Here is a 57,671-nt window from a genome sequence, read left to right as displayed (position 1 = left end):
AGACCAAATAGTATTTTTAATTTCATTATCCAATACAAAATGATCTAAATCTATATAGTCTATTTGAGAACTGTTATTATTGGTTTTTATTTCAAGAAATGATCTCATATAATGATCATCGCTTTCAAGAACAGTAACCATATCGATTTTATATTCAATATTTTTAAAATTATATGGTTCATAAGATATAGTTAACTTTTTCCCATTTTCTATCTCTTCTACCCTTGTATTTTCATCATCAATTATTAAGTTACTTGATTTAATTTTATTATCTATAATTGGAACTTCTACTACTTCATACTTATCTGAAAATAAATTAAATTCTGCTGCTGTAAATTCTTGAGTATTTCCTAAAGCATCGGATAATTGATCTATTCTAATATATCTTGTTGTATATGCTTTATCAAAATTACCATAAACAATATCACCTACGTTATACAATGCTCCTTCTTGATGCAAGTTGTAATTATTTCTTGTAAATTCCCCACTACCAGCTTCTTTCCAATTAGCTCCATCATTACTTACATAAAGTCTATATTGTCCCATAGTTCCATTTAGTCCATATGCGGAGTCTTGATATCCTGGTCGTTTTAAATATGAAAAAGATGATATAATACTTTCTTCACCTAAATCAATCTTTAATGAAGTTGGATATCCGGAAATTTGATAATTATCAACATAACTTCCTTTATTTCCATCAAATAGCATGGATACACTTGATTCTGGATATGCTGTACCATTATTTACAGTTAAAGTTGCCTTCCAGTTAGTGCGATTTAATACCTCTGTTGGTATAATCGGTTTTGGACTTTCTGGTTCTTGTTCTTGTTGTTGTATAGTATTAATTATAAAATCTTCTGACCCAAATTGAGGTATTATTTTTGTATTTGCTCTATTATTTTCTATTAAGCTTGTTAATACTTTACCATCAACAATTGAAAATTCTCTTTTAATGTAGTCGTTACCAATGGAAATTTTGTCATTACTTACACTAGCTATAACATTTCCTTCTACAAAATCTTCAGCTTGTGCTATAAAGGAAATGTTAGACAAAGTAATAGCACAACTTAAAACTAGGGATAATTTCATTTTTAAGCTTTTTTTCAATTCTCTCATCCTCTTCCTTATTTAATAACTTTAATAGCTAAACTTATCTCCAAAATAGTTTACTTTAATATAAAATTATCTAGTAAGCTTCATTAAGACAAAAATCTTAATGAAGCTTATAGATTAATTTATTAAGTTATTTTTTTGATTTTTTCATCATAGAAATTCCTGCGAATGAAGTTAATGTTGCTAATAATACCATTAAGCCAGAAGAGTTTCCTCCAGTACTTGGTAAGTTGTCATTTTGTGTATTCTCCTTGCCCTTATCGGTATTAATATTATCTTCAACTTTTTTCAACTTGTTTATAGCATCATCTAGATTACTTATAGCTGAATTTACATCTTCTTCATTAGCGTCCTTATTATTTAGTACTTCATTTGCTTTGCTTAAAACTTCCTGTAATTTATCCCAAGTTTCTTTTGTATATTTTTCTTTATTTAAACCCTTAGCCTTATTTATTATTTCTTCTAAATTAGATTTATCTACTTTTCCAGGCTCTACAGGTTTTTCTTCATCGGCTTTAACTAAGTGCTCTATAGAATCTTCTAATATTGAAAGTGCTTCATCTACTTGTTGTTGAGTTGCTACTTTATCTGATAATATTTCCTTAGCTGAATTAAGAGCGGCTTTAAGAGCTTTAAAGCTTTCAACTGTATAGTCTTTTTCTATTAAAGCTTCTGCTTCATCAATCTTTTTAGTTAAATTTGATTTATCTGCAACCTTAATTAGTTGATTTATCTTGTTTTGAAGATTTAACTTAGCATTTTCTAAAACTTCAGCCTCTACATCATCTTTTAATAATAACTCTTCAAGTGCATATTTTGCATTTAAGAATTCATTATATGAAGCTTCTGTATATTGATTTTCTACTATATCATTAGCATTTTTTAATGCAATATTTATTTCACTTATATCAAATAATTCTTCAACTGCCTCTACAAGTTCCTTATTTGATACTGAAAAGTCTTCTTCTGTAGCAGCTTCATTAGCTAAAACTGAATTTGCCTCTTCAATAGCAGATTTTAATGCCTTAAGTGATGCTTTTGAGTATTTACTTGTTTCTAATATTAATTTATTTGCTTCCTCTAATTTAATTTGTAAGGCTTCTTTATTTGTTCTTACCGCTAAGGCTTCTCTTGCTACTTCTAAGTTTGCCTTAGCTTTATTAACTTCATTTTGAGTTGAGCCTTCTCCTAAGGCTAATGCAGCATCATAAGCTTCTTTAAATGTATTCCAAGAGTTTCTAGAATATTTAGCTTCTGAGCCTTCTTCATTAATAATCTTCTCTGATTCTGAAACCTCTAAATCTAGCTCCTCTTTATTAAGTATTACAGTCACAGTTGCTACTACTTTTTTGCCATTTGGTATAGTAGCTGTAATAGTTGTTGTACCTACTTCAACTGCAGTAACATTGCCACTTTCATCTACTGTTGCAATATTATTATCAGCAGAAGTCCAAACTATAACATCTGTACTATCAATCGGATCTAAAACAGGAATTAGCTTTTGAGTAGTGTTTCCACTAATATTTAACTCAGTATTCTCTAAAGTAATGTTTTCTGCCGCTATAGGAGCTATTTGTCCATAGAATCTAAGTTCAGCTATGCTAGCATACTTATCACGAGTATCACCTAGAGTTTTTAACGCAGTAAATTTAACATATTGAGCTTTAGTTGTATTGAATCGTATTGGATTATATCCTTTATTTTCTAAGCCTGAACCATCACTTGCTTCCTTAAATGTACCAGTTCTAACTGCTTCCCAATTTTGGTTATCTAAACTAACTTCAATTGAATACTCAGTCACATGACCATTTTTACTATTTTGTCTTGGCATATAATCTATCTGATTAATATTATAAGCTTTGTCTAACTTAACTATAATTGAAACTGGTAACTTATCACTAGCTTGATATCCTGAATGCCATATTGTATTTTCATCTCCATCTATAGCATTTCCTTTTAAATCACTATCAGCTTCTGTAGTTGCATATATAGCTTCTAATTTATTAAAGTCTATTTTATCTTCATCAACTGTATTACGCTCTCTTAATGCATTTATTGCTGTTCTTATTGATATGATTGGAGCGCTTAATTCCGCTTCGCTCTTTGCATTTTCTAATACTTCTTCAGCATTTTTAATAGCTTCTAGTAAAGTTGAATAAGTTTCCTCTGTATAAATTTCATTAAGTTTTTCATATGCCTTAGCACTTTCAATAGCTTCAACTAGCTTTGATTTATCAAATCCATCAGCTACTGTAATTTCATGTTCTACACTTAACTGTCCGTCAGCAGTTGTAGCTATTAATTTTGTAGTACCTGGCTTAATTCCTCTTAGATAATAAGTTACTGAATTATCATTATCTATACGGATAACCTTTACTATTTCTTCATTTGTTGAAGTAAGTCTATAGTTTAAATTATTTGCACTTTCAGGTAATACTTTTGCAAATACTGGTGTTAGCTTATTTACATATATATTGTTTGGAGTATTTTCTAAAAATTCTATTGATGATGGAGTTTGAAGCTTTTGTTCATAGAATTCTATTTCATTGATTGCTAAGGTATTTATATCTTTAAAAGATTCTAAAGCTGTAATTACAATCTTATCAAATACTTGGTTATTTAATTCATATATAGTTTTTGCAACTGCACTTGTGGAATTAACTTTTTCACCTAAATCAGTTGCTACACCATTTAGATAACCTACTGCTTTCACCTTTTTTAATGCTGCAGCACTACCCGTACGGTTGTAAATTGTGAAATTACTAAACTTCTTTGGCTCATTAAAAGTAAATGTCATTTCAAATGGAAGCTTACCTTTATCCACTTGATCTGGAGTATATACCCACTTTAAATCCATACGAGAAGAATCATCACTACTTGTAGTTCCATCAATCAATTTACTTAATCCCATTCCTGTTTGTAACTGTGATTCATCACCAGTTACAGTAATACTTTCTTTTCCAATCTTCACTAATGAATTTTGTCCTTCTGGTAATGGAGAATCTGGATTAGTAATATTAGCAATTGCATTTTTAGAATTTAAGTTACTGTCAACTACTAAGGCATTAGTTGGTGCTAAAGCAAAGTTTATATCACTTTTTGCTTTCAAAGTAATTCTTGCAATTGTCTCCGTTCCATTAACCTTGATATTATCACCTACATTTGTAAATACAACATAAAGGTCTTGTTTATTATTGCTATGCATTCTAATCTTTGATAAATTCCTCATAGAAGTTGTTACTACTGTAGTTTCTGTTTTAACAAACTCATATTCATTTGCTTCTAAAGGTATTTCTATACTGAACGCATTAACATCTGATAATCCAGTACCTACAACATCAACAGTAAATGTTTCATTTGCTGAAATACTTGTTTTGCTTGGAACTAGCATAACCTCTCCAGCAACTTTTACTCCATCAGTTGGTATTACACCGCCTTCTAACTTACTTGCAACATAGCTAATATCATAAGCATCAATAACATTGTTGAAGTTTAAATCGGCCATTGAAACATAATCCCAATCAGCATCTACAGATGATAACCCTGTATAGTTTTGAAGGAATGTCAAATCTCCCTCTTCTATTGTTCCGCCATTATTCCAGTCACCAACAACTTGTCCGTTAGTTCCATCTACCTTATATGGTCGGAATTCTCTCATAGCTAGGAAGTTACCAACAGATTCCTTTGTTACAACCTTAAAGTAACGAGCTTTTATTGGAGAACTAAAGTTTATAGTTTTTACTTGTCCATCAGTAGTCCATGCTGCATTTCCTGAATTTGCTGCATTTGTAAATACCCTTTGATAGTTTACTCCATCTATACTACTGTATATTTCTGCACGTTTTACAGAACCATTTCCACTAGCTCTAAATAATAAATCTAGTTTTTCAATTTGATAAGCTTTTTGCATATCAATTATAAATGGTTTATCTATTACATTTCCTGCTGAATGGAATTGAGAAGTATCATTACCATCTACAGCGTTAGCAGGTACATCACTACTATAGTGCCCGTCTGTCCACTTAACTGTCATTCCATTAGGAACATTACGATATGGATCTAAAGCTGTTCTAACTACTAAATTTTCACTCCAAGGTGAATAACCATCTTTGTTTATACTACGTATGCGATAGTTATACTCAGTATCAAAATTTAAGTTATTATGGATATATTGATTTGATGTTATATTTTTATACACAATACCATCAATTTCAATTTCATAAGTTTCTGCATTTTCTACCTTATCCCAGTTTAAAGTAATAGAATTTGGAGTTATTGATTCTTCTGGTGCAGTAAAGTTTGCAGGAACACTTAAGTCTGTATTAACTTCATTCTTAGATATCTCTTGAGTATTTATAAAATCATTAATTGTTAATTCAACTTCGTTTACTTTTACGTTAGTTTTTTCTGATTTTACATAAAGCTTAGGAGCTGTAGTAATTTCTATATTTTCAAACTCTGAGCCTTCAGTAGAATATTTATTAAGATTTGGACTTGCATCATAGAAATATACATTTGTTCCATTTTCAAATTCTTCTAATGATGTTGCCTCTGTTAATTGAACCTTTTCACTTCCAACATTTAATGATAAATCTGTTGGTTTTTCACTAACATTTACTATAAATTCTGTTGACCTCTCTGTAACAATTCCTTCATAGTCCCCATTTAATACTCCTGCTTTAATTACAGCTTTTCCTTTTCCTGTTTTAGGAGCAGATGAAGTTATCATTGTTGTTGCTGATTTTCCTTCTTTATAGTCGGTAGTTAGTCCATCATCTTCATAAATCTCAAAGTTAGTGTCTCCACTTGGATATACTTCAATTTTCCTTTGTGAATCATCTATTGTATCTGGAGTATTATTTTCATTATTCATAGGAATAATAGCACCATTTTTTACAAACAAAGGAAGTTTCCACATAGGTGCATCAAAGTTATTTAATACTCCTCCACCTCTATATTGTTTACCTGTAAAGTAATCAATCCATATTTGATCTTCATCTGGAAGATATATATCATTACGTATATCATTTCCTTTTGAATCAGCTGCAGTATTTTGATATACAGGTGCTACCAATAAATTTGGTCCCCACATATATTGATATTGGGTGTTTGTTCCATAGGTATATGCGTTAGGATATTCTAACATCATAGCACGTATCATTGGAGTTCCTTCAGTAGTTGCTTCATTCGCTATTGTATAATTATATGGCATCATTTCTGCTTTCAATTTTAAATACATACGGTTAATTGAAGTATAAGGTTCTCCAAATATATAAGGCTTTTTAGGATTACTTCCCCAACCATCCATATCTATTTCTATTGGTGTAAATGCCTTCCATTGAATATCACGAGTTTGAATCAAATTATTTCCGCCAAATATTCCATCTATATCTGATCCTACGTTAGGCTGTCCTGATAATCCTGATCCTATATAAGTTGGAATATGGAAACGAATATATTCCCAATTACCGCCATATTGGTCCCCAGACCATATACCTGCGTAACGTTGAGTACCAGCCCATCCATCTAATGATACAACAAAAGATCTTGCACTATCCTTAGAGTTATTTTCTATTCCTTCCGCTGCTTGTCTTACGGCATTAAGAGCAAATGAATATCCAGCTCCTACCCATGCAACGTCTGTTTTAACTGCATTAGTTCCTGCAACTCCAACTTCTTTATCTATATCACGTTGAAGATAAGCTGGTCCAGTACCAGTTGGTTTTAAATCACTTTGTGTCCAAAGCCCCACTTGTATACCTTTACTCCTTGAGTAATCAACAAACTGCTTTAAGAGATCTATATTTCCATCAATAGTATCTGCTCGCCCATATCCAGCACCATAACCGTCATTTGGTAAAAACCATCCAATAGGCATATCATTATTAACATGCTCATCTATTACTTTTACAGCGTCTACCGCTAAAGTTTCTTGACGATCAAACCCTGGCTTTTGAGTTTGTGATTCTTGTCCTGTTGCATCATTGATCCAATCTCGAGCATAGGCATTGGCATGACCTATATAAAATGCATACTCTGGTAATAATATTGGTTTACCAGTTAAATCTGTAAATTTATTAATAATCTTTGTTGGAGTATCGTCCACAAAATAATAAGCATCAAATCGTTTTTCTTCATGCTTTGTAATAACTTTTCCCTTTTCGGTTGAGTCAAAAGCATATTGCCCTGGTTTAAATGTATGACGCATAACCCCATATCCATTTGTTGAAAAATAAAATGGTGTTGGGCTTGAAACTCCTCCATCTACCCAGTTATTTTCATTTTTTATGTTTATAGTTTTCCCCTTATGTGAAAAACGTCCATTTTGTTGTCCGCCACCATAAAAATATTCATCATCATTAGTTTCTAAAGTTTGAATAGTTTCGTTAGATTTATATTTTAATGGTTCTGCCTCTTTCCAAATTGTTTTATTTGTTATCTTATTGAAAAGTTCCATTTTACCAGTTTCTTTTTCTATTCTTAGTTCAATAGTATCTGTAGAAACTTTTATTATGCTACCATTTTCTACTGTTGGAGCTACTTTATTATATTCATCCTCTGTTCTATCAATAATTTTTGTTATATGATCCTTTGAATTTGGAGTTGGATCTTCTTGAAAATTACCTTCTGGATCCATATATATTCTGAATATATCATTTTCTAGGAAGGATACTCTAACCTTCTCTCCAGTAGTCATTTGAAAAATAACTTTATTTTCTGATTGAGTATAGCTTTCAACCCCTCCTATTGCACTGTAGTCATTTACTAGTGATTGAATAAATTGGCCTTCTTCATTAGAATTAGTTGTTATTGAATAAGCATAAGCAGATGTTGTCTGAATTGTAAGACTTGATGTAAACGCTGCGGTTAAAGCAAGTGCAGTTAATCTTGCTATTATTATTTTTCTTCTCATAATTCCCCCTAAATTTCTATTTATTTTAATTTATACTTACTAGTAAAATTAATCTTATGTATATACCCTTATCATTTATTCTTATGTATTTTAACTGCTTTATCTTTAGGTTCTTAACTTTAGTAAATTAAAATCATTTACTATTAAAGAAAGGATCTTATTGGTTTTTTTCTGTAGAGTAGAAATGTAAATCATATATTTTCTTAATTTTTTATTCTTTATCTAAAATAGCATCACCCCCTTCAAAATTATAGAAACCCGAACTGATAATGTCGTCATTACCAGTTTGGTTGAATTTTTTTATTTATATAATTTATTAAAAACTATATTTACATTATGGATAAAATGGAAATTTTTAAACCTTAAAAATTTCCATTTTATTAAATTAACTTGATGAAATCAGTAAATTATAATTTTTTTATTCTTCTAAAAGCAATAATATTAATGATTCCTATATAAATGCTATATACTGCTCCTAATATACTTAAAGTCAAAAATAACGCGTTAAAGTTTTGTTGTATTGCATTTAAAATTAGAAGAACACTTAACAGTGCATATGCACATGCTTTCATTACTATTTTTTCTTTTTCCTTACTATTAACTATACTCTCCAACTTTGAAGTTTTACGCTCTCTTTTGAAATCCTTTATTACTTTTAATTTACTTAAAAAAATAGTCCTAAAGTATAACTCTACTAAAACTGTAGCTCCAGCTCCAACTAAAAACGTATTTTGTAAGGATTTAAAATAATCTCCCATTAGTACCATAAAAATAAATATAATTGAATATCTATAGTAAAATATCTTAAATTTTTGCTCCATTTGCTTTGATATTATATATCCATTTTTATTAAAAATATTATAATAAACAGCATCTCCATATCGGTCTAAATATATATTGTTTCCAGATAGATTTACAATATTCTTTTTCACTATAACATCGCCTTTCCTAAACAATATGTTTGATGTACTGAATAGTCATTGTTAAGAATCACCAAATCACTATCATATCCAACTCCTATCCTTCCCTTGCGTTTATCAACACCTAAACACTTAGCAGGATTTATAGTACATGCATTGATAGCATAGTTAAACGGTACCATTGCATCTTCAACTAATATCCTGAGTCCATCATTCATCTTCAATGTAGAACCTGCTAATCCCTTTGTGCCTACTAAGTGTGCACTTCCATCTTCGTATATTTCTATTTCATTTCCTCCAAAGATAAATTTGGAACCTGGCTCATACCCCTTTGCCATTAAAGCATCTGTAATCATTATTCCATAATCTGGTCCCTTTGCGTTAAAGAAATTATATAGAGCTGTTTTTGTAGAGTGATTTCCATCACAAATTATTTCACCATACATTCCTTTAACTCTTAGTGCAACTCCTACTAACCCATTTTGCCTATGATTAAAAGGCGTCATTCCATTATATACATGAGTTTGTGATCTAGCACCATGAGCAAAAGCCATTATTGCTTCCTCATATGTTGAAGCTGAATGTCCAATGCTTACTACTATGTCATTATTGAATAAGTACTCTGTAAGTGAATAATCATCATCTGTTTCAGTTGCTAAAGTTACATACTTTATTAATCCCTTTGCTGCCTTTTGATAGTTTTGAAATTCTTTAATAGTCGGCTTAACTATATATTCCCTTGGTTGTGCTCCTTTGTACTCTAAATCAAGATAAGGTCCTTCAAAGTGAATTCCTAATATTTCTGCACCATCATATCCTTCTTCTACTACCTTTGCCACATTACTTAAAGCCTTAACAAGCACTTCTTTACTTTGAGTTATAGTAGTAGGTAGTATTGAAGTAACTCCTTCACTTACTATTCTCTTTGTCCAGTTTCTTAACCCTTGTTCATTTGCATCATTTGTATCAAATCCATAAGCTCCATGACAATGAATATCTATAAACCCCGGTACAATTCTTTTATCACCATAATCATAGGCGTCTTCTTTTTCATTGTAATCATAAATATTAACTATTTTATTATCATCAATCTCAATTTGAGCTGGAATAAATTGATCCGCAATCCAAACTTTTTTACTTTGTATTAACATATCATCCCTCCTATAATCCAACTTATATATAATTATACATAAGTTTTACTATCTAATATTTGCACTTTTCAACATATATATTATATCTTTCACCACCTTTATTGAATTTAAATTACTCTTCATTATAATTATAATTACTATATATTTTTTAATATTAAATACTTTATAATATATTTGATAATTATTTTTAGGAGATGATGGAATGATAGGATTAATAATTAGTGGACATGGTAACTTTGCATCAGGATTACGTACATCTTTAAAGCTAATTGCAGGAGAACCTTGCAATATAGAATATGTTGATTTTGAGGAAACAGATTCTATAGAAGATTTACGAAAAAAATATTATGCTTCATTAGAAAATTTAAATAATTGTGATAGTATTTTAGCTCTTAGTGATTTAGCTGGAGGCTCACCATTTAAAACTTTAGTTGAAGTTAAAACTCAAATAGAAAAACCTCTTGAAGTAATAGGCGGTACAAATTTACCTATGCTTCTTGAAATATCAATGACTAAAGATATTATAGATGATTTAAAATCTTTATCCCAATCTGCTATTGAAGTAGGAAAAAGTGGAGTTGTAAAGTTTGAGTTTATAGTCCATGAAGAAGAAGAAAGTGAGGATGGTATCTAATATGATAAATTGGGAAGTAGTTATGTGGACATGCATCACTGTTGCAGTATTAGCAGGAATAATCGCTTTAATCCTAATATTTATATCAGCTAGAAACCTAAAGAAAAGAACCTCTGAACTTAAAGATGTTCATGTTGACTTGAAACCAGGAATGAAGGTAATGTTTTGTGGTGGAATCTATGGCAAAGTAGTATCTGTAGAAAAAGAAAAAGTTGACGTTGAAATTGCCAAAAATACAGTAATAACTATATCTAGATATTCAATTCAAAATATTATATAAAATAAAAAGAGCTGCCAGAAGGTAGCTCTTTTTCTATGATTTAAATAAAGTTTGCGCGTATTCGCTAGGGCTTATTTCATAATGTTGTGTAAAAGCTCTTGAAAAATAATGTATAGAATTAAATCCTAACATAAATGCTATCTCACTAATAGTATATTTATTTTCCTTTATTAATTGCTTACTCTTTGATAGCTTCAAGTCATTAATATACTTTTTAGGTGATATATTTAAATTGTTCTTAAATAGTACTTGTAGCGATGACCTTGAAATTGAAAACTTACTACAAAGCTCTTCAATACTAATTGGACAAGCTATCTTTTCATTAATATATTCTACTATTCCTTCTAATATTTCATCTTGGAAGTGTTGCTGTGACTCTTTAGGTAATTTGCTAGCATCAACTCCTAGATAATCATATTGAAATAATCTAATTATTATTTCATGAAAATTACTTAAAATAAGATTTTCTGAATATGGTATTGTACTTGATATATTTTTTGCAAAAGTTCTTACTGCCTTATACAGTTCTTTTCTACAATGAAATACTTTATTACATATTAATCTATCATCATCACATTCCATATCAAACATAATTGTTAAGTATGAACAAGCTGAATCACTATTTACAGATTGTGTATGGAATTGGTTTTTACCATATATAATTAAATCTGATGAATTTAATGTATAATCAACACCATCAATAGATGTATTTAAAGTTCCATTATCAACAAAGGTTAACTCAAATAAGTTATGCCTCTCCCCTTTAAAATTATAATTTGGACTTTTAATGGTATAATAATAAGCCATTATTTCCGGAATGTTTATAGTAGGCAATATTCTATTATAAACATATGGGGGATTTAAAAACTCAAGTTTAAGGTTGTATCCCGATGGTATTATTAAATTAAAAGTAATTTGATCCGTCATTGAAATAATATTAAAGTACATATTAGGTTTAATTTCTAATTTTCTATGAACTGCGAACAATTTGAAATCACCACTATTGGAATCACTTATTAATATTGATGCCATACCTTTAACTATTTCTATATATGTTGGTTCCGAAAATTTGTACAAGCTAGAAATAACTTTATCACTAGTTACAATTTGCTTTAATATTAGATCTTCTTTACTTATATCCTTAGCTTCATCATAAATTGAACCATACTTTCTAAACTGGGCACTAGTTGTTTTATCATACATACACATCACCTCACTATAAATTGATAATATCATTTTTAAATAAGACTTTTACTACTCCTTATTGAATATCAAATAGTTATACTTATTTATTTTTATAATATATTAATTAATTCATTCACTAATTAGCTACTATATTATCATAGTCTTTATATTCAATAAGATCTAAGTAAGGCTGCAATTATGGTAATACTAATAGATATTAAATTAGGATTACCAATATATATACTTATAATATCATTAAATTTATATTTTTACAAAACTAATTCCAATTTGTAAACGTTGTTAAAAACAATAAAATAAATACTAAAAAGTATAAAGATTGTTATTTATTTTAATAATATAATAGTAATATAATCAATGGAAACAAAAATGTTTTCATAAAAAAGGGAGGTGATATTATGCCAAATATTATATTAACAAGAATAGACAATAGATTAATCCATGGTCAAGTTGCAACTCAATGGTGTGGATCAATTGGGGCAAACCTAATACTAGTTGCAAATGACGTGGTGGCAGAAGATAAGCTAAGACAAGGTCTAATGGATATGGCTGCACCATCTTATGCTTCAACTCGTTATTGGACATTAGAAAAAACTATAAGTACAATTCATAAAGCTAGTGCTAAGCAACTTATATTTATAGTTTGTGAAAATCCTTCTGATGTATTAAAACTTGTTGAAGGTGGAGTTCCAATAAAAAAAGTTAATATTGGAAATATGCATATGGCAGAAGGCAAAAGACAAGTCGCTGGCTCTGTTGCAGTAGATGACAAAGATGTAGAAGCATTCAGAAAGTTAAAAGAATTAGGAGTAGAACTTGAAATTAAAAGAGTTCCTACTGAAAATTCAGAAAGTATTGATAAGATTTTTAAATAATTTATTACGGGGGGGAATACTAAATGGATTTTAATATTATACAAATTCTATTGGTTGCAGTATTTGCATTTATTGCAGGTATCGACCAATTCAGTTTCTTAGAATCATTGTATCAACCAATTGTATCCGGAGCTGTTATTGGTGCAATTCTTGGAGACTTACAAACTGGACTTATTGTAGGTGGTACTTATCAATTAATGACAATAGGTAACATGCCTGTTGGAGGAGCTCAACCTCCAAACGCTGTTATCGGAGGAATAATGGCTGTAGTATTTGCCATTTCTTCAAAATTAGAACCAACTGCTGCAGTTGGGCTAGCAGTTCCATTTGCGTTAATCGGACAATATTCTGTTACTTTATTATTTACAGTTATGTCACCATTAATGTCAAAAGCTGACAAATATGCAGATGAAGCAAATCCAAAAGGAATCGTAGGACTTAACTACTTTGCAATGGCTGCTTTAGGAGCATTCTTTGCTCTTGTAGTTGTTATAGGTTTAGTAGGTGGCGCTGCTGCTGGAGATGCACTAGCAAGCTTCTCTGATAAATACGCTTGGTTCATGAAAGGACTTGGAGCTGCTGGTGGAATGATGCGTTATGTTGGATTCGCAATCTTATTACGTATCATGTTATCAAATGACTTATGGGGAATTTACTTTGCAGGGTTTGCACTTGCAACTATCATAGGTAAAATAGAAGGTTTAGCTGGATCAGCATTATTAATAATTGCATTTATTGGAATTGCAGTATGCGTTTATGACTTCCAAACTAATGTAAAAATGAAATCTGCTGTTGGAAATATAGGAATAGGAGGAGATGACGAAGATGGAATCTAATAACACATTATATAAAGATTTGACTCCTGCCAAACAACTTGATAAGAAAACTTTAAACAAAATGGTTTGGCGTTCATTATTTTTACAAGCTTCATTTAACTATGAAAGAATGCAAGCTGCTGGATGGTTATATGGAATATTACCTGGATTAGAGAAGATTCATACTGATAAGGAAGATCTTTCAAAATCTATGAAACACAACTTAGAGTTCTTTAACACTCACCCATTCCTTGTAACTTTTGTTATGGGTATAATTATGTCATTAGAGCAACAAAAAGCTGATACTAATACTATTCGTGCTGTCCGTGTTGCTGCAATGGGACCTTTAGGTGGAATTGGAGATGCTATTTTCTGGTTCACATTAGTTCCAATTACTGCTGGTATAACTGCTAATATGGCTATTAATGGATCTTTAGCTGGGCCAATATTATTCTTATTAATATTTAATGCTGTTCAATTTGGCATTAGATATTGGTTAATGCATTGGTCATATAACTTAGGTTCAAAAGCAATTGATATCTTAACTAAAAATGCAAAAGAATTTACACGTTCAGCTTCTATGCTAGGTGTATTCATAGTTGGAGCACTTACTTCAAACTATGGTGCAACAAAATTAGCCATTGAAATACCAAATGGAGAAGCTCCAATTAATATACAAAATATATTAGATGGTGTTCTTCCTCAAATGATTCCACTAGCTTTAACATTAATGTTATTCTACTTAATCAAGAAAAGAAAATGGACTCCTGTTGCATGTATAGGTTTATTACTTGTACTTGGAATAGTTGGTGCTTTACTTGGTCACTTATTCGGATTCACAATGTGGGCTTAATATAAATAAAAAGAGGACTTGCTATTTACTAGCAGTCCTCTTTTTTAGTTCACAGTTTACAGTGCACAGTTCACAGTGCACTGTAAACTAGAAAAAACTGTGAACTGAACTGTGCACTGTGAATTCTTAACTGAAAAAACTGTGTGTTACCTATATCTTATACTCTTATTTTAATATTTCTTTTACATTATCAGGTACAGTATTACCAGCTAAAGTATATGCTAATAAAACAGATCCATTCCAAGGATCAAGTTCAGGCTCTTGTAAATAACACTTTAATCCAGATTCTTTTATCATTTCTTGCAATGGCTCTAAAACATGCTTACCTGCTTTAAACACTCCACCAGTATATGAAACAACAAATTCTTCATTGAAATTCAATTCTTTTGATATAGCAGATATATGCTCAAATATAGCTCTAGCTGCATCCTTAAAGATATTTTTACAAGCTGAACAGCCTGCTTCTGCTGCTAAAAAGCATATTGTTGAGAATTTAGCCAGTTCTGTTCTATTGAACTTTAATCTGTTAAATGCAATATCAACTATTTCATATTTATATGATATGTTATATTCCTTTTCTAATATATCAACTAAAACTGTTTTTTCACTTCTTCCATCTTTTTGCTTTGTATATTCATTAATAGTTCTTAAAGCAATCCAGTAAGCACTTCCATCATCACCTATTCCTGGTCCAAAGCCACCACACCTTGCAAGCTTTCCTTCTGCATTTCTTCCATAAGCTATACTCCCTGTACCTGCCACTACATTTACTCCTGGCTTACAAGCAGTTCCTCCAGCCCATCCATTTACAGCATCATTATCAATTGAATATGGTACTTCCATAACTTCCTTTATTGCTTTATCAATTTTTACCATATCATCTAAGCTTTCACCATACCCTGGTACCCCAGCAAAAGCATAAGCAATATCTTTTGTAGATATGTTTACTTCTTCACATATCTTTGAAATATTTTCTTTAAGCTGGCTTTTTATTCCTTCTACGCCAACCTGATGAATGTGTATAGTTGATCCTTCTCTTTCACATACCTTTTGTAAACCCTCATTTACTAATAGGTATTTTGTTTTAGTGCCTCCACCATCAATTCCTAAATAATACATTGTTTTTCCCCCTACAATATTTATATTATTTGATTAAGCATATTAAATGTACTATTACGCCCCTTATTATCTATAATCTACATTTCTTACTTTATATTTTATATTAAAACTTATCAATTTAATTATATATTTATTATTATTAAATTCCAATAGTTATAAAATGCGAATATAAAGGCTACGATAAATTATATTAAGAATTTAACTTAATAATGAATTATGTTATTGGTAAAAAATAATTGGTGAGTGACATTAAAATTTAGTTAATTGTAGCAAACTATAATTGAGCCTATTCCACGTTACCTTTTACCTAAGAAGCTTGATTTGCAAAATAAATCTATAGTTTACATTTAGTACTTGTTACCTGATACCTGTTACCTATAAAATCAAAACAACTGTGAACTGTGCGCTGTGAACTATATAAATTTAAACTTCAATTTTATTTTCTCTCGCGTAATAGAACAAATATTGCTGAGCCATTCCTGATAATGCTCCAAATTTATCTCTTGCAAATATTCTCATCTTATTTAGAGATACATCTGGTGCTACATAAAAATGAATCATAGCCCTTTTAACCCATACATCTACTGGGAAGGATGAATGTTTTGCCATTGAAAATAGCATTATACAATCAGCTACTTTAGCTCCTACTCCCATAAATTTTTGTAGGGCTATATGACATTCATCATCACTTAATGACTTAATATATTCTAAATCAAAATCTAATATTTCTGGTCTTTCTTCATACTTACTAGGACTTACTTTCATATCTTCTTTAACTTCTATGGCTTCATTTACTTTTTTAATTGTATCAACTATGTATTTACTTCTGAAAGATGCCCCTGTTTCTTGTATTTCTTCTAGTTTGGCTTCCTTAATTGCTTTTGGAGTTGGGAATGTATAATATTTATTTCCTTTATATTCTATTTTTTCTCCCCATTTTTCACATATCTTCTTAACAGTTTTCTTTATTGAAGGAATACTGTTTCTTGCAGATATTATAAAACTTATAAGAATTTCAAATGGATCTTGATTTAGAATTCTAATTCCATATCCAAATTCAACACTTTTTCTAAGTATTTCATCTTTTGCAAGAACATCTTTTATTTCATCATAATTTCTTTCTAAGTCAAAATAATTCTTCCATATATTATTAAAGTCTTCTTCATTTGAATTTAGTATAACAACTTCATTATCATTTTGTATTACTTCTATAACTCTTCTATACGCAATAATGATATAATTGTTATCACTTACTTTTTCCCATCTAAAACATTGTCCACACTCTAATATCTGCTTTATGTTAAAGTTCTTTACACCTTGTATTATTACCTTGTTATCTTCAAATATTGTATTTTTAAAATCCATTTCCTCACCTCATATATGTAATTAATATATCCCTAATATATTATTTATCCCCGAGATATAAAAAACTATTCTAAATCAGTTATCCTTTCCCCCAAAAGTATAACTAAATATTAATGGTTTTTATCTTTATAAATTATATCATATCACTAATAAAAATGGATAATTAATACTTAATAATAATCTATATAATTTAAATAAACTATTAACTATTTATATAATTTGCCTAATATTTACTTATATATAAATAAAGATAGAGAAATTAAATAAACTTCTCTATCTTTATAAGCCTCAACAAATAAAATTATATTTTTATAATGGAATCTTAGTAATTATAGAATCCTCTTCCAGTTTTTCTTCCAAGATATCCAGCTCTAACGTATTTTCTTAAAAGACTACTTGCTCTGTATTTGCTATCTCCTGTTTCATTGTATAAAACATCCATAATAGCTAAGCATACATCTAATCCTATAAGATCTCCTAATGCTAGAGGTCCCATTGGATGATTTGCACCATATTTCATTGATGTATCTATATCTTCAACTGATGCTATTCCTTCTTGAAGAATAAAAGTAGCTTCATTAATCATAGGGATAAGTATTCTGTTAACAACAAATCCTGGAGCTTCAGCTACTTCTACTGGTTCCTTACCTATTGCCACTGATAATTCCTTAACAGCATCAAAAGTTTCTTGAGAAGTTGCTATTCCTCTAATTACTTCTACTAACTTCATTATAGGTGCTGGATTAAAGAAATGCATACCTATAACTTTATCAGCTCTCTTTGTTGCTGATGCAACTTCTGTTATTGATAAAGATGATGTATTAGAAGCTAATATAGTAGATTCTTTACAAATTCCATCTAATTCAGCAAATATTTGCTTTTTAATTTGCATATTTTCAACTGCAGCTTCTATTACTAAATCACAATCTTCAGCAAGAGCTAAATCTGTAGTTCCAGTTATTCTTGCAAGTATAGCTTCCTTATCTTCTTCACTCATTTTTCCTTTAGCAACTAACTTAGTTAATCCTTTGTTGATTCCGTTTATTCCTCTTTCAACAAATTCATCTTTTATATCTCTAACTATTACTTCATATCCTTTTTGAGCAAAAGCTTGAACTATTCCTGCTCCCATAGTACCTGCGCCTATTACAAAAATCTTTTCCATCTTCAAAACCCTCCTATTTTTAGTTTTCTTTCATTGCTTTTACTTGAGCTGTCATTTCTGGTACAACTTTTAATAAGTCTCCAACTATTGCATAATCAGCTGTTTTCATTATTGGAGCTGATGCATCTTTATTTATAGCTATTATTAAATCTGAATCTTGCATACCTGCAACGTGTTGGATTGCTCCTGAAATACCACAAGCTATATATATAGTAGGTCTTACTGTTTTACCTGTTTGACCAACTTGATAATCTCTTTCTATCCATTCATTTTCTACAGCTGCTCTTGAACCTGCTACTGTTCCGCCTAGTGCGTCTGCTAATTCTTTTAAAATAGCAAAGTTTTCTTTTGAACCTACTCCTCTACCTCCTGATACGATAAAGTTAGCTTCACTTATATCAACAATATCTTTTGCTTCTTTTACTATTTCAACTATTTTTGTTCTTATATCTGAATCTTGTAATTTAACTTCTACTTTTTCTACAGTAAAGTTTCTATCTTCATCAGCAAGCTTTGAGAAAACTCCTGGTCTTACTGTAGCCATTTGAGGTCTATGATCAGGGCAAGCTATTGTAGCCATTAAGTTACCACCAAATGCTGGTCTTGTAGCTAATAAGTCAGCTTTTTCAACATCAACATCTAAAACTGTACAGTCAGCTGTTAATCCTGTTGATAATCTTGCAGCTACTCTTGGACCTAAATCTCTTCCTATGAAAGTTGCACCTATAAATAAAATTCCTGGCTTTCTTTCATTTGCTAAGTCACAAATAACCTTTGTATAACCATCAGTTGTATAGTGTTTTAATAATTCATTTTCTGCAACTATAACTTCATCTGCTCCGTGTCTTCCTAATGTATCTGCTAAATGATTTATATTATCTCCTAATATTAATGCTGTTAATTTTACTCCTAATTTGTCAGCAATTTTTCTTCCTTCACCAAGTAATTCTAAAGAAACTTTTTGAAGTTCCCCTTCTCTTTGCTCAGCAAATACCCAAACGCCTCTGTAATCTGCCATACTCATCTTTTTTTACCTCCCATATATCTTAGATATAGTGCTTTTCCTTTAATTTTCCTAATACATATTTTGCAGCTTCTTGTGGGATTTCATTTATTATTTCTCCAGCACCTTTAGCTTCTTTAGTCATTGATTTCTTAACTTTTGTTGGTGAACCTTTAAGACCTAACTCTTCTTTATTCACTTCTAAGTCATCTGCTGACCAAATTTGTATTTCCTTTTTAGCTGTTTCAAATATATATTTAACATTCATATATCTTGGTTTATTTAATTCTTTTATAGCTGTTAAAAGAACTGGTGTGTTAACTTTTATTAACTCATATCCATCTTCTAAAGCTCTATTTACTAATAATCCATCTTCTTCTACCTTAACATCTTGAACATATGTTACTTGAGGTATATCTAAATGTTCTGCAATTTCTGGTCCAACTTGAGCAGTATCTCCGTCTATAGCTTGTCTTCCTGCGAAAACTATGTCATACTCTAATTTTTTTATTGCTCCAGCTAAAGTTTTTGAAGTTGCTAATGTATCAGCTCCTGCAAAAGCTCTATCTGTTATAAGTATAGCTTCATCAGCTCCCATACATAATGCTTCTCTTAACGCATTTTGTGCTTGAGGAGGCCCCATACTTACTACTGTAACCTTCCCTCCTACATTATCCTTTAAAGTCAAAGCTGCTTCTAATGCGTGCTTATCTTCTGGATTTATTATTGATGGTACACCATCTCTTATAAGAGTTCCTGTTTTTGGATCAATTTTAACAGCTGTTGTATCTGGAACTTGTTTTAAACAAACTACTATATTCATTTATAAATCCTCCCCTATTATCTTAAAGCGTTTCCTGAAATAACCATCTTTTGAACTTCTGAAGTTCCTTCGTATATTTCAGTTATCTTAGCATCTCTCATCATTCTTTCAACTGGATATTCTTTAGTATATCCATATCCACCAAATATTTGAACAGCCTTAGTTGTTACATCCATAGCTACTTCTGCTGCATAAAGCTTAGCTCTTGCTGCATCTACTGAATATGGAAGTTTTGCATCCTTTAAGAAAGCTGCTTTATAAACTAAATGTCTTGCTGCTTCAATCTTTGTATCCATTTCTGCTATCATCCATTGTAATCCTTGGAAAGCTGCTAATGGTCTTCCAAATTGTTTTCTTTCTTTCATATAATTAACTGCTTCTTCAAAAGCACCTTCTGCAATTCCTAACGCTTGTGCTGCTATACCTATTCTTCCTCCATCTAGAGTTTTCATAGCTATACCAAAACCCTTCCCTTCTTGTCCAATTAAATTTTCCTTTGGAACTCTACAGTTACTCATAACTAATTCAGTTGTTGAAGATGCTCTAATTCCAAGCTTATCTTCTTTTTTACCTATTGAGAAACCTTCAAAAGCTTTTTCAACTATAAAAGCTGAAATTCCTTTTGTTCCCTTACTCTTATCAGTCATAGCAAATATTATGAATGTTTCTGCTACTCCACCATTAGTTATAAATATTTTTGATCCATTTAATATATAATGATCTCCGTCTAATACTGCAACAGTTTGTTGTCCAGCTGCATCTGTACCTGCTCCAGGCTCTGTTAATCCAAATGCTCCAAGTTTTTTACCTGTTGCAAGGTCTGATAAATATCTTTCTTTTTGATCTTTATTTCCAAATTGATCTATTAATGAAGCACAAAGAGAAGTGTGAGCAGATAATATAACACCTGTAGTTCCACAAACCTTTGATAATTCTTCTACTGCTAAAATATAAGAAAGTGTATCTCCACCAGCTCCACCATATTCTTTAGCAAATGGAATTCCTAACATTCCTACCTTAGCCATCTTCTCAACATTTTCCATAGGGAATCTTTCTGTTTCATCAATTTCAGCAGCAATTGGTTTTACTTCATTCACAGCGAATTCTCTAACCATTTGTCTTACTAATTCTTGTTCTCTAGTTAATTGAAAATTCATTTATTATACCTCCTCGATATTGCACCCTTTTTACTTATATTATCTTTTAAATATTGTAAGTTAGTTATAGTTATTTTTTTATTTATTTAAGAAGTTTTTATTTCTCTTTTCTATAAATGCTGTCATTCCTTCTTTTTGGTCTTCTGTAGAGAAGCATTTTCCAAAGTCTTCTGCTTCTATTACAATAGCACTATCCATATCAACTTGCATTCCTCTATTTATAGCATCCTTACAAAGTTTAACTGCTATTGGAGCATTTGCTATTATTAGGTTTGCCATAGCTCTTGCTTCATCCATTAAGCTTTCTAGTGGAACAACTTTATTAACTAATCCTATTCTAAGAGCTTCATCTGCTTTTATCATTGCACATGTATAAATAAGTTCTTTAGCTTTTCCTTCTCCAACTAGTCTTGGTAATCTTTGAGTTCCACCAAAACCAGGTGTTATTCCAAGACCTGCCTCTGGTTGAGCAAATCTTGCTCTCTCTGAAGCTATTCTTATATCACAAGCCATAGCTAATTCACATCCACCACCAAGTGCAAATCCTGATATTGCTGCAATAACAGGTTTGTCCAATTTTTCTAATCTTCTGAAAACTTTGTTTCCTAAAAGACCAAATTCTTTTCCTTCTTCCTCTGATAGATCTTTCATTTCTGAAATATCAGCTCCAGCAACAAAAGCCTTTTCTCCTGCCCCAGTTAACACTACACAATAGATATTTTTATCAGATTCTAAGTTTTCTAAAACTAAATCTAAATCCTTTAAAGTTTCTGAATTTAATGCATTTAGTGCTTTAGGTCTATTAATTGTAACTATAGCTAGATTTCCTTCTTTTTCAAGAATTATATTTTTTAATTCCACAATAAAATCCTCCTTTATCTTGCTTATCTTATATTAAATTTGTTTAATAAAAACGATTATTATCTGAATATTTCTAAATTTATAAGTAATTATTTTTATTTTAGTGTGTATCATAAATCAACAATTTGTTAATCTTATAACAATCTAAATTAAAAAATAATTGAAGCATTTGCTTCAATTATTATTATAAACTGTTAAATTTCCTTTTGCAATAACTATTTGTAATTTAATCCAAATAAAAAATGTAATTACTTACTTTCATCCTTATCATGCAGTAAATATATCAATGTTAGTAAACTTTCCGATAAATGAACGTTTTCAACTGTCACTTCCTCTGGTACTAATAAATCTACAGGTGCAAAGTTCCATATACCTGTAACACCATTTTCTACTAATATGTCACTTACCTTTTGTGCATTTATTCTTGGAACACAAATTATACCTATATCAATTTTATTATCCTTTAGATAATCTTTTAACACATCTATATCTTCTATCTCAATATCTCTTATTCTCATTCCTATTAATTTGGGATTTGCATCAAAAATGGCCTCAATATTTAATCCTATTTGAGAAAATCTACTATAGTTAGCTATCGCTTGCCCTATATTTCCTGCACCTATTATTATACCTTTATATTCTTTATTCAAACCTAAGATCAAACTAATTTGATTATATAAATCTTTTACGTTATATCCATATCCTTGTTGCCCGAAATCACCAAAACAATTTAAATCTTGTCTTATTTGAGATGCAGTAAAGCCTATTTTCTCACCTAATTCTTTTGAAGATATTCTATCTACATCATTTCTTAATAATTCTTGTAAATATCTATGATATTTTGGCAATCTTTTTATTACAGCCATAGAAATATTCTTTTTCTTATCCATAACAATCTTCTCCTAATCCTCTTTATTATTATATATTAAAATAATACTATTCTTATTTACAATAGTTATTTTACCACTATTATTAGAAATTTAAAACATATTCCATCATATGTTAAAGAAACTTATAAACTTATAATATTATCTTACTTTATATTTTATTATCTCCATTTTAATATGTTTTTTATTATAATTCCATATTTTTATTGTTTTTTAATTTTATTATAAAATAATAAAAAATAAGACTTATGTATAACGTAGCAGATCCGTTATACATAAGTCTATTTAATTTATACAAAGCTTCTACGTACTTTGTAAACAAGATAATGATCTTGTATGCTTCCCTTTGCCTAAAAAGTTCTCAACCTAGTTTATTATATTTAATATGATGAAATTTGTCAATAAAAAAAGTTTACCTATGAAATTTTGTTTATTTTAGACATCTTGTTGAATTTATTACCGCAATTACAGTAACTCCAACATCTGCAAATACCGCTTCCCACATATTTGCCATTCCAAAAGCACTTAAAATTAATACAAGAAGTTTTACTCCTAATGAAAAGATTATATTTTGCCATAAAACCTTGTTTGTTTTTCTTGCTACTTTAATTGATGTAACTAACGCTTCAGGATCATCTTTCATTAGTACTACATCTGCTGCTTCGATAGCTGCATCTGAGCCTATACCACCCATAGCAACTCCAATATCAGCTCTCGCTAAAACTGGTGCATCATTTATTCCGTCACCTACAAATATGACTTTTCCTTTAGTTGAGTTATTTTTAATTAACTCCTCCACCTTTTCAACTTTGTCTCCTGGTAATAATTCAGCAAATACTTTATCAACACCTACTAATGCTGCTACTTTTTCTCCTACTGACTTATTATCTCCAGTTAACATAACTGTTTGAGATACACCAATACTCTTCAATCCTTCTATTGCTGATTTAGAACCTTCTTTTATCTCATCTGAAATTACTATATTACCCTTATATTCATTATTTATTGCTACATGAACTATTGTCCCAATTGAATTTACATTATTATATTTTATATTATACTTTTCCATTAGTTTGTAGTTTCCCACTAGTACATCTAAAGAATCTATATATGCTTTAATTCCATGTCCTGATACTTCTTCATAATTACTTAACTTTTGTGAATCTATTTCTTTTCCATATTCTCTTATAATAGATTGTGCTATTGGATGATTTGATAAACTTTCTGAAATAGCTGCAACCTTTATTAATTCTTCTTTAGATATATCAACATTATTTATTTCTGTTACCTTGAATACACCCTTAGTTAATGTTCCTGTTTTATCAAAAACAACAGTATTAACATCTTTAAGTGCTTCTAAATAATTTCCACCTTTAACTAATATACCTTTTCTAGATGCACCACCAATTCCTGCAAATAACCCAAGAGGAATTGAAACTACTAATGCACATGGACAAGATACTACTAAGAATATTAATGCTCTATAAATCCAATCATAGAAATTTGCATCTTTAATTAGTAAAGGAGGTATTATTGCTAATGCTAATGCTGAAAATACAACTATTGGAGTATATACTCTAGCAAATCTAGTAATAAATTTCTCAGTAGGTGCCTTCTTATTAGAAGCATTTTCTACTAACTCTAGTATTCTAGAAACTGTTGATTCTTTAAAGCTTTTAGTAACTTTTACCTTTAAGACACCATTAGTGTTTATAAAACCTGCTAAAATATCTTCTCCTACTAAAACTTCTCTTGGCACTGATTCTCCTGTAAGTGCTGATGTGTCAACAAAGCTTATTCCTTCTATTACAATACCATCTAATGGCACTCTTTCCCCTGGCTTTATTACTATTAAATCATCTATATTCACTATTTCTGGATTAACTTTTTCTTCCTTGCCATTCTTTATTAGATTAGCATAGTCAGCTCTTATATCCATAAGTGAAGTAATTGATTTTCTTGACTTATTAACTGCATATGATTGGAATATCTCTCCTATTTGATAGAATAACATAACAGCTACTCCTTCTGGAAACTCTCCTACAAAAAATGCTCCTAAAGTTGCTACTGTCATTAGAAAGTTTTCATCAAAAACTTCCCCTCTTAATATATTCCTAAAAGCAGTTAAAACTACATCTCCTCCAATTAAAACATAACTGCTAGCAAAAAGAATTATTGATATAGGATACTCTTCTTTGAAAATTATAGCAAGTACATAAATTGCAACCCCTATTATCAATCTAAGATTTTCTTTTAGACCTACTGCATTCCCATGAGAATGATCATGTGAATGTCCATGGGAGTGTTCATGTGAATGACTGTGTGAATGTTTTTCATTATGGTTATGACTTTCTTTATCAATATCATTTTCCGGTTTACAACAAGACTCACTTGTACACTTCTTAACATCTTCTTTGTTAATTGCTCTATTTTCATCCTTATCAAATACTTTAACACCTGGCTCTAATTTATTTACTATAGATTTTATTTCTTTAATTGCATCTTCTCTTTCTATTGTTCCATTTAGCTTTATAATTAAAGTAGATGTTGCAAAATTTAAAGTAGCTTCATTAATACCATCTAAGTTATTCACTTTTGTTTCTATTTTATTTGCACAATTTGCACAATCTAACCCTGATAAAATTAGTTTTACTTCATTACTACTCATACTTTTCACCACTTTCTTATTCTATAATATGCTTAAATCCTTCATCAAATATATGCTTAACATGATCATCTGCCAATGAATAATATATAACTTTTCCGTCTCTTCTAAACTTAACTAATCTATTTGATTTTAATACTCTTAGTTGATGTGAAATTGCTGATTGTGTCATACTTAATAATGCTGCTAAATCACATACACATAACTCTTCTTGAAACAAGGCACATAATATTTTTATTCTTGTAGAATCACTAAAAGCTTTGAATAAATCAGCTAAATCATATAAACTTTCCTCATTTGGTATAGATTCTTTTACTTTCTCAACAACATCTTTATGAATTATTGTACAATTACAACTTTCTAATCTATTTTCTTCCATAATATCCTCCTTGAACATATGAGCAATTGTTCATATGTTTGTTTGATAATATTATATGCTAACTTTCACAAAAATGTCAACTATTATAAAGATATTCTAATTAAAATTTTTAAAAAAAATAGAGAGTCATTGACTCTCTATATAACTAAGGCAATATGCTCTTTTAATTTTTGATTTAAAACTACTTCATTTAGTACCATATTTATAACTGTTGTACAAATATGACTAGCAAAAAGTAAATCTTTTTCATAAGAAATTTTACCTTGATACTCTTTTTGTAAATTCATAATATATTTTCTTATTTCTTCTGAGGTTAGATGATAATTTATATCTTGTTTAATATTATAACCTTTAGAAAATTTATTTAAGTCATTTTCGTATAGTACATGCTCTTTCATAGCATTAGCACTTTTAAATTCCCATCTTTGAAAGTGAGGAATACAAAAATAATCACATAAGAAGTGACATACAACACCTAATTCTTGATTAAATTTATTTGGTGAATACCTATTATAAATATCATCCAATGTTAACGAAGATAAAAATTCTATTTTTTTAGTAATCATATTAAAACTTTCATCTATATAATGTTTTTTAAATTTATATTTTGATACAGAATCAGGTTTTAAATTACCCCATATAAAATGTCCTTCATTTATTATAAAGACTTTATCTTCTTCTACACTATTTATGAATTTTTGTGCTAAAGCTTTGTGAGTATTCATCATCATAGTTTCTCACCTCGCTTTTATTTTATATTTATATGATAATACTATTTCAAATAGAAAACAAATATGTTTTTCTGTATATATGTCCACTTATTATCATATAAGATTTAAATTATCTTTACTAACTATTATAAATAACTATCCATTTTTTGTTAATTTTATTTTTAATTATTTACTTACTTATTAAAATATATTTTCTTAACTTTGTGTATTTTTAGTATCTTATTTTAATTATTTGAATATATGTATTTTTCCGCTATCATTTAGATTCTTTAAAATTATAACTATTACTGGTAATACAAATAACCCTAGGAATCCAAATATCTTTACACCTATAAACATACACATAAGCATGATTATTGGATGTAATCCTACTTGTTGTCCTACAACCTTTGGTTCTAATACATTTCTAACTACTGTTATTACAACATAAAGTATTGTTAATCCTATTGCTAAAGCTATGTTTCCCCTAATTAATTCTATTAATATCCATGGAATTACTATTCCACCAGTTCCAAGCACCGGTAATACATCTACACAGGCTATAAGAAGAGCTATTGTAATCGCCCCTTCAATTTTTAAAATCGAAAGTCCTATTGCTAATTCTATAAAAGTTAACGATATAATTATTGAATAGGCTTTTATAAATTTAAATAAAGTTCCAACTATATAGTTTTTTACTTCAAATATAATACTTGAACTTTTTTCTGAAAATTGCCTTGTTATAAAACTTGTAATACTTACATAATCCATCGCAAAGAAGAAAGATGATATAATTGAAAATATTACCAAAATAAAAAATGATGGTACTGAGGAAACTGTTGATGATACAAATAAAACTACACCAGAGGATATATTTGTTATTATTGTTCCTAATGATTTAGTTAATGAAGATATCATATCTCTAATAGCTTGCATTAAAGCTGGATCTAATTTCACTAATATTTCTTCAAAGTTACTTGATATTTGAAATATTGAAGGTTCTATTGTTGTTATATATATATTAGGTAACTTCATAAAAACTTCTTTTAATGCTACAAATATCTTAACTATAATTAATGTAAATAGTGCTCCTACAGTTGTATAAAATATTAGTACAGTTATTCCAGCAACAACTTTTCTATTAATTCGTAACTTTTTTGATATGAAATTAATTAATGGTTTTAATATAAATGCTATTCCAAACCCAACTACAAATGGAAAAAACCAACCTAATCCATATTTAATTGTTATATAAATTATTGCTGCAATAATTAAAAAATATATTGTATTTATTATAAACTCCCTTTTTTTCTCTACACCCATTATTTAATCATCTCCTAATTTTTTCTTTGATTATACAATAAATTATTTATATTTTAAATTCAAATTTTTAATATTAAGTTAAACTTAAGAAAAGTATAAAATGAATTTATTTTTGAACAATTCAAATATAATAATTAAAGATAGAGAAATATTAATACTTCTCTACCTTTATTTTTGTCATTTTAGCTTATTTCTAATTATTAATATAATTCTTAAATACATCTGTAAAATCTTTTTTAATATAATTTTCTCTGCTTATCTTCGTCCAATTAAATGCATACTCATTTATATCTTTAAATATTTGTGCAGCATTACCATCAACTACTTTACTTGATGCACAAGCACTTGCTGCTATCTTTAATGTTTCTTCAGATTTACCAAGCATAATGTCATTTTCATCTGATATATGTGATATTCTAACTAATGATTTATATAAATCCTTTAATTGTTCTATTTGATTTTTATCTACATCTATAGAAAACTTAGTTTCTCCAATAATAAATTTAATTTCACAATCTAAATCTATAGTTCCTGCGGTTTCTATAGCTACACTTCTAATAATATTTTTATAATAATCATATCTAGTTACAAGTCTCTTTTTACTTACAGCAGATGTTCCATCTACATGAATAAGCGCTAGATTAGTAAAACAATATTCATCAGTTCTTGATTTTATAAGAAAAAATATTTGCTCTCCATCTTCATGCATTATATAATCATCTGCATCTACCTTATTAAAGTCCTTTTTATCAATTATTTTTCCAATATCACTTAGTCCTAAAGCATCTGAAGCTAATTTTTTCAACATAAATAACCCCTCCAAATTTTATATTATTTTTTTATAATTTTATTTAATGTTAATCCCAAAATATGTTTCTAACACTCTGAAGATGTTCATAATTACAAATTGGACATTTGCTATTTATTACTTCTTCTTCACTTATTAAATTACATTTACCTTTACATAATTTGCATTCATAATCTAATTTAAATACTTTATTATTATCATAATTAATTTCAACATAAGGAACAGTTGATAAATCTCCGCATTTCTCACACTTTGTGTATACATTATAATGAAATATCTTATTTATATTATTATTATTAATTATAAAGTCTATAATTTCATTTTCTTTTTTAGTAAGCTCTCGTCTAAATACTTCAAAGTCTTGCGTTCTACTTCCCAATCCTTCAAATAACGTAGTACTATAATCACACTTTTTACACTGAATACTTACTCCATTTCCCAAGTTTAATCCTCCTTAATTTAATTAATCAATATATATATATTTTATCATAGATTTTATAGAATATGTTTACATAAAAATAGTTAAAATAAAATAGAGAAGCAAAAGCCTCTCTATTTTGTAATGAATAATGGATAATTAAGGATGAATAATTAAGAATTGCTAAGTTATATTTTTTATCTTTTCATAATTTTAATTCATCATTTTTTTTAACAACAGCTTTGACATCTTTCGCTATTTCCTTGGAAATTTCCGTAGTTTCATTAATTATATAAGCAATTTCTTCATGTTTCATAGAAAACTATTCGCCATCTTCTTTTAAATATTTCTTAACAATTTCAAAAAGCAAATTCTTTAAATAATAAACAGCATACTATTTCTATATACTTCAATATATTTTATTGATCTATCTAAGTTTCTTCATTTCCTAAATGCGACATTTTAATAGCCTTAATTCTATTACTCTAATTCTATTTCTATTGCCTCATCAAAAATATATTCTCTATTCTTTATTAACTCTTCTACAGACTCATATTTTTTATCAGGCCCCTTATATGGAACAATCAACAGCTTGTCTTGCACCTCGTTATCTAGGAACATGCTACATTCAATATGACCTGTAATCATATCTCCAGATGAAGTTATACCATTTTCTAATATTAATACGTTTTTATTAGTATCCATTATTGTAAATGATATATCTCTGTATTTATATTCTTCGTTTTTTATTTTTTTCTCATCCATTAGTGTAGTATTATATTTTAATACTATATCAATTGGTGATACTGCAATACTTCTTATACTATATATATATCCATTTCCTAAATCAATTACCTTATTTATATCTATCTCTTTAGTATTTTGAGTTATTCTTTCTCCATTATCATTAATACTAAATGTCCAATTACCATAAATCCCCTTCTCCTTGCCATTTTGTTTATACTCTCCCCCTGAATACTCTATATCTACCTTTATATCTTTATTTATATCTATATCTTTTAATTTTATCTGATGAAGCATCTCATATGTTCCATCATCATTATATTTATAGATTGTTGATCCTCCTTTACTAATCTTTTCACCATCTATATATATATTAGGGAAAATTGTAATTACTTTAGTTTTTTTAAATTCTCTAGTATCAACTTTTACATTAACTATCGCCGTACCTTTCTTTATTAAAAATTCATTTAGTGTAAATGTAATATCTTTATCTTTAACGCTACTTCCTATAACCTTTTTATAGTCATCATAAACTTTATTATTTTTAATACCAAGAAACTGTTCTAATTTATTTCCTAATTGTCCTATGGTGGCTCTAACTACTGTTGTATTAATAGTCATAGCTCCTACTATTAATACTGTCGATGCTACCGCTATTATCTTTCTGTTATATTTCTTTTTAATATAAATTTTTCCTCTTAACCCATTCTTCATTTTCTTCTTTTCTAAATCATTAAGTTCAATATTTTCATATTTACTAAAATCAACTTTAGTTTCATTTAATAATTCATAATCATTTTTCATTTCATTATCCCTCCTAACCAATAGTTAAATGTTTATATTTTTTTCTTAACTTTTTACGGCCTCTAGATAACCTATTATAAATTACATCTTCTTTAATACCTGTTTCTTGAGCCAATTCTTGGATAGATTTTTCTTCTATATATCTTTTTATAAATAATTCTTTATCTTCTGGTTTTAAAAAGATTAATAATTCTTCTATCTCATCACTTAGTTCCTCTTGAATAATTCTACTGTCTATAACAAGATTATTTTCAACTTGCTTTATATCAAGCTCTTCATTAAATAATTTCAAGTATTTCCGCTTATAATCAATAGACCTATATTGTGATATTGCAGCTATCCAGTTTTTTAATGAATTTTTTGAATTATCAAAACTATTAATATTATTCCAAACAGCCAATAAAACATCATCAATACATTCTTCTTGTTTATCATAAAGATTATATAAATGTTTCCTTATTATAGACGTAATTAATCCACCATAAGTATCAATTAATAATTCTAATCCTCTCTCATCTCTCTTTTTAATTAACTTAACGATTTTTTCATCTTTCATATCCTTCCTCCTATAAAAGCTTTTACACCTATTAATACGAATGATTAATTTCATTTCTATCAAATATAATTATTTTCTTAAATTTTATACGGTTCTAATTATATTGTATATCTAAATATCTAAATCCCTTAAGCTTAATATAAACTAAAATTTCAAATGGTAAATTAGTCATTAGAGTAATGGACTACCAAGAAGATAACATTTAAGAAAGAATTCTAGTATTGGTGGATTCTTTTATTTTTAGTGCTTCTACAACTTCTGGACGCTTTTTTTTATTTTTACTAATATAAAATTAACATGTATTATTTTTACAGGTCCATCCATTTTGCTCATATTCTCTCGTTCTTGCTTATAATTATTTGAGGATAATCTAAATAAGTATTTTATATTATTTTTCTCTAAGAAATCAACAAATTCAATTGATGGATATCCTCTGTCAAACACTATTATCGCTGGAATATCTTCGATTATTCCTTTTGCCGATTTTATATTTAGTTTAGCAATCTCACTTTCACTTGTCTTTATAAAGTTTATCTGTAGATCTAAAAAGAAATGGTTAAATACATCAATGATAGAGCTTATTAAAGCTCTTGCTTTTCCCTTGCAATACTGATTTCCCACTCTCCAAAAGTAGCTCTGTTTTCATCAGAGTTTGAAATCTCCACTTTACCCCCATCTATAGCAAATACAAGATAATTGTTCCAAATTATCGGTTCATCAGAGGAGTAAAAAACTTTTAAATACTCCTTATTTATAAATGAAAATACTTCAGGATTTAACTTTTTTCGTTGTTGCAGAAAACCTTGTTTTGAAATACTCATGGGAGTAACACCTTTCTCTAAAAAATATTTATGAAGTTCCATTTCTGTTGTTAATCCCTTTTTGTCAATCGTGCATAAAATAATGTCTTGTAATGGTATTTTTCTTTTTCTTATAAAAAAATTTTGATTATTTAATTTTGCATAATTTTTTATTTTATCTAAATTTATCATTTTAATTAGTTCATTAAATCATTTTTTATAAAGACTAGTCATAAAGTCGCCTCTTTACTAATTGTAACCAATTTATGATGAAAAAGTCTCAGTATAGTAAATACTAAACTGAAACTTTCTGTTAAGTTTATGATGTTGTATATAGCCTGTGATATTCTAAATACAATAAAAAATAGAGGAGTAAAATCCCCTCTATTTTATAATTGATAATGAATAATGGATAATTAATAAAATAATTTAACATAGCTAAATCATGAAAATATTATCTTTGAAATTCTTTCATTTCTTCATTCTTTCATTTTAAATATAGTCTTCATATTCAGGTTTATTAGTCAAATCATTTAGCAAGTGTTTTATTTCTTGGTCCTTATTCTTGTCCATTATCAATATAACATCACCTGCATCTACTATAACTAAATCTTTTATTCCAAGACCTATTATTAAATTTTTATCTCCAAATATTGCACAATTTTCACTATCTTGAAGATATACATTATTACTTATTTTATTATTTTTCTCTTCTTCTAAATATCTGCTCAGGGCTGAAAAACTACCTATATCATCCCATATAAAATCACTTTTTATTACAAAAGCTTTTCTTGTTTTTTGCATAATCCCAAAGTCTATTGATATTCCATCTATTAATGAATATTGCTCATTAATAACCGCTTCCTCGTCTTCTTCCCCAATATGCTTGTATATTTCCATTAGTGATTTATATAATTGTGGTAAATATTTTTCTATTTCTCTTAATATTACATCTGCTCTAAATACAAACATTCCTGAATTCCATAAATAAGTTCCTTTTAATAAAAAGTCTTTTGCAACTTCAATATTTGGCTTTTCAGTAAATCTAGCAACTTTATAAGTCGGTATTTCAGATGACTGAATCCTTTGCCCCATTTCAATATATCCATATCCAGTCTCAGCTCTTGTTGGAGTTATCCCTAGAGTAACTATACCTCTTCTTTTATTTGCTATATCTACAGCCTGTGCTAATGTTTCTATATAAACCTTCTCATACTCTATATGGTGATCAGAAGGTAACACAACCAGAATGGCATCTCCATCTTTTTTTAAAAGTTTAACGGCAGATAAACCTATACAAGTTGCAGTTTCTTTGTTTTGTGGTTCTGTAAAAATATTATTTGGATTTATATTGTGTAATTCACCTTTTATCTTGTCCTCATAATCTTTGTTAGTAACCACATAAATATTATCCTTCTTAATTAAAGGAGAAACTCTATCTACTGTATTTTGTAGAAAACTTTTGTTATTTATAACTTTTAAAAATTGTTTAGGCTTACTTGATCTCGATAAAGGATAAAGTCTTGTACCTTTTCCCCCTGCTAATATTAGCCCGTATATCAATAACTTCAACTCCATGTAAATACTATATTACATCTTATGCTAGTTATTTTGTTTTGTGTATCTACATTATCTAACACGAATAAAATCCTGTGTATTTATTTCAAAACAATTTTTTTCACTTAACCACTATTATTTTGAAAGTATAATTTTTTTATATAAGATTTCTCCAATAATTCTATAAATAATACACTTATTTTTAAAATTTCTATATGCTAAACTCAAAATAACGTTTACAAATATTGTCTAATTATTATATAAGGGGGATAAAAAATGCTTTCTAAAAAATCAAAAACAGTAATAACTCTTACTCTTGCTTGTTCATTAACAATCGGATTAATTTCTTGTTCAAGTTCTTCTTCAGCTAGTAGAAATACTAACATTAAATATTCTATTACTGATGAAGCAGGTGAGGCTGCTGAATTAAAGATGATGAATATGCCAACATCACCTTACTGGTTCCCAAATCAACTTTTAGAATGGGATCCAGATACGGATGAAAATATTCAATTTAATAAGAGTTCTATTCCGCTTTCAAAAAGAGCTTCAAAAGATAGATTAGAAGCTGTTAATTCAACTCAAAATAAAGACTTTAATGTTGTTGCTTTGTCAATAATGAATTCTAGTACAAGTGGTAACCCATCTCAAGGTTCAAATAAGTTTGCTTCTAATACCTTTTCTTATTGGCAATATATAGATAAACTTGTTTATTGGGGTGGATCATCGGGAGAAGGAATAATAGTTCCTCCAAGTGCTGATGTAATAGATTCTGCACACAAAAATGGTGTTCCTGTTCTTGGAACTATATTCTTCCCAATGGTACAGCATGGTGGAAAAGTTCAATGGTTAGATGAGTTTTTACAAAAAGACAGTAACGGAAACTTTCCTATGGCTGATAAGCTTATAGAAGTTTGTAAGACAATAGGATTCGATGGTTGGTTTATAAACGAAGAAACAGGATTAGCTGAAGGTGACAATGAGGATATATCTAAAGAATCTTCTAAAGTGAATCAAAAGCACGCTGAACTTATGCAAGAATTTATTAAAGTCTTTAAGGAAAAGGCTAAAGATGAATTACAAGTAATGTGGTACGATTCATTGACAAAAGACGGAAAAATGGATTGGCAAAATGCTTTAACTGATAAAAATGATTACTTCTTAATTGACAGTGATAAAGAAAAGGTTGCAGACAGTATGTTCTTAAACTTCTGGTGGACAAATAAGAAGCTTGCAGAAAAACAACTTTTAAAGGCTTCTAATGAAAAAGCAAAACAAATTAAAATTAATCCTTATGATCTGTATGCTGGAATTGATCTTCAAGCAAATGGTACTTCTACTCCTATACGTTGGGATTTATTCGAGGATGAAAACAAAGTTCCATATACATCACTTGGACTATATTGCCCAAGTTGGACATATTATTCAGCTGGAAATATAGATGAATTCCATTCTAAGGAAAATAGATTATGGGTAAATGAATTTGGCAATCCATCAAAAGAAACCAAGGTTACAGGAACTGAATTTAAAGGAATATCAACATATTCTATAGAAAAGACAGCTATTACTTCATTACCTTTTAATACTAACTTTAATTTAGGTAACGGATACAACTTCTTTATTAATGGAGAAAAAGTATCTAAACTAGATTGGAATAATCGAAGTCTTGCAGATATAATGCCAACTTATAGATGGATAATTGATAACCAGGGATCAAATAATATTAAAGCTTCAATAGATTATGCAAATGCATATTATGGAGGTAATTCAATAAAACTAGCTGGTAATCTAAGTTCAAATGAAGCTTCAGTAATAAAATTATTTAGCACTGATTTAACTTTAGAAAAAGGAAGTAAATTTACAACTACAGCACAATCAAATTCTGAAGTTTCACTTGATTTAATACTAGAATTCTATGATGGAGATAATGAGGAAATTCAAGGTAAATCTAAAGTAGGAAATAAATGGACTACTGTAGAGTATGATATATCTAAATTTAATGGAAAAGCTATAAAATCCATATCTTATAAGATTTCGAATAAAGATTCTATATCTAACTTAAGTCTTAACTTAGGTAATATTCAAATTACTGGCTCAAAAAAGATTAAACCTGTAGATGTTAAGAACGTTAATGTAGATAATGTAAGCTTTGAAGAAGATAATATGTACGCAGGCGTTAAATTATCATTTGATGCCTCTAATAAGGAAAATATTAATAATTATGAAATATATAAAATAAATAGTGATAATACTAGAACATTTTTAGGTGCCACACCAAATAATAAGTATTTTATAAATGCTCTTCCAAGAGATGAAAAATCTAATACTACTACCTTTGAAGTTATTGCTATAAATAAAAATATGTCTGTTGGAAAATCAAGCACAGTAAAAATGGAATGGCCTGATAATAGTATTCCAAAAGCTAATTTTAAAGCTTCAAAGACATTAGTGGCTCCAGGTGAAGAAATTCAATTTGAAAACTTAAGCTCTAAGGTAACTGAATCTGTTGAGTGGAAATTTGATGGTGCTACTACTGAATCAAGTACTGAAATGTCACCAAAAGTTAAATATGATAAAGAAGGTACTTATACAGTTACATTAACAGCTAAGAGTCAATCCGGTGAAGATGTTAAAGTAATGGATGGACTAATAACTGTTTCTAATGATGCTAAAGATAACTTTAAAAATCTTTCTTTAGCTAAGACTCCTGAAGCTTCCAGTTATGTAAATCCTAATGAGGCACCACCTTTTGCTTTTGATGGGAAGCTAGATACTAAATGGTGTGCTGTTGGTACTCCACCACATAATATAACAGTTGATCTTGGCAGTGTAATGACTGTAAGTGAAGTTAGGATAGCACATGCTGAAGCAGGTAAAGAAAGCCCTGATATGAATACTTCAGACTATACTATAGAAGTTAGCGAAGATGGTAAGAACTTTACCGAAGTCATCTTAGTCAAGAAAAATAATAAAGCCAATACTGTAGATACCTTCAAGGTAACTAAAGCTAAATATGTAAGAATAAATGTAACAAAACCAACCCAAGGTTCAGACTCTGCTGTAAGACTTTACGAAATTGAAGTTTATGGCATAGAAAAATAAATTCTATTATCTATTATAAATTAATATTTTTAATAAAAGAGAACATATAAATGTTCTCTTTTTCATTTTTTAATTTTTATTTAAAAAAATTTATATATTGACATTTTTAAATAAAAATTTTATAATTATTTTATAATATAATATTTCCATTAAGAGGGAGTAGTAAAAAATATAACATCAACATTCGCGGCCTTTTGGTCTGGTGTTATATACCATCTTGGTTACGAGACTTTTAATACAATTTTTAACACAGTGAAAATTGTATTAAGAGTCTCTTTTTGTTTGTAGGCTCATATATTTCTAGGTTAATTTTTAAAATTAAAACACAAAATACTACTATTAAATAGTTTGGAGGAGTTATTATGGAAAGATTTTTTTCAAAATCATATGAAGATGTATTAAAGCAATTTAATGTCTCTAAAAGTGGTTTAAGTGAAAATCAAGTAAAAGAAAATTTGGACAAATACGGTTATAATCAATTAACTGAAAAGAAAAAACAAACTGTTATGCAAGTCTTTCTAAGTCAATTTAAGGATTTACTTGTAATAATACTAATTATTGCAGCTATAATTTCTATGGCAACTGGAAATGTTGAAAGTACATTAGTTATTTTTGCTGTTATTATTCTTAACGCAATTTTAGGCACTGTTCAACATTTTAAAGCAGAACAATCATTAGATAGTTTAAAAGCATTATCTGCTCCATCTGCTAAAGTTTATAGAAATGGAAAGAAGATTGAAATTCAATCTAAAGAAATTGTACCTGGAGATATATTAATTTTAGAAGCTGGTGATATGGTTGCCGCTGATGGTAGAATAGTTGAAAACTTCTCCCTTCAAGTAAATGAAAGTTCATTAACTGGTGAATCTGAAAGTGTTAATAAATTTATTGATGAAATTAAAGAAGAAGAAATCGCCTTAGGTGATCAAAAAAATATGGTTTTCTCTGGTTCTTTAGTTACTTATGGTAGAGCCTTAGTTGTTATTACTGGCACAGGAATGAATACTGAAATAGGTAAAATTGCCCACTTAATGGAAGAAACTCAAGAAAAGCAAACACCACTACAAGTTAGTTTAGATGATTTCAGTAAAAAATTAGCTATAGGAATTTTAGTTGTTTGTGCTATTGTATTTGCATTAAGTTTATATAGGGGAGTATCTATTTTAGATTCACTTATGTTTGCTGTTGCTTTAGCTGTTGCTGCTATTCCTGAAGCATTAAGCTCAATAGTTACAATTGTACTAGCCTTAGGAACTCAAAAGATGGCTAAAGAAAATGCTATTGTAAAAAAACTTAGAGCTGTTGAAGGCTTAGGTTCAGTATCAGTTATTTGTTCTGATAAAACTGGTACATTAACCCAAAATAAAATGACTGTAAAAAAAGTTTATTTTGATAATAAATTAATTGATGGTGAAGAAGTAGACTTAAATGATGAGTTAGGAAATTATTTAATTAGTAGTTCAATTTTATGTAATGACTCTACATCTAAAAACGGAGTTGAAATAGGTGATCCAACAGAAGTTGCTTTAGTTAATTTAGGACATAAATTATCTTTAGATGAACTGAATTTAAGAAAATCATATGGTAGATTAGGTGAATTACCATTTGATTCTGATAGAAAACTTATGAGTACTCTTCATAAGTTTGATAATAAAAACTTAATGTTCACTAAAGGTGCTTTTGATGTATTACTAGATAGAATTGTAAAAATCAAAACTTCTACTGGTGTACGAGAAATAACATATGAAGATAAACAAAATATAATAAATGCAAATAAACAATTATCACAAAGTGGATTAAGAGTTTTAGCTTTTGCTTATAAAGAATTTGCAAATCCTGAATTCTTATCATTAGAAGATGAAAATAATTATACCTTTATAGGTCTTATTTCAATGATAGATCCTCCTAGAGAAGAATCTGCTGAAGCTGTTAAAGACTGTATAACAGCTGGAATAAAGCCAGTTATGATTACAGGTGATCACAAAATAACTGCATCTGCCATTGCAAAGCAAATAGGTATTCTAAGAGATGGAGATAGAGCTATTGAAGGAATAGAACTAGATAAAATGTCAGATGATGAATTAAAAAGTAACATAGAAAATATCGCCGTTTATGCTAGAGTTTCTCCTGAACATAAGATAAGAATAGTTAGAGCATGGCAAGAAAAAGATGAAATAGTTGCTATGACTGGTGATGGAGTTAATGATGCTCCTGCACTTAAACAAGCTGATATAGGAATTGCAATGGGTATTACAGGAACAGAAGTCTCAAAAGATGCTGCTTCAGTAATATTAACAGATGATAATTTTGCTACAATAGTTAAGTCTGTAGCTAATGGTAGAAATATTTATAAGAATATAAAGAACTCTATTAAATTCTTATTATCAGGTAATACTTCCGGTATATTATCAGTATTATATACTTCATTAATGGCTTTACCAATGCCATTCCATGCAGTACATTTACTATTTATAAACTTATTAACTGATAGTTTACCTGCAATTGCAATAGGTATGGAAAAGTCTAAGAAAGATTTATTAAAGGATAAACCTAGATTAAGAAATTCATCTATATTGTCAAAAGACTTTATATCTGAAATTGCTATTGAAGGTTTAATAATTGCTGTATTTACTTTATTCGCATTTTATATGGGTCTAAAAACTAATGAGGCTGTAGCATCTACAATGGCTTTCTCAACACTTTGTTTAGCTAGATTATTCCATGGATTTAATTGTAGAGGCGATAAATCAATATTCTCAATAGGCTTATTTTCAAATAGATTTAGTTGGATGGCATTTGGTGTAGGTGTACTATTATTAAACTTAGTATTATTTGTACCATTTCTTCAAAAATTATTTGAAGTATCCAATTTAACTGGTTCACAAATTGGTTATATATATTTATTTGCTTTTATACCAACACTAATTATTCAAATAGCTAAAGTAATATTAGATGTTATAAAAAGTAGAAAAGATAATAATATTAATTCTTCACATGAAAAAGAAGAAGTTGAAAAAGTTGCTTAATTAAATTTAAATTCTATAAAAAACAGTTTGCACTTGGTACAAGCTGTTTTTTTATCCAATTTTCTCTTTAAATTCTTGCATATCATAAGGTATTTCAAATTCTGGCATTCCTGCTACATAAGGAGCTATCTCATAATAAGGAAAATATATTATTATCTTATTATTTTTAATATAAAAACTTTGATTATCTTTAATTCCATTAAATCCTTCTTTTCCAGTAAAATAATAATCAGGATGTTTGTTTATCTCTTTTTGTATTAATTCATTTATATTTTTTTTATAATCATATCCAACTTTAAATAAGTCTTTCAATTCAATTTTCTTTCCTGATTTAATATCTATGTTATAAGATTTTCTAGTTGTAATTCCATGTGCCCCACCACTAAATTGATAGTAATCTATATAAAAACTTAATATAGCTTCATTATTAGTTAATGTATATTTTGCATTCAATTCATATGGAATTGTTGGAGTTAAATCCTCACTGGTTTCTTTAACCTCGTTTATCCAGCTATCAGTCCAATCACTTATTTCATTGTTGATAACTTTTTCACCATTTTCATTAATTAATCCTACTATTTGAGGAATATCGACATCAATATTTACAAATTTTAAATTTTTCTTTATTATTTTATCCACAAGTTTCGGATTTTCGACAGCATCTCTACTTAAATTTATTAACAGTGCCTGTGGACAAATGTGGACAATTTCTAATACTACTAGAACAGTTATTAATATTTTATAAACCTTATTCATATGTATATCTCCTATTTCTATAAATATATATAATTTTCAGTTTTTTTCAAATTATTTTTATATTATATTATCTACAATACTGTTAATAATTATTAACAATACTTTCAACATAATTTACACAAGTTATCCACATGGACATGTGGATTATGTGTGTAACATACGAATTTTTATTATAATTTACTATTTTTTGTTCATAAAAAAGTTGACAAGTCCTTTTACAAAGCCACTTTGCTCCCTGTGGATAACTTTTTTGATTTTTTATCATATTTTAATAGGGAGATACTAATTGCTTGCTTCACCTACTGGTTCTAAGTATAGCAACTAATATCTCCCTACTTATCAAATTCTTTTGTTTTTCCTGATGTACTTATTAAATTATTTAGTCCCTTAAGCTCATCTGAAGTTAAGTTTCTCCACTCTCCAATTTTTAATGTTTCTAAATTTATGTTCATTATTCTTATTCTATTTAGTTTAACTACATTATATCCTAAAGCTTCACACATTCTCCTTATTTGCCTATTCATTCCCTGCGTTAATATTATTCTAAATGTGTTCTTATTTTCTTTTATAACAATACATTTTTTAGTTACTGTCCCTAATATTCTAACTCCACTTGACATAGATTTTATAAAATTATCATCAATTGGTTTATTTACAGTAACTATATATTCCTTTTCATGATTATTTCCAGCTCTTAATATCTTATTAACTATATCTCCATCATTTGTCAAAAGTATTAGTCCCTGTGAATCTTTATCTAATCTTCCAATTGGGAAAATTCTTTTTTTATGATTTATAAAATCTACTATATTTCCTTTTACCTTTTTTTCAGTAGTACATGTAATACCTACCGGTTTATTTAAAGCAATATATACTAATTCATCTACTTTCTTTATAGGTTTTCCATCTACCTTTACATCTGCCGTTTCTTTAACTTTGGTTCCCATAACTGCATTTATACCATCTACAGTTACTCTCCCAGCTTCTATTAGTTTATCAGCTTCTCTTCTTGAACAAAATCCTGTTTCGCTTATAAACTTATTTAGTCTTATTTCAGCTCCTCTATCACTGTGTATTATTACATATTTATCTTCATTATTCTTTTGCTTCATTATTCTCACCTTTATAAATTTTAAGGGCTTACCTTATGTTCATCCCCTGAATTATTTAACCTAACTTGAATTTCTTTCTCTTTAATAAAACTTTCTGTATCTTTTAAAGCATCATAGCTTAATGGTGTTCCTGTTACAGTAACTATTACTCCTGATTCTGGAATCATTTCATTATTAATAGCATAATTTAATATATTCTTTACTGAATCATCTATATTGGCATTATTAACATTTAGTTCAAGTAACATATTATTTCCTTTTTCAGTTTTACTGTAAGCATCTACTATTCTATCAAATCTATTTACCTCTAATGTGATTTCTGATGTAGTTTCTATAACTATAGTTTTATCAATTGATTTATATTTAAACGCACCTATAATAATTACTAATACAAATAAACTAAGTAGTATTGAAAGCTGTAATTTGTACTTTTTTATAGTAACAGCTTCTACACTAACAAAATCCTCTCCTATATTATTATCTTTTCCAGCTTTAACTTTTATAAACTCACCTTTAGATGTTAATATTATAGCACTTCTAAAGTTCTTACTAATTATAATTCCTCTATGTTCAGTTTCTTTCATAATTTGAGATATTTCATCTACACCAAGGATATTAATAGCCTCTACTATTTGTATATATTCCTGGATATATTTATAGTTAGGATTAGACAATATAACAACATAAGTTATAATATATTCTTTCCAAGTTTGAAGAAATTCCTTTTCTATTGGTGTTCTTTTAAGAATTCTATTAATTGGGAACTTTCTAGTTGTATTTAGATATTCAAATAATTCTACATCTTCTATTATAAAATAAGCTATATTCAAAATTTTATTTCTTATAGTGTACGATACCTTTTCATGTATTAAATCTTTTATAAGTATCTTATAATTTAAAAGATCCTCACTTAATTTTTCTATTTCTTCTGCTCTTTTCTCTATTACTTCTTCTAAAGCTACACTTGATGGAGATTTAGTCGAAAATTTATATTTATCACTTTGAAAATCGCTCATTATTATCCTCCGTTTTATAAATCCTTAGTTTCTATAAGATTACCTTTTACTATAACCCTTTCTTTTGCTCCAACAGTACAGGTTACTAATGTAATAGTAGCTTCACTGGTATTATCAAGCACTTCCACATTGCTTGGATCAACTATGAAGTTATCCGTAATTTCATATATATATTCTTTCTTATTAGCTTTAACTAGTATTTTGTCTCCCTTTTCTACCTTATATAAGTTTACAAAGGCTTCTGAATAATCAGATACTCTATGGCCTGCAACTGCAAAATTACCTTTTTCACCCGGTCCTGCCGAATCTGCAAAATGACCCAAATAATATTGTAGAATATCATCAGTTATACCTTCTACTAGTCCTTGAGATAGATTTATACTAGGAATTTCAATTAAAGCAATTGGTTTGTATCCATTAATAGATTTTTCTTCTGTACCATCTTCCTTGCTCTTTGGTTCTTCATTTATGACTTCTTCTAAAATATTTTGAAGTTCTTTTTGCCTTTTAGATGTTTCAATTTTTTTGTAAGCAATTGATGCAATTAATGCTAGTCCAACTATAATTAAAACAACGCCTATAAGCCTTCTGATTTTTTCTCCCATATTTCTCATCTCCCAATAAACATTTATAATAATTCATCATATATTATAACATAAAGACTATACTTTTAATATAATTGTGTCTCTTATATCCATTAATATTTTAGGAGTAACTTATGAATAGGAAAATAATTTATGTCGATTTTGTTTTTAAGCGTCGAAAACTTTCTTCTAGAACTATCCATTTTATTTATAAACTCAAAGTTAAATTAAAGCATTTGTTTAATAAAATATTTAAAAATAGAAAGAGAAAAATTAATTCTAATATTTATCCTTTTAAAAAAGTACTATAGATATAATAAAAAATTCATATAATATTGAAAAATAGTTATAAAAAAATATATATCATCTCATATATTTATATTATTAATTAAACCATATCTATTTTTAATATTTATGGTAAAATAACTCTATAATTATTTTAGAGGTGATAAAGTGAGGATAGGATTAGGATACGATGTACATCGTTTAGTTGAAGGAAGGGATTTAATAATAGGTGGTGTTAATATTCCTTATGAAAAGGGGTTACTAGGTCATTCAGATGCAGATGTTCTACTTCATGCAATTATGGACTCATTACTTGGTGCCTCAGCTCTTGGTGATATTGGAAAACATTTTCCCGATACAGATCCAAGGTTTAAAGGAATATCAAGTATAAAGCTATTAGAAGAGGTAGGGAAACTACTTTCTGTTAATAGATATTCTATTAACAATATAGACGCAACTATTATTGCTCAAAAACCTAAAATGGCTCCTTTCATTCAACAAATGAGAGAAAACATAGCAAATGCACTAAATATTAATTTAAACCAAATAAATGTCAAGGCAACTACTGAAGAAGGCCTTGGATTTACTGGAAATGGTGAAGGAATTTCTTCTCAAAGCATATGTTTGTTACAATTGACAATTAACGATTAACAATTTACAGTTTAGGAAATAACTCAAACAATTGAGTTATGGGAGTGAAAAGTGAAAGAGTGAAGATTGCATTTAAAATAAAATCTTTACTCTTTCACTAAAAGAAAAGTATGGCTTTTTTATTTAGCCATACTTTTCTTTTTCTGGTTTATATTTTAATTTTACAATAGCCTTATTTATTTCTCCAATGTATGTATATAGATATTATAGCACATATCCCCATAAGATAAGGATAAAATAAAAATTTCATTATTGCAAATGGTGATAAAGCGGCAAGTCCTGCTGCTGAAATTAATTGTGCACCATATGGTATCACTCCTTGAAACACGCATGCAAACATATCCATTATGCCTGCAACTCTTTTGGGTTCTAAATCAAATTCATTTGAAATATCTTTAGCTATAGGTCCTACAGTCACAATTGCAACAGTATTATTAGCTGTACAAATATCAACTAAACTAACTAATGTTGCAATACCGTATTCGGCTCCCCTCTTAGTTTTGAAGTTTTTTAATCCTTTATTAATAATAAAATCTATTCCACCATTAAAATTAATAAGTTCTATTGTTCCTGCTATAAGAATTGAAATTATTATTAGTTCACTCATACCTAATATTCCTGAGGATATAGAGTTAAATAATCCTATAAGATTAAAACTTCCAAGAATAAATCCTATTATTCCTGAGGATAAAATACCAAGTAATAATACTATAATTACATTTACTCCAATTAATGATGTTACTATTACAATTATATATGGTAAAATTTTAAACAAATTAAATTCTAAGGCTTCTAAATTTACAACTGTTGCACTCTTAGTTAGCAACATAAGTATTATTGCAGTTATGATTGCAGCTGGAAGTACTATAATAAAGTTCATTTTAAATTTATCTTTCATCTCACAACCTTGTGTTCTAGTAGCAGCTATAGTTGTATCTGATATTATAGAAAGGTTATCTCCGAACATCGCTCCACTAACCACCGCTCCTGTAGCTAAAGCTGTTGCTATTCCAGTTTTATCTGCTATTCCAACAGCTATTGGTACTAGCGCAACAATAGTTCCCATTGATGTTCCTATAGATAATGATATGAAACATCCTATAATAAATATTCCTGGAATTAAAAGACTACTTGGCAGTAAAGAAAGTCCTAAATTAACAGTAGAATCTACTGCTCCCATATCCTTTGCTACTTTTGCAAAAGCTCCTGCTAATATAAATATAATTACCATAAGTAAAATATTGGTATTTCCTGCACCTCTACAAAATATATCTACTTTCTCATCAAACTTTACTTTTTTATTCATGATTAATGCTGTTAAAGCTGCTGCTAGGAAAGGGATTAGTATAGATACAGCATAAAAATCTTTTGCAATTATTGATGTTCCTAAATAAACTAATAGAAATACTCCCAATGGAAGTAAAGCCAGCCCATTACCTTTGTTATTCAAAATTCTTTTCTCTCCTTTTTGATATTAAATAATTTGTATGTATTTTTAGTTTAAATTTAAAAAAGCTTCTGCAAGAATACAGAAGCTTTGATTACACATATAAAAAGTTATAATTCGCCTCTTATCTATCAGGATATCCTGCAGGATTTAGCACCTTAAGAATTAATTAAAATCCTTGGTTGCTGGGCTTCAAAGGGCCAGTCCCTCCACCACTCTTGATAAGACTTTTAAATTTTGCATTATTATAGTATCAGCTTAAATTTATATTGTCAACAGTTATATTTTCCCTCACAATATATTACGATTATATATTTCTACAAACAATTAAAGTTATACGCAAAATATAGTTGATTTAAACATAAAAAAGAGATTACATAGTAATCTCTTTGGTGCGTTATCAGGGGATCGAACCCGGGACACCCTGATTAAGAGTCAGGTGCTCTACCAACTGAGCTAATAACGCATATGGAGCGGGTGATGAGAATCGAACTCACGTAACTTGCTTGGAAGGCAAGGGCTCTACCATTGAGCTACACCCGCATATATTATTGACAATAATAATTATATAATTTCTAAATAATACTGTCAATAATAAATTTTAGTCTTAAATTATTTCTGTAAGTGATTTTAATAGAATATCTTTAAACCTTTCTCCATCACTTTTATTTTTGTCAGCTTTTTCACATATGTTTTTCCATTCAGAAATACTTATACCTGTTCGCTCCTTAAACTCACTATCATTTGTTGTCATATAGCTTGAGTTTACAACAAATTCTCCTAAGTCTTTTGGAGTATTAAATATCTTTAAGTATAAAAACTCCTTATTGTCTCCATACCAAGTTCTATTAAAATCTCTTGCAAATCTTTGAAGAGCTCTAATTAATTTATCCTTGGATAAAATCCAACATTCCTTTATCATTTTCACATGCCTTCGCATATTATCTGCTTCTTCTCTTGATATTTTTTTATTTTTTTCTCCATCTGAGATTATTCTGTCTACTGGGATATTCGGAACATTAATTACCATTCTCTCTTTCCCATATATCCACTTATAAAATGCCTCTTGCAAAAATGAGTATTGGATATAACCTAATAGCATCTTTTCATTAGGAAAATATGCCCATATATTACTAAGTCCATTATTCTTACAAAAAACTAATGTATGGATATATATACTCTTTTCATTGGGTAATTTATCCATAAACATATGACCTCTTATAGTTTTATTTTCGTTAATTAATTCTTCCCAGTAATCAAATGAATCATAATTATGTCTCACTGTATCACCTTTCTTTCACCTACATAGTATAATATATTATACATATATAATATACTACATATATATTATATAGTATATTATACCATCTTTTCAAGTACTTTTAAAGAATATAACAAAGTAAATTAAAACACTTTCTAAATTTAATTTTCTGACAATATAGATATACATATTTGAAATAAAAATAAATTTATTTTATAATATTATTAAAGATAGAAAAAGGAGGCATGACTTTGCACCACTGTGAAATTTGTGGATCAACAGCGGATATTCATCATATAGTTCATAAACATGAAGGTGGTTACGATATTAAACTCAACTATAAATATCTCTGTAACTACCACCATAGAGGGAAAAATGGACCTCATAACTGTATAGAAACTGATTTGAAATATAAACTAGAAATGCAAGATAAACTTTTTAATCTCTTGCCAAAAGACTACTATACAGCTAAAGAACTTTATACTATTTTAGGAATGTCTAACTCTTCTTTAAAAAGATTAATAAAAAAGCTTAAGTTATTTAAAGAAGGATATTCTAAAAAAGAAGTAATAAAAAACCTCATGGGTGGTAAACTCTACTCCTATGCTATGCTTAAAGAGTTAGAATTAGAACGTCTTTTCAATAGTATTAATATTAGCTAAATTTTAACTTTATATTCAGATAGTAATTATTTCAATTTAATTAATATAAAAAGCTTAAGGAATAAATTTATAAGAAGTTATTCAAAGGGTAATCTTTTTATAAATTTCTAAAGAATAAAAAAATAGACTTTAATATTAAAATTAAAGTCTATTTTTGGAGCGGAAGACGGGATTCGAACCCGCAACTTTCACCTTGGCAAGGTGACACTCTACCGTTGAGTCACTTCCGCATATACAATTATTTTAAGATTTAATATGGTGCAGATGAAGGGAGTCGAACCCCCACGCCAATGGCGCTAGATCCTAAGTCTAGTGCGTCTGCCAATTCCGCCACATCTGCATACCTTATATTAACATTATATAGAAAAAATATTTTTAAATCAATAATAAAATATTTTATATTATTATTTTTTAATGTATTCTTTTTATTGACATTAACATATTATATAATTATAATTAATATTAAATATTTTAACACGTTGAAGAGAAGAGTAAACTAATTTTCATTTTCAGAGAGGGATATATTTGGTGAAATTATCTTATTTGAATCTAGTTGAAAACCGCCTCTGAGTGACTTTAATAAAGTCCGTTTATATCACGTTACGATATCTTAAGTGGCCTAACTTTAGGCAAATTAGGGTGGAACCGCGGGAAATTAAGAATTTAATGCTCTCGTCCCTTCTATTATTTTGAAGGGATGAGGGCTTTTTTATTTATAAAAATATTATTTTAAGGCTAATGAACCATAAATCGCAATTGCGATATTTTATTTATATAACATGGAAGGAGAAAATAAAATGATTAAAATCACTTTAAAAGATGGATCAATAAAAGAAGTTGAAGCTGGTATTTCTGTTTTAGACATAGCTAAATCAATTAGCGAAGGTTTAGCTAGAAATGCTTGCTGTGGAATAGTTAATGGAAAGGTGGTTGACTTACGTCATACAGTAAATGAGGATAGTGAACTTGCTATTTGTACATTTGACTCACAAGAAGGGAAAGATGCATTAAGACATAGTGTATCTCATGTTTTAGCATACGCTGTTAAAAGATTATATCCAAATACAAAGTTAGCTATAGGACCGGCAATAAATGATGGCTTCTACTATGACTTTGATGTAGAAAAGTCATTTAGTGCTGATGATTTAATAAAGATAGAAGATGAAATGAGAAAAATAATAAAAGAAAATCCTTCAATTGAAAGATTTGAACTACCAAGATCTGAAGCTTTAAAACTTATGGAAGAAGCTAATGAATCCTATAAAGTTGAGCTAATAAATGATTTAGATGAAAATGAGGTTATATCTTTCTATAAAATGGGTGACTTTATTGATTTATGTGCTGGACCACACCTAATATCTTTAAAACCTGTTAAAGCAGTTAAACTTCTTAGAAGCGCTGGTGCTTACTGGAAGGGTAATGAAAAGAATAAAATGCTTTCAAGAATATATGGAACTGCATTCCTAAAAAAATCTGATTTAGATGCTCACTTAGAAGCCTTAGAAGAAGCTAAAAGAAGAGATCATAATAAGTTAGGAAGAGAATTAGGTATATTTACTACTGATGAAAATGTCGGTCAAGGATTACCTTTATTAATGCCAAAGGGAGCTAAAATAATACAACTTCTTCAAAGATGGGTTGAAGATGAAGAAGAAAAAAGAGGTTATGTATTAACTAAAACTCCTTTAATGGCTAAAAGTGATTTATATAAAGTTTCTGGTCACTGGGATCACTATAAAGATGGAATGTTTGTGTTAGGAGATGAAGAAAAGGATACTGAAGTTATGGCACTAAGACCTATGACTTGTCCTTTCCAATATTCAATATATAATGCAACTCAACACAGTTATAGAGACTTACCAGTAAGATTTGCTGAAACTTCAACTCTATTTAGAAATGAATCTTCTGGTGAAATGCATGGACTTATAAGAGTAAGACAATTTACCCTTGCTGATGGGCACATTGTATGTACACCTGAACAACTTGAAGAAGAATTTAAAGGCTGTGTTGATTTAATAAATCATATTATGACTACTCTTGGAATAGATAAAGATATATCTTATAGATTCTCAAAATGGGATCCTAATAATACTGAAAAATATATAAATGATCCTGAAGCTTGGAATAACACTCAAAATATAATGAGAGATATACTAAATCATCTTGGTATTGATTATGTTGAAGCTGATGATGAAGCTGCATTCTACGGACCAAAGCTTGATATACAATTTAAGAATGTTCATGGTAAAGAAGATACAATAATAACAGTTCAAATTGATTTTGCTCTTGCTAGTAGATTTGGAATGACTTATATAGACAAAAATGGTGATAAAAAATATCCTTATATAGTTCATAGATCTTCAATTGGATGTTACGAAAGAACTTTAGCTATGCTTATAGAAAAATATGCTGGAGCATTACCAACTTGGTTATGTCCAACTCAAGCTATAGTACTTCCTATATCAGATAAATATAATGATTATGCTGAATCAATAGTTAAAGATTTCAAAAACGCAGGCATAAGAATAAATGGGGATTATAGAGCTGAAAAAATTGGTTATAAGATTAGAGAAGCTAGACTTGAAAGAATACCTTATATATTAGTTGTTGGTGAAAAAGAAGCTGCGAATAATGAGGCTTCAGTAAGAAGTAGAAAAAATGGAGAAGAAGGTGCTCTTCAAGTTTCCGAATTAAAAAATAGATTAATATTAGAAATAGCTAATAAAGAAAAGTAATAAAAAAGAAGGTATTTGATTAATTTCAAATGCCTTCTTTTTTCATTACTTCTATTAAATTATAACTCTCAGAAACTATCATCATCTTGCAAAACTATTCTTTGGCTATTTATCTAAAGTTCTTATTACTCTACAAGGGTTACCCGCAGCTAATACATTACCTGGAATGCTCTTAGTTACAACACTTCCTGACCCAATAACCGAGTTTTTTCCTATTCTTACCCCTGGATTAATAGTAGTCCCACCACCTATCCAAACCCCATCACATATCTCTACCGGATCTGCATACTCTAAATCTTTCATTCTCTCTTCAACTGAAAGTGCATGATTAGCTGTAAATATGTTTACATTAGGCCCAATCATAACATTTTTTCCTATAGTAACTTTTCCACAATCTAATATTGTGCAATTATAATTTGCAAAGGATTTTTCGCCCCAATGTATATTATATCCATAAGCACATCTAAATGGTTGTTCTATATAGAACTCTTCAGGCGTATGTCCAAATAATCCCCTAAGCAAATTCATTCTTTTTTCTATTTCTTTTGGGTGTAATGAATTATATTCAAACATAACTTCATTTGCATGCTGTCTATCATTAAACAACTCATCCCCTAAAGACACATACCAATCACCTTTTAACATCTTTTCTTTCTCGGTCATATTAATCTCCTTTTAACATTAAATTATATTTATGAAAAGACTTCTATTTATTTTCTTCAATAAGCTTTTTCATCTTATTTTGAAGTAACCATATTTTCTTTTGCTTTCTATTATAAGAAACCATTTTTTCCTTATTATTAACACTAGATTCTAATTGCTTTGTAGTCTTTTCTTCATATAACTTTAATGCTTCATTAAGAATTTGAAATTCTTCTTTATTAAACATAAAAACACTCCTTATGCTAATGTAAATTAATTTATTTAATTATGATAGTGCTACATCTAAAATCATCATAATTACAAATCCTATAGAAAAAGCTATTGCACTAATATCTGAAAAATTATCTTCTGCAGCTTCTGGTATTAATTCTTCAACTACAACAAAAATCATGGCTCCTGCCGCAAAAGAAAGAAGATATGGCATAATTGGTGAAACAACACTAGAAAATATTATAGTTATTACTGCTGCTATAGGTTCTACTATTCCAGATAAAGCTCCATAAAGAAAAGCTTTATTTTTGCTTAATCCTTCACTTCTAATAGGCATTGATATTATTGCCCCCTCTGGGAAGTTTTGAATTGCTATTCCTATAGAAAGAGCGAGAGCCGATGCAATAGTTATTGCTCCACCTTCATTCATAACTGCTGCAAAAACAATTCCTATAGCCATTCCTTCTGGAATATTATGAATTACTACTGATAATACCAGTTTTGTAGTTTTACTTAATTTATAGTTTTTTGATCCCTCTTCATTCTTACCATCAACATGTATATGTGGAATGATTTTATCTAAAGAATATAAAAACATAATACCGACAAGTATTCCAACAGCAGCTGGAATAAATGATAATTTTCCCATGTCTTTAGAGATATCTATTGAAGGAATAATTAATGACCATACTGATGCTGCTATCATAACTCCTGATGCAAATCCAAGAAGTATTTTATTAACTTTTTTATTCATTTCTTTCTTCATTAAATATACACAAGCAGCACCTAAAGACGTACCTACAAAAGGTATTAAGATTCCGATTAAAATATTCATTGCTACTACTCCTCCTTTACAAATAGAATGTTCTCTATTTTTATAATAATGAATTAAATTTTATTCATCATATATATCGACTTAATTTTTACTTATTAATATGTTACAACTTTTACTCATGTTTATCAAGTATTCATGGATTTCTACCCTATTTATATTCATCAAAGTCTTAAAATATATACTTATTGCTGTAAATAAGCTTATCTGCCTATTTGAATACTCTCAATAATATTAAATTTGAAAAAAAAGCTACTATTCTACATAATGTATATAGAATAGTAGCTTTATAAAATTCTCTATATTGATTCTAATGCTTGTTCAAAGTCTGAGATTATATCTCTTATATCTTCTACTCCAATTGATACTCTCATCAAATCAGGAGTTACTCCACTTGCTATCTGTTCTTTTTCAGATAATTGACTATGAGTAGTTGTTGCTGGATGTAAAAGGCAGCTTCTTACATCACCTAATGTTACTACTAATGCTACTAAATTTAATGATTTTGCAAACCTTTTTGCATCCTCTATACCGCCATTTATTCCAAAAGTTAATAATCCACTTCCTCCACCTTTTAAATATTTTTTTGCTTTATCATATTGAGAGCTCGTTTCAATATATGGATAATTAACCCATCTTATTTTAGGATGTTTTTCTAACCATTTTGCTAAATCTAAAGCATTTTGTGAATGTCTTTCCATTCTTAAATGAAGAGTTTCTAGCCCTAAGTTAGTTAAATAAGCATTAAAGGGACTTTGGCACGCCCCTAAATCTCGTCCTAATGTAACTCTTAATTTTGTTATATATGCTGCATTTCCAAAGCTTTCTACATACCTTAACCCATGATAACTTGCATCTGGTTCTGTGAAATCTTTAAATTTTCCATTTGCCCAGTTAAAATTTCCACCATCAACTACTATTCCACCAATACTTTGAGCATGACCATCTGCATATTTTGTTGTGGAATGTACTACTACATTAGCTCCATGTTCAAATGGATTACATAAGTATGGCGTTCCCACTGTGTTATCTACTATAAATGGAATTTCTAACCTTTTTGAAACATCTGCAAATTTATCAAAATCTAATATATCTAATCCTGGATTTCCTATTGTTTCTCCATATATTACTTTAGTATTATCCTTTGCACATGAAAGTATTTCTTCTTGGCTTGCTTCTGGATCTACAAAAGTAACATCTATTCCCATTTTTTTAAGATTTACTGTAAATAAGTTGACAGTTCCCCCATATAAACTCGCTGATGATATAACATGATCTCCAGCGCTGCATATATTTAATATTGCATATAATAAAGCTGCTTGTCCTGATGAGGTAGCTACTGCCCCAATACCACCTTGCAGTTTAGCAAACTTTTCTTCCAATGCTCCCACTGTTGGATTTGATATTCTGCTATATAGATGTCCTTCAGCCCCCAAATTAAATAACTTTTCTAATTGATCAGGATCATCATATTTATATGTCGCTGTTTGAAATATTGGTAATACCCTTGGCTCTCCAGCCTTTGGTGCATACCCTCCTTGAATGCATATTGTCCCTTTTTTCCATTGATTTGTCATATTAAAAGCCCCCTTTTTAATATAATTGCTTATTGCTTATACTTTTAGATATTATTTTTTAATAAAATAAAAAAAGTTACTTCAAAATAAGAAGCAACCTAAAATACTAAATTATTCATTAAAAAGTTTAATGAAATACCTTATTTGCCAAGCCATAGCTTGCAGGATTTAGCACCACACTAATTTACAAAATATCTTCATAATTTAGTAGGTTGCTAGGTTTCATAGGGCCAGTCCCTCCACCATTCTTAATAAAGTCTTTATTTATTTAATTATATTTTATAATACACTACATTTTTATACTTTTCAACCATTATTGGTAATTTTTTATAATTTTACTATTAGTTATTATATAATCTACTTTAATATCATGTTCTTCACTTTCTATTTTATCAATTACTTGAAGATCATAAGCTAAGACAACTTTATTAACTTTATAAGCTATATCCTTTAAATATCTATCGTAATATCCTCCCCCATAGCCTATTCTATTGCAATCTTTATCAAAAACAACTCCTGGTACTACTATTAAATCTATATTTTCTTTTTCAATATATTTAGAATCATCTATTGGCTCTAATATTCCCATTGAATTTTTCTTTAAATCATCAAAGGAGTTTAACTTTATTGCTTTCATTGATTTATTAGTTTTATATATTTTAGGAATAAAAACATCCTTTTTATCTTCTAAAGCTTTTTTTATTATATTTATTGTATTTATTTCATTACTAAAACTAATATAAATAAATATGTTTCTAGCATTCTTATATAACTCCGTATTTTTTAACTTATTAAATATTTCATTATCCATTATTTCTTTTTCATTCCTATTTAGTGAATCTCTTATTGATAATATTTTATTTCTTAAAATCTTTTTCTCTTCTTTTTTCATATTATTCTCCTAAAAATATCTATTGCAACTTATGCCATCTAAATTTTAATTCCTTTTATAATATATGATAATCCTAATCCTAAAAAGGCTACGACTGTTCCTAACATTAAATTATTTGTAAGTAATCCAATTGCTGTTCCAGCGATAAACCCTCCTAATATTATCAATTCATCCTTTTCTTCATTTTCATCTAATTCTTTATTTTCACCAGTTTCTTTATTTTCGTCTTTTTCTTCATATTCATTACTACTTTTATCTTCTAGATTAATTTCTTTAATAACTGTATCATTAACCATACTATCTCTATCTCTTACTAGCTCATCTAATGTTATTTCAAACAAATCACATAATACTATTAACTTTTCTATTTCAGGATAGGTTTGACCAGACTCCCACTTAGAAACCGCTTGTCTAGATACATCTAATAATTCCGCTAACTTTTCTTGCGATAATCCTTTTCCCTTTCTCAAGGACTGTAACTTTTCTGAAAATTTCATTTTTATCACCTCTATAAAAAAAATACCCTATACAAGTGTATTATACTACCAATTACTATTTGCTTTTTGTCAACCTAAAGTTGCCATGGTTTTAAATTACTAAGCAAGTTATATAGTTGACAGCATACAAGGCACAGTTCACAGTTATTTTGATTTTATAGTGAACATGGAACAAGCTTAATTATAGTCTGCTAAACTCAACTAAATTTTAATGTCCCTCACCAATTATTTTTTACCAATAACTTAATTCATTCTTAATTTAAATTCTTAATATAAGTTGGCGAAGGTAAATAAGCATATAGCGAGCTTAATACTTCTTTTCATAGCTATTTAGCTTATGAAACATATCTATTTATCGTAGCCTTTATATTCGCAATTTATATTTATAATGTCTCTCAATATAGATGCTGCTGCATTCATTGTTCCTGATGCACCACCTATTACACTAATATCCCCTAATGTATCGGTACTATAAAATACACCTTTATTTTTATCATCTACACAGTATAAAGGATGACTTTTACATATTACTTCTGGTCTTACATATGCTTTTATTTGACTACCTTCTTTATATACTTTTCCTATTAACTTAATTTTATTACCTCTCTTTTTTTCATTCATTATTAAATTCTTATCTAATAAATCTATTCCCTTTATATCAATATCTTTAATACTTAAATCAGAATTCATAATAGCATTTGCTAATATTAATATTTTTGATGCGGTATCATAACCTTGTACATCTAAATTATAGTTTGCTTCTGCAATTCCAAAGCCTATTGCCTTATTTAAAGCTTCACCATATTCAATTTCATTTTCATACATTTCACTTAAAATATAATTGCTTGTTCCATTTAATATCCCTTCAATTGCTAGTATCTCTGCTCCAGCTAAATCAAAAGTACCAACATTTATGGATGGAAGTGCACCTCCCGTTGTACATCCTATACCAAGGTTAACTTTATTTCTATTCGCCAAATTTTTTAGATTTTTATATTGTAATAGTATTGGTCCTTTATTTCCTGTTACTACATTAATAGAATTTTCTAGTGCTAATTTTATATGAGTTAATCCTGGTTCGCCTGTCTCTATATTAGTGTTTGTTAGTTCTACTAAAGTATCTATATCTTTATTTTTTATAATAGTATTTATATTTATATTTTCATCAAACTTATCTTTATATGTTTTTAAATTAAAATTATTTTTTATAATTTCTTCAATATCTATTCCATTATTATTGTAAATTCCACCATCACTTTTTATTATATATTTTATTTTTATATCTAAATTCATAGATTTTAATGTATCTTTTTTATCTTGTAATAATTTTATTAAAGCTTTAGCTACTCCGCCATAGCCTAATATTCCTATATCCATATTCAGACCTCCCTTTAATATAATTATAACTAAGTTTCTAGTAGTATCAATTTTCTTTTTATTAATCTTGAATAATTATATATTTAATTTTATGGTTAATATAAAAATCCTTAATATAATAAGGCTATCCTTCTAACTAATAAATCACACTTATTTAATGTAATTTAGCTTAGTCAGAAGTATAGCCTTTTTCTATTTTGTAAAAATTCTTAAATTTAAAAATTAAATTCATCCGTAATTTGAAATAATATCTTTATTCCTTAATTACATATCTTAAAGAATAAACCTCACTATTTACATAATCTATACCAAATTCTATAGGTTTAGAATATTGATCATAATTTGTGGTAATTATCTCAATGACAATTGCTTTTCCTGTATCTGAAAAGAATTTAGCTTTTTCTCCTAATAATTCTACTGCTTTTAATTTTTGATAAGAATGATTTATCTTAATATTATATTTTTTTCTCAATACATTATAAACTGATTCATTCTCAAGAACATATTGATCGAGATCAGGAAACCTATCAGATGATATAAATATTTTTTCTATTACTACTGGATTATTATCTGCATACCTTAATCTTTCCAAAACGTAAACTTCACTATTTACAGGTATTTTTAAATTATCTGCAATATAATTATCAGCTTTAACTTTATCAAACATTAAAATTTTTGAGGAAGTTTTAAAACCTAAAGCTTCCATTGTTTCGCTCCATCCCTTAGAAACAGAGTTCATTGTTTTTTCAATATTGAACTTAGCCACAAAAGTTCCTTTACCCCTTATACGAGTTAACATCCCCTTACTAACTAAATCATCAATAGCCCTTCTTACTGTCATACGACTTGTATTAAAAAGAGTACAGAATTCCTCTTCTGTAGGAATAATTTCTCCTTTTTCATACCTTCCATCTTTTATTTCATTCTTTATATAATCAATAATTTCTTTATAAATAGGCTTTCCTGATTCTTTCATTATCTAGTCACCTGCTTTTAAATTAATATAATTCTATATCTTTTGCCTATGTTTTATATTAATATAGCATATTATTAAACATTAGTTCAAATATAATATAATCTATATA

48 protein-coding genes, 4 tRNA genes, 2 riboswitches and 1 other annotated feature (1 of these 55 only partly in view) are annotated in these 57,671 nt (G+C 28.6%); of the genes, 10 read left to right on the top strand and 42 right to left on the bottom strand.

Annotated elements, in window-relative coordinates:
* From ABDZ60_RS04275 to nagA, 4 genes are all read right to left on the bottom strand, one after another.
* Positions 1-1,116: the start of a discoidin domain-containing protein gene (locus tag ABDZ60_RS04275; RefSeq protein ID WP_343776309.1), read on the bottom strand. It extends 4,167 nt beyond the left edge of the window; the window shows 1,116 of its 5,283 coding nt (coding positions 1-1,116); it begins with the start codon at positions 1,114-1,116; its stop codon lies beyond the left edge, outside the window.
* 127 nt (positions 1,117-1,243) lie between these two features.
* Positions 1,244-8,026: a discoidin domain-containing protein gene (locus tag ABDZ60_RS04270; RefSeq protein WP_343776307.1), complete on the bottom strand. Its 6,783-nt coding sequence runs from the start codon at positions 8,024-8,026 to the stop codon at positions 1,244-1,246.
* Between the two features lie 407 nt (positions 8,027-8,433).
* A complete protein-coding gene (locus ABDZ60_RS04265; RefSeq protein ID WP_343776305.1) occupies positions 8,434-8,958 on the bottom strand; it encodes a hypothetical protein in 525 nt (174 codons plus the stop codon).
* Positions 8,958-10,097, bottom strand: a complete 1,140-nt coding sequence (nagA, locus tag ABDZ60_RS04260) for an N-acetylglucosamine-6-phosphate deacetylase (protein ID WP_343776304.1) — start codon at positions 10,095-10,097, stop codon at positions 8,958-8,960. Before nagA ends, ABDZ60_RS04265 begins: the two co-directional genes overlap by 1 nt.
* A gap of 202 nt (positions 10,098-10,299) precedes the next feature.
* On the opposite strand from nagA, the gene agaF reads away from it, so the two are divergent.
* Both agaF and yajC read left to right on the top strand, forming a co-directional pair.
* The gene (gene agaF / locus ABDZ60_RS04255; RefSeq protein WP_343776302.1) at positions 10,300-10,731 is read left to right on the top strand and encodes a PTS galactosamine/N-acetylgalactosamine transporter subunit IIA; all 432 of its coding nucleotides are present in this window, start codon (positions 10,300-10,302) and stop codon (positions 10,729-10,731) included.
* A 1-nt stretch (position 10,732) separates the two neighbouring features.
* Positions 10,733-11,011 (top strand): preprotein translocase subunit YajC, encoded by a 279-nt coding sequence (gene yajC / locus ABDZ60_RS04250; RefSeq protein ID WP_343776300.1) that lies wholly within the window; start codon positions 10,733-10,735, stop codon positions 11,009-11,011.
* Positions 11,012-11,044: 33 nt separating this feature from the next.
* Here the strand turns inward: yajC and ABDZ60_RS04245 are convergent, their stop codons facing one another.
* Positions 11,045-12,214 (bottom strand): helix-turn-helix domain-containing protein, encoded by a 1,170-nt coding sequence (locus ABDZ60_RS04245; protein WP_343776298.1) that lies wholly within the window; start codon positions 12,212-12,214, stop codon positions 11,045-11,047.
* Between the two features lie 398 nt (positions 12,215-12,612).
* Here ABDZ60_RS04245 and agaV point away from each other — a divergent pair, with 398 nt between their 5' ends.
* Genes agaV through ABDZ60_RS04230 form a run of 3 tightly spaced genes read left to right on the top strand, consistent with a single transcriptional unit; the run spans position 12,613 to position 14,757 of the window.
* Complete coding sequence (gene agaV / locus ABDZ60_RS04240) at positions 12,613-13,089, top strand: PTS N-acetylgalactosamine transporter subunit IIB (RefSeq protein WP_343776296.1); 477 nt, start codon at positions 12,613-12,615, stop codon at positions 13,087-13,089.
* Between the two features lie 23 nt (positions 13,090-13,112).
* The gene (locus ABDZ60_RS04235) at positions 13,113-13,925 is read left to right on the top strand and encodes a PTS mannose/fructose/sorbose/N-acetylgalactosamine transporter subunit IIC (RefSeq protein ID WP_343776294.1); all 813 of its coding nucleotides are present in this window, start codon (positions 13,113-13,115) and stop codon (positions 13,923-13,925) included.
* Positions 13,915-14,757 carry a PTS system mannose/fructose/sorbose family transporter subunit IID gene (locus tag ABDZ60_RS04230; protein WP_343776292.1) on the top strand — a complete coding sequence of 281 codons (843 nt, stop codon included), beginning with the start codon at positions 13,915-13,917 and terminating at the stop codon, positions 14,755-14,757. Before ABDZ60_RS04235 ends, ABDZ60_RS04230 begins: the two co-directional genes overlap by 11 nt.
* Positions 14,758-14,922: 165 nt before the next feature.
* On the opposite strand, the gene ABDZ60_RS04225 is transcribed toward ABDZ60_RS04230, so the two are convergent.
* The 19 genes from ABDZ60_RS04225 to ABDZ60_RS04135 form a co-directional block, all read right to left on the bottom strand.
* Entirely contained in the window at positions 14,923-15,876 is a 954-nt protein-coding gene (locus ABDZ60_RS04225) for an N-acetylglucosamine kinase (protein WP_343776290.1), read from the bottom strand.
* A gap of 423 nt (positions 15,877-16,299) precedes the next feature.
* The gene (locus ABDZ60_RS04220) at positions 16,300-17,241 is read right to left on the bottom strand and encodes a DNA-3-methyladenine glycosylase family protein (protein WP_343776288.1); all 942 of its coding nucleotides are present in this window, start codon (positions 17,239-17,241) and stop codon (positions 16,300-16,302) included.
* 322 nt (positions 17,242-17,563) lie between these two features.
* Positions 17,564-18,406: a 3-hydroxybutyryl-CoA dehydrogenase gene (locus ABDZ60_RS04215; RefSeq protein ID WP_343776286.1), complete on the bottom strand. Its 843-nt coding sequence runs from the start codon at positions 18,404-18,406 to the stop codon at positions 17,564-17,566.
* A gap of 19 nt (positions 18,407-18,425) precedes the next feature.
* Positions 18,426-19,430, bottom strand: a complete 1,005-nt coding sequence (locus ABDZ60_RS04210; protein WP_343776284.1) for an electron transfer flavoprotein subunit alpha/FixB family protein — start codon at positions 19,428-19,430, stop codon at positions 18,426-18,428.
* Positions 19,431-19,452: 22 nt separating this feature from the next.
* Positions 19,453-20,232: an electron transfer flavoprotein subunit beta/FixA family protein gene (locus ABDZ60_RS04205; RefSeq protein ID WP_016205739.1), complete on the bottom strand. Its 780-nt coding sequence runs from the start codon at positions 20,230-20,232 to the stop codon at positions 19,453-19,455.
* Between the two features lie 17 nt (positions 20,233-20,249).
* Positions 20,250-21,389: an acyl-CoA dehydrogenase gene (locus tag ABDZ60_RS04200; RefSeq protein WP_047000079.1), complete on the bottom strand. Its 1,140-nt coding sequence runs from the start codon at positions 21,387-21,389 to the stop codon at positions 20,250-20,252.
* A gap of 78 nt (positions 21,390-21,467) precedes the next feature.
* Positions 21,468-22,250, bottom strand: a complete 783-nt coding sequence (locus tag ABDZ60_RS04195) for a short-chain-enoyl-CoA hydratase (RefSeq protein WP_016205741.1) — start codon at positions 22,248-22,250, stop codon at positions 21,468-21,470.
* Between the two features lie 248 nt (positions 22,251-22,498).
* Entirely contained in the window at positions 22,499-23,140 is a 642-nt protein-coding gene (locus tag ABDZ60_RS04190) for a redox-sensing transcriptional repressor Rex (RefSeq protein ID WP_016205742.1), read from the bottom strand.
* Positions 23,141-23,567: 427 nt separating this feature from the next.
* Positions 23,568-25,805: a heavy metal translocating P-type ATPase gene (locus tag ABDZ60_RS04185; RefSeq protein WP_343776280.1), complete on the bottom strand. Its 2,238-nt coding sequence runs from the start codon at positions 25,803-25,805 to the stop codon at positions 23,568-23,570.
* Between the two features lie 16 nt (positions 25,806-25,821).
* Complete coding sequence (locus tag ABDZ60_RS04180; protein WP_016205744.1) at positions 25,822-26,181, bottom strand: ArsR/SmtB family transcription factor; 360 nt, start codon at positions 26,179-26,181, stop codon at positions 25,822-25,824.
* Between the two features lie 137 nt (positions 26,182-26,318).
* Entirely contained in the window at positions 26,319-26,912 is a 594-nt protein-coding gene (locus tag ABDZ60_RS04175; protein ID WP_343776278.1) for a zinc dependent phospholipase C family protein, read from the bottom strand.
* Between the two features lie 228 nt (positions 26,913-27,140).
* Positions 27,141-28,214 (bottom strand): sporulation integral membrane protein YtvI, encoded by a 1,074-nt coding sequence (ytvI, locus tag ABDZ60_RS04170; protein WP_343776276.1) that lies wholly within the window; start codon positions 28,212-28,214, stop codon positions 27,141-27,143.
* A gap of 193 nt (positions 28,215-28,407) precedes the next feature.
* Entirely contained in the window at positions 28,408-29,022 is a 615-nt protein-coding gene (locus tag ABDZ60_RS04165; protein WP_016205747.1) for a PH domain-containing protein, read from the bottom strand.
* 49 nt (positions 29,023-29,071) lie between these two features.
* On the bottom strand, positions 29,072-29,464 hold the full coding sequence (locus tag ABDZ60_RS04160) for a hypothetical protein (protein WP_016205748.1): 393 nt from the start codon (positions 29,462-29,464) through the stop codon (positions 29,072-29,074).
* Between the two features lie 456 nt (positions 29,465-29,920).
* On the bottom strand, positions 29,921-30,988 hold the full coding sequence (locus ABDZ60_RS04155) for a DUF4179 domain-containing protein (RefSeq protein ID WP_343776272.1): 1,068 nt from the start codon (positions 30,986-30,988) through the stop codon (positions 29,921-29,923).
* 13 nt (positions 30,989-31,001) lie between these two features.
* The gene (locus ABDZ60_RS04150; protein ID WP_343776270.1) at positions 31,002-31,544 is read right to left on the bottom strand and encodes a sigma-70 family RNA polymerase sigma factor; all 543 of its coding nucleotides are present in this window, start codon (positions 31,542-31,544) and stop codon (positions 31,002-31,004) included.
* A gap of 249 nt (positions 31,545-31,793) precedes the next feature.
* Positions 31,794-32,165, bottom strand: a complete 372-nt coding sequence (locus tag ABDZ60_RS04145) for a transposase (RefSeq protein WP_343776269.1) — start codon at positions 32,163-32,165, stop codon at positions 31,794-31,796.
* Positions 32,126-32,536, bottom strand: coding sequence for a transposase (locus ABDZ60_RS04140; protein WP_343776268.1), 411 nt, complete (start codon positions 32,534-32,536; stop codon positions 32,126-32,128). The genes ABDZ60_RS04145 and ABDZ60_RS04140 overlap by 40 nt, the downstream gene beginning before the upstream one ends.
* Positions 32,537-32,836: 300 nt before the next feature.
* Positions 32,837-33,907 (bottom strand): mannose-1-phosphate guanylyltransferase, encoded by a 1,071-nt coding sequence (locus ABDZ60_RS04135; RefSeq protein ID WP_343776266.1) that lies wholly within the window; start codon positions 33,905-33,907, stop codon positions 32,837-32,839.
* 270 nt (positions 33,908-34,177) lie between these two features.
* Between ABDZ60_RS04135 and ABDZ60_RS04130 the strand changes: the two genes are divergently transcribed.
* Together ABDZ60_RS04130 and ABDZ60_RS04125 are read left to right on the top strand one after the other, a co-directional pair.
* Positions 34,178-37,003: an endo-beta-N-acetylglucosaminidase gene (locus tag ABDZ60_RS04130; RefSeq protein ID WP_343776264.1), complete on the top strand. Its 2,826-nt coding sequence runs from the start codon at positions 34,178-34,180 to the stop codon at positions 37,001-37,003.
* A gap of 362 nt (positions 37,004-37,365) precedes the next feature.
* Positions 37,366-40,029, top strand: a complete 2,664-nt coding sequence (locus tag ABDZ60_RS04125; RefSeq protein ID WP_343776262.1) for a cation-translocating P-type ATPase — start codon at positions 37,366-37,368, stop codon at positions 40,027-40,029.
* 51 nt (positions 40,030-40,080) lie between these two features.
* On the opposite strand, the gene ABDZ60_RS04120 is transcribed toward ABDZ60_RS04125, so the two are convergent.
* From ABDZ60_RS04120 to ABDZ60_RS04105, 4 genes are all read right to left on the bottom strand, one after another.
* Positions 40,081-40,785 (bottom strand): DUF3298 and DUF4163 domain-containing protein, encoded by a 705-nt coding sequence (locus tag ABDZ60_RS04120; RefSeq protein ID WP_343776260.1) that lies wholly within the window; start codon positions 40,783-40,785, stop codon positions 40,081-40,083.
* Positions 40,786-41,117: 332 nt separating this feature from the next.
* The gene (gene rluF, locus ABDZ60_RS04115; protein WP_016205778.1) at positions 41,118-41,897 is read right to left on the bottom strand and encodes a 23S rRNA pseudouridine(2604) synthase RluF; all 780 of its coding nucleotides are present in this window, start codon (positions 41,895-41,897) and stop codon (positions 41,118-41,120) included.
* Positions 41,898-41,917: 20 nt separating this feature from the next.
* On the bottom strand, positions 41,918-42,913 hold the full coding sequence (locus ABDZ60_RS04110; RefSeq protein WP_016205779.1) for an anti-sigma factor domain-containing protein: 996 nt from the start codon (positions 42,911-42,913) through the stop codon (positions 41,918-41,920).
* A 14-nt stretch (positions 42,914-42,927) separates the two neighbouring features.
* Positions 42,928-43,518, bottom strand: a complete 591-nt coding sequence (locus ABDZ60_RS04105; protein ID WP_047000061.1) for a class D sortase — start codon at positions 43,516-43,518, stop codon at positions 42,928-42,930.
* Between the two features lie 432 nt (positions 43,519-43,950).
* Between ABDZ60_RS04105 and ispF the strand changes: the two genes are divergently transcribed.
* Positions 43,951-44,433: a 2-C-methyl-D-erythritol 2,4-cyclodiphosphate synthase gene (ispF, locus tag ABDZ60_RS04100; protein WP_343776237.1), complete on the top strand. Its 483-nt coding sequence runs from the start codon at positions 43,951-43,953 to the stop codon at positions 44,431-44,433.
* Positions 44,434-44,605: 172 nt separating this feature from the next.
* On the opposite strand, the gene ABDZ60_RS04095 is transcribed toward ispF, so the two are convergent.
* The 4 genes from ABDZ60_RS04095 to ABDZ60_RS04080 all read right to left on the bottom strand — a co-directional run bounded on the left by ABDZ60_RS04095 (position 44,606) and on the right by ABDZ60_RS04080 (position 47,162).
* A complete protein-coding gene (locus ABDZ60_RS04095) occupies positions 44,606-45,883 on the bottom strand; it encodes a Na+/H+ antiporter NhaC family protein (protein ID WP_047000059.1) in 1,278 nt (425 codons plus the stop codon).
* Positions 45,884-46,001: 118 nt separating this feature from the next.
* A riboswitch (SAM riboswitch) is annotated at positions 46,002-46,108 on the bottom strand.
* Positions 46,109-46,270: 162 nt separating this feature from the next.
* A tRNA-Lys gene (locus ABDZ60_RS04090) sits at positions 46,271-46,346 on the bottom strand.
* Between the two features lie 3 nt (positions 46,347-46,349).
* Positions 46,350-46,423, bottom strand: a tRNA-Gly gene (locus ABDZ60_RS04085).
* A 64-nt stretch (positions 46,424-46,487) separates the two neighbouring features.
* Complete coding sequence (locus tag ABDZ60_RS04080) at positions 46,488-47,162, bottom strand: hypothetical protein (protein WP_343776236.1); 675 nt, start codon at positions 47,160-47,162, stop codon at positions 46,488-46,490.
* Between the two features lie 230 nt (positions 47,163-47,392).
* On the opposite strand from ABDZ60_RS04080, the gene ABDZ60_RS04075 reads away from it, so the two are divergent.
* Positions 47,393-47,803 carry an HNH endonuclease signature motif containing protein gene (locus ABDZ60_RS04075; RefSeq protein WP_016205784.1) on the top strand — a complete coding sequence of 137 codons (411 nt, stop codon included), beginning with the start codon at positions 47,393-47,395 and terminating at the stop codon, positions 47,801-47,803.
* A gap of 155 nt (positions 47,804-47,958) precedes the next feature.
* Here the strand turns inward: ABDZ60_RS04075 and ABDZ60_RS04070 are convergent.
* Together ABDZ60_RS04070 and ABDZ60_RS04065 are read right to left on the bottom strand one after the other, a co-directional pair.
* Positions 47,959-48,033: transfer RNA gene (locus ABDZ60_RS04070), tRNA-Gly, on the bottom strand.
* Positions 48,034-48,059: 26 nt separating this feature from the next.
* Positions 48,060-48,143: transfer RNA gene (locus ABDZ60_RS04065), tRNA-Leu, on the bottom strand.
* A 130-nt stretch (positions 48,144-48,273) separates the two neighbouring features.
* Positions 48,274-48,486: a binding site (T-box leader), on the top strand.
* A 114-nt stretch (positions 48,487-48,600) separates the two neighbouring features.
* On the opposite strand from ABDZ60_RS04065, the gene thrS reads away from it, so the two are divergent.
* Positions 48,601-50,538 carry a threonine--tRNA ligase gene (gene thrS, locus ABDZ60_RS04060; protein ID WP_047000058.1) on the top strand — a complete coding sequence of 646 codons (1,938 nt, stop codon included), beginning with the start codon at positions 48,601-48,603 and terminating at the stop codon, positions 50,536-50,538.
* 105 nt (positions 50,539-50,643) lie between these two features.
* Here thrS and ABDZ60_RS04055 read toward each other — a convergent pair whose 3' ends face one another.
* The 8 genes from ABDZ60_RS04055 to ABDZ60_RS04020 form a co-directional block, all read right to left on the bottom strand.
* The gene (locus tag ABDZ60_RS04055) at positions 50,644-51,201 is read right to left on the bottom strand and encodes a sugar O-acetyltransferase (protein ID WP_047000057.1); all 558 of its coding nucleotides are present in this window, start codon (positions 51,199-51,201) and stop codon (positions 50,644-50,646) included.
* Between the two features lie 43 nt (positions 51,202-51,244).
* The gene (locus tag ABDZ60_RS04050) at positions 51,245-51,427 is read right to left on the bottom strand and encodes a hypothetical protein (protein ID WP_016205787.1); all 183 of its coding nucleotides are present in this window, start codon (positions 51,425-51,427) and stop codon (positions 51,245-51,247) included.
* 39 nt (positions 51,428-51,466) lie between these two features.
* Positions 51,467-52,246: a ZIP family metal transporter gene (locus ABDZ60_RS04045; RefSeq protein WP_016205788.1), complete on the bottom strand. Its 780-nt coding sequence runs from the start codon at positions 52,244-52,246 to the stop codon at positions 51,467-51,469.
* Between the two features lie 296 nt (positions 52,247-52,542).
* On the bottom strand, positions 52,543-53,820 hold the full coding sequence (locus ABDZ60_RS04040; protein WP_047000056.1) for an O-acetylhomoserine aminocarboxypropyltransferase/cysteine synthase family protein: 1,278 nt from the start codon (positions 53,818-53,820) through the stop codon (positions 52,543-52,545).
* Between the two features lie 137 nt (positions 53,821-53,957).
* Positions 53,958-54,078: riboswitch (SAM riboswitch) on the bottom strand.
* A 55-nt stretch (positions 54,079-54,133) separates the two neighbouring features.
* Positions 54,134-54,712, bottom strand: coding sequence for a 5-formyltetrahydrofolate cyclo-ligase (locus tag ABDZ60_RS04035; RefSeq protein WP_343776232.1), 579 nt, complete (start codon positions 54,710-54,712; stop codon positions 54,134-54,136).
* Between the two features lie 38 nt (positions 54,713-54,750).
* On the bottom strand, positions 54,751-55,209 hold the full coding sequence (locus tag ABDZ60_RS04030) for a helix-turn-helix domain-containing protein (protein ID WP_016205791.1): 459 nt from the start codon (positions 55,207-55,209) through the stop codon (positions 54,751-54,753).
* Between the two features lie 348 nt (positions 55,210-55,557).
* On the bottom strand, positions 55,558-56,586 hold the full coding sequence (locus tag ABDZ60_RS04025) for a homoserine dehydrogenase (RefSeq protein WP_343776229.1): 1,029 nt from the start codon (positions 56,584-56,586) through the stop codon (positions 55,558-55,560).
* A gap of 253 nt (positions 56,587-56,839) precedes the next feature.
* Positions 56,840-57,562, bottom strand: a complete 723-nt coding sequence (locus ABDZ60_RS04020) for a GntR family transcriptional regulator (protein ID WP_047000054.1) — start codon at positions 57,560-57,562, stop codon at positions 56,840-56,842.
* Between the last annotated feature and the right edge of the window lie 109 nt (positions 57,563-57,671).

Source organism: Clostridium sartagoforme (assembly GCF_039521405.1).
Lineage (GTDB): Bacteria > Bacillota > Clostridia > Clostridiales > Clostridiaceae > Clostridium > Clostridium sartagoforme.
This window is presented reverse-complemented; position numbering and strand designations above follow the sequence as displayed.

Excerpts from the sequence above, each read along its gene's own strand:
- ABDZ60_RS04270 (WP_343776307.1), bottom strand. The coding sequence starts at position 8,026 with ATGAGAAGAAAAATAATAATAGCAAGATTAACTGCACTTGCTTTAACC.
- nagA (WP_343776304.1), bottom strand. The coding sequence starts at position 10,097 with ATGTTAATACAAAGTAAAAAAGTTTGGATTGCGGATCAATTTATTCCA.
- agaF (WP_343776302.1), top strand. The coding sequence starts at position 10,300 with ATGATAGGATTAATAATTAGTGGACATGGTAACTTTGCATCAGGATTA.
- yajC (WP_343776300.1), top strand. The coding sequence starts at position 10,733 with ATGATAAATTGGGAAGTAGTTATGTGGACATGCATCACTGTTGCAGTA.
- ABDZ60_RS04245 (WP_343776298.1), bottom strand. The coding sequence starts at position 12,214 with ATGTATGATAAAACAACTAGTGCCCAGTTTAGAAAGTATGGTTCAATT.
- agaV (WP_343776296.1), top strand. The coding sequence starts at position 12,613 with ATGCCAAATATTATATTAACAAGAATAGACAATAGATTAATCCATGGT.
- ABDZ60_RS04235 (WP_343776294.1), top strand. The coding sequence starts at position 13,113 with ATGGATTTTAATATTATACAAATTCTATTGGTTGCAGTATTTGCATTT.
- ABDZ60_RS04230 (WP_343776292.1), top strand. The coding sequence starts at position 13,915 with ATGGAATCTAATAACACATTATATAAAGATTTGACTCCTGCCAAACAA.
- ABDZ60_RS04225 (WP_343776290.1), bottom strand. The coding sequence starts at position 15,876 with ATGTATTATTTAGGAATTGATGGTGGAGGCACTAAAACAAAATACCTA.
- ABDZ60_RS04220 (WP_343776288.1), bottom strand. The coding sequence starts at position 17,241 with ATGGATTTTAAAAATACAATATTTGAAGATAACAAGGTAATAATACAA.
- ABDZ60_RS04215 (WP_343776286.1), bottom strand. The coding sequence starts at position 18,406 with ATGGAAAAGATTTTTGTAATAGGCGCAGGTACTATGGGAGCAGGAATA.
- ABDZ60_RS04210 (WP_343776284.1), bottom strand. The coding sequence starts at position 19,430 with ATGAGTATGGCAGATTACAGAGGCGTTTGGGTATTTGCTGAGCAAAGA.
- ABDZ60_RS04205 (WP_016205739.1), bottom strand. The coding sequence starts at position 20,232 with ATGAATATAGTAGTTTGTTTAAAACAAGTTCCAGATACAACAGCTGTT.
- ABDZ60_RS04200 (WP_047000079.1), bottom strand. The coding sequence starts at position 21,389 with ATGAATTTTCAATTAACTAGAGAACAAGAATTAGTAAGACAAATGGTT.
- ABDZ60_RS04190 (WP_016205742.1), bottom strand. The coding sequence starts at position 23,140 with ATGGATAAGAAAAAGAATATTTCTATGGCTGTAATAAAAAGATTGCCA.
- ABDZ60_RS04185 (WP_343776280.1), bottom strand. The coding sequence starts at position 25,805 with ATGAGTAGTAATGAAGTAAAACTAATTTTATCAGGGTTAGATTGTGCA.
- ABDZ60_RS04180 (WP_016205744.1), bottom strand. The coding sequence starts at position 26,181 with ATGGAAGAAAATAGATTAGAAAGTTGTAATTGTACAATAATTCATAAA.
- ABDZ60_RS04175 (WP_343776278.1), bottom strand. The coding sequence starts at position 26,912 with ATGATGATGAATACTCACAAAGCTTTAGCACAAAAATTCATAAATAGT.
- ytvI (WP_343776276.1), bottom strand. The coding sequence starts at position 28,214 with ATGGGTGTAGAGAAAAAAAGGGAGTTTATAATAAATACAATATATTTT.
- ABDZ60_RS04165 (WP_016205747.1), bottom strand. The coding sequence starts at position 29,022 with ATGTTGAAAAAATTAGCTTCAGATGCTTTAGGACTAAGTGATATTGGA.
- ABDZ60_RS04155 (WP_343776272.1), bottom strand. The coding sequence starts at position 30,988 with ATGAAAAATGATTATGAATTATTAAATGAAACTAAAGTTGATTTTAGT.
- ABDZ60_RS04150 (WP_343776270.1), bottom strand. The coding sequence starts at position 31,544 with ATGAAAGATGAAAAAATCGTTAAGTTAATTAAAAAGAGAGATGAGAGA.
- ABDZ60_RS04140 (WP_343776268.1), bottom strand. The coding sequence starts at position 32,536 with ATGATAAATTTAGATAAAATAAAAAATTATGCAAAATTAAATAATCAA.
- ABDZ60_RS04130 (WP_343776264.1), top strand. The coding sequence starts at position 34,178 with ATGCTTTCTAAAAAATCAAAAACAGTAATAACTCTTACTCTTGCTTGT.
- ABDZ60_RS04125 (WP_343776262.1), top strand. The coding sequence starts at position 37,366 with ATGGAAAGATTTTTTTCAAAATCATATGAAGATGTATTAAAGCAATTT.
- ABDZ60_RS04120 (WP_343776260.1), bottom strand. The coding sequence starts at position 40,785 with ATGAATAAGGTTTATAAAATATTAATAACTGTTCTAGTAGTATTAGAA.
- rluF (WP_016205778.1), bottom strand. The coding sequence starts at position 41,897 with ATGAAGCAAAAGAATAATGAAGATAAATATGTAATAATACACAGTGAT.
- ABDZ60_RS04110 (WP_016205779.1), bottom strand. The coding sequence starts at position 42,913 with ATGAGCGATTTTCAAAGTGATAAATATAAATTTTCGACTAAATCTCCA.
- ABDZ60_RS04105 (WP_047000061.1), bottom strand. The coding sequence starts at position 43,518 with ATGGGAGAAAAAATCAGAAGGCTTATAGGCGTTGTTTTAATTATAGTT.
- thrS (WP_047000058.1), top strand. The coding sequence starts at position 48,601 with ATGATTAAAATCACTTTAAAAGATGGATCAATAAAAGAAGTTGAAGCT.
- ABDZ60_RS04055 (WP_047000057.1), bottom strand. The coding sequence starts at position 51,201 with ATGACCGAGAAAGAAAAGATGTTAAAAGGTGATTGGTATGTGTCTTTA.
- ABDZ60_RS04050 (WP_016205787.1), bottom strand. The coding sequence starts at position 51,427 with ATGTTTAATAAAGAAGAATTTCAAATTCTTAATGAAGCATTAAAGTTA.
- ABDZ60_RS04045 (WP_016205788.1), bottom strand. The coding sequence starts at position 52,246 with ATGAATATTTTAATCGGAATCTTAATACCTTTTGTAGGTACGTCTTTA.
- ABDZ60_RS04040 (WP_047000056.1), bottom strand. The coding sequence starts at position 53,820 with ATGACAAATCAATGGAAAAAAGGGACAATATGCATTCAAGGAGGGTAT.
- ABDZ60_RS04035 (WP_343776232.1), bottom strand. The coding sequence starts at position 54,712 with ATGAAAAAAGAAGAGAAAAAGATTTTAAGAAATAAAATATTATCAATA.
- ABDZ60_RS04030 (WP_016205791.1), bottom strand. The coding sequence starts at position 55,209 with ATGAAATTTTCAGAAAAGTTACAGTCCTTGAGAAAGGGAAAAGGATTA.
- ABDZ60_RS04025 (WP_343776229.1), bottom strand. The coding sequence starts at position 56,586 with ATGGATATAGGAATATTAGGCTATGGCGGAGTAGCTAAAGCTTTAATA.
- ABDZ60_RS04020 (WP_047000054.1), bottom strand. The coding sequence starts at position 57,562 with ATGAAAGAATCAGGAAAGCCTATTTATAAAGAAATTATTGATTATATA.